Annotated in this window: 60 protein-coding genes and 1 tRNA gene (2 of these 61 only partly in view); 27 read left to right on the forward strand and 34 right to left on the reverse strand. The window is 60.8% G+C overall.

From position 1 onward, the window contains the following. Positions 1–475 carry the 5' portion of an AAA family ATPase gene (locus BM234_RS03495; protein WP_092060641.1) on the reverse strand. Its footprint begins 365 nt before the window's first position, so only the first 475 of its 840 coding nucleotides appear in the window; the start codon lies at positions 473–475; the stop codon falls past the left edge of the window. Between the two features lie 186 nt (positions 476–661). Here BM234_RS03495 and dksA point away from each other — a divergent pair, with 186 nt between their 5' ends. Further along, a complete protein-coding gene (gene dksA, locus BM234_RS03500; protein ID WP_092061345.1) occupies positions 662–1,084 on the forward strand; it encodes an RNA polymerase-binding protein DksA in 423 nt (140 codons plus the stop codon). 66 nt (positions 1,085–1,150) lie between these two features. Continuing rightward, on the forward strand, positions 1,151–2,311 hold the full coding sequence (locus tag BM234_RS03505; protein ID WP_092060643.1) for an FAD-dependent monooxygenase: 1,161 nt from the start codon (positions 1,151–1,153) through the stop codon (positions 2,309–2,311). Here the strand turns inward: BM234_RS03505 and BM234_RS03510 are convergent. Further along, a complete protein-coding gene (locus tag BM234_RS03510) occupies positions 2,308–3,150 on the reverse strand; it encodes a hypothetical protein (RefSeq protein WP_092060645.1) in 843 nt (280 codons plus the stop codon). The genes BM234_RS03505 and BM234_RS03510 overlap by 4 nt on opposite strands. After that, the gene (xth, locus tag BM234_RS03515; protein WP_092060647.1) at positions 3,147–3,929 is read right to left on the reverse strand and encodes an exodeoxyribonuclease III; all 783 of its coding nucleotides are present in this window, start codon (positions 3,927–3,929) and stop codon (positions 3,147–3,149) included. Before xth ends, BM234_RS03510 begins: the two co-directional genes overlap by 4 nt. A gap of 290 nt (positions 3,930–4,219) precedes the next feature. Here xth and BM234_RS03520 point away from each other — a divergent pair, with 290 nt between their 5' ends. From BM234_RS03520 to BM234_RS03530, 3 genes are all read left to right on the forward strand, one after another. Continuing rightward, the gene (locus BM234_RS03520) at positions 4,220–4,771 is read left to right on the forward strand and encodes a DUF6749 family protein (RefSeq protein WP_092060649.1); all 552 of its coding nucleotides are present in this window, start codon (positions 4,220–4,222) and stop codon (positions 4,769–4,771) included. Positions 4,772–4,834: 63 nt separating this feature from the next. After that, positions 4,835–5,899 (forward strand): DUF6902 family protein, encoded by a 1,065-nt coding sequence (locus tag BM234_RS03525; protein ID WP_092060651.1) that lies wholly within the window; start codon positions 4,835–4,837, stop codon positions 5,897–5,899. A gap of 11 nt (positions 5,900–5,910) precedes the next feature. After that, positions 5,911–6,957: a DMT family transporter gene (locus tag BM234_RS03530; RefSeq protein ID WP_245752465.1), complete on the forward strand. Its 1,047-nt coding sequence runs from the start codon at positions 5,911–5,913 to the stop codon at positions 6,955–6,957. Here BM234_RS03530 and BM234_RS03535 read toward each other — a convergent pair. Continuing rightward, the gene (locus BM234_RS03535) at positions 6,869–7,192 is read right to left on the reverse strand and encodes a HesB/IscA family protein (protein ID WP_092061347.1); all 324 of its coding nucleotides are present in this window, start codon (positions 7,190–7,192) and stop codon (positions 6,869–6,871) included. The genes BM234_RS03530 and BM234_RS03535 overlap by 89 nt on opposite strands. 77 nt (positions 7,193–7,269) lie before the next feature. On the opposite strand from BM234_RS03535, the gene BM234_RS03540 reads away from it, so the two are divergent. From BM234_RS03540 to scpB, 6 genes are all read left to right on the forward strand, one after another. Continuing rightward, positions 7,270–8,436 (forward strand): deoxyguanosinetriphosphate triphosphohydrolase, encoded by a 1,167-nt coding sequence (locus BM234_RS03540; RefSeq protein ID WP_092060655.1) that lies wholly within the window; start codon positions 7,270–7,272, stop codon positions 8,434–8,436. Between the two features lie 63 nt (positions 8,437–8,499). Further along, positions 8,500–10,245, forward strand: coding sequence for an arginine--tRNA ligase (argS, locus tag BM234_RS03545; protein ID WP_092060657.1), 1,746 nt, complete (start codon positions 8,500–8,502; stop codon positions 10,243–10,245). A 76-nt stretch (positions 10,246–10,321) separates the two neighbouring features. After that, a complete protein-coding gene (locus tag BM234_RS03550; RefSeq protein WP_092060659.1) occupies positions 10,322–11,221 on the forward strand; it encodes an SPOR domain-containing protein in 900 nt (299 codons plus the stop codon). After that, on the forward strand, positions 11,218–12,210 hold the full coding sequence (gene nagZ / locus BM234_RS03555; RefSeq protein WP_092060661.1) for a beta-N-acetylhexosaminidase: 993 nt from the start codon (positions 11,218–11,220) through the stop codon (positions 12,208–12,210). The genes BM234_RS03550 and nagZ overlap by 4 nt, the downstream gene beginning before the upstream one ends. 7 nt (positions 12,211–12,217) lie before the next feature. Next, the gene (locus tag BM234_RS03560) at positions 12,218–13,015 is read left to right on the forward strand and encodes a segregation and condensation protein A (protein WP_092060663.1); all 798 of its coding nucleotides are present in this window, start codon (positions 12,218–12,220) and stop codon (positions 13,013–13,015) included. Then, positions 13,008–13,670, forward strand: a complete 663-nt coding sequence (scpB, locus tag BM234_RS03565) for an SMC-Scp complex subunit ScpB (protein ID WP_092060665.1) — start codon at positions 13,008–13,010, stop codon at positions 13,668–13,670. The genes BM234_RS03560 and scpB overlap by 8 nt, the downstream gene beginning before the upstream one ends. Here the strand turns inward: scpB and BM234_RS03570 are convergent, their stop codons facing one another. From BM234_RS03570 to BM234_RS03605, 8 genes are all read right to left on the reverse strand, one after another. Continuing rightward, positions 13,671–14,747 carry a 2'-deoxycytidine 5'-triphosphate deaminase gene (locus tag BM234_RS03570; protein ID WP_092060666.1) on the reverse strand — a complete coding sequence of 359 codons (1,077 nt, stop codon included), beginning with the start codon at positions 14,745–14,747 and terminating at the stop codon, positions 13,671–13,673. It lies immediately after the preceding gene. A 31-nt stretch (positions 14,748–14,778) separates the two neighbouring features. Further along, a tRNA-Pro gene (locus BM234_RS03575) sits at positions 14,779–14,855 on the reverse strand. A gap of 60 nt (positions 14,856–14,915) precedes the next feature. Then, entirely contained in the window at positions 14,916–15,830 is a 915-nt protein-coding gene (locus tag BM234_RS03580) for a MerR family transcriptional regulator (RefSeq protein WP_092060668.1), read from the reverse strand. A gap of 11 nt (positions 15,831–15,841) precedes the next feature. Then, positions 15,842–16,144 (reverse strand): integration host factor subunit alpha, encoded by a 303-nt coding sequence (gene ihfA / locus BM234_RS03585; protein WP_092060670.1) that lies wholly within the window; start codon positions 16,142–16,144, stop codon positions 15,842–15,844. Between the two features lie 92 nt (positions 16,145–16,236). Next, positions 16,237–17,208 (reverse strand): beta-ketoacyl-ACP synthase III, encoded by a 972-nt coding sequence (locus BM234_RS03590; RefSeq protein ID WP_092060672.1) that lies wholly within the window; start codon positions 17,206–17,208, stop codon positions 16,237–16,239. Continuing rightward, a complete protein-coding gene (plsX, locus tag BM234_RS03595; protein ID WP_092060674.1) occupies positions 17,205–18,311 on the reverse strand; it encodes a phosphate acyltransferase PlsX in 1,107 nt (368 codons plus the stop codon). The genes BM234_RS03590 and plsX overlap by 4 nt, the downstream gene beginning before the upstream one ends. A gap of 23 nt (positions 18,312–18,334) precedes the next feature. Further along, positions 18,335–18,541, reverse strand: a complete 207-nt coding sequence (rpmF, locus tag BM234_RS03600) for a 50S ribosomal protein L32 (RefSeq protein WP_092060676.1) — start codon at positions 18,539–18,541, stop codon at positions 18,335–18,337. Between the two features lie 164 nt (positions 18,542–18,705). Further along, the gene (locus tag BM234_RS03605) at positions 18,706–19,260 is read right to left on the reverse strand and encodes a YceD family protein (protein WP_245752467.1); all 555 of its coding nucleotides are present in this window, start codon (positions 19,258–19,260) and stop codon (positions 18,706–18,708) included. 84 nt (positions 19,261–19,344) lie between these two features. On the opposite strand from BM234_RS03605, the gene BM234_RS03610 reads away from it, so the two are divergent. From BM234_RS03610 to BM234_RS03620, 3 genes are all read left to right on the forward strand, one after another. Then, complete coding sequence (locus tag BM234_RS03610) at positions 19,345–19,803, forward strand: outer membrane protein assembly factor BamE (protein WP_092060680.1); 459 nt, start codon at positions 19,345–19,347, stop codon at positions 19,801–19,803. A gap of 102 nt (positions 19,804–19,905) precedes the next feature. Further along, a complete protein-coding gene (locus BM234_RS03615; protein WP_092060682.1) occupies positions 19,906–20,643 on the forward strand; it encodes a GNAT family N-acetyltransferase in 738 nt (245 codons plus the stop codon). Positions 20,644–20,684: 41 nt separating this feature from the next. After that, positions 20,685–22,508 (forward strand): ABC-F family ATP-binding cassette domain-containing protein, encoded by a 1,824-nt coding sequence (locus BM234_RS03620; RefSeq protein WP_092060684.1) that lies wholly within the window; start codon positions 20,685–20,687, stop codon positions 22,506–22,508. On the opposite strand, the gene BM234_RS03625 is transcribed toward BM234_RS03620, so the two are convergent. Next, positions 22,505–23,719, reverse strand: a complete 1,215-nt coding sequence (locus tag BM234_RS03625; RefSeq protein ID WP_245752469.1) for a multidrug effflux MFS transporter — start codon at positions 23,717–23,719, stop codon at positions 22,505–22,507. The two genes, BM234_RS03620 and BM234_RS03625, sit on opposite strands and share 4 nt — an antisense overlap. A 102-nt stretch (positions 23,720–23,821) precedes the next feature. Next, positions 23,822–24,469, reverse strand: a complete 648-nt coding sequence (locus tag BM234_RS03630) for a DsbA family oxidoreductase (RefSeq protein ID WP_092060687.1) — start codon at positions 24,467–24,469, stop codon at positions 23,822–23,824. Between the two features lie 112 nt (positions 24,470–24,581). On the opposite strand from BM234_RS03630, the gene BM234_RS03635 reads away from it, so the two are divergent. Beyond that, the gene (locus BM234_RS03635; RefSeq protein WP_092060689.1) at positions 24,582–25,205 is read left to right on the forward strand and encodes a helix-turn-helix domain-containing protein; all 624 of its coding nucleotides are present in this window, start codon (positions 24,582–24,584) and stop codon (positions 25,203–25,205) included. A 303-nt stretch (positions 25,206–25,508) separates the two neighbouring features. Here the strand turns inward: BM234_RS03635 and BM234_RS03640 are convergent, their stop codons facing one another. Together BM234_RS03640 and BM234_RS03645 are read right to left on the reverse strand one after the other, a co-directional pair. Next, positions 25,509–25,622 (reverse strand): entericidin EcnA/B family protein, encoded by a 114-nt coding sequence (locus tag BM234_RS03640; RefSeq protein WP_092060691.1) that lies wholly within the window; start codon positions 25,620–25,622, stop codon positions 25,509–25,511. A 4-nt stretch (positions 25,623–25,626) separates the two neighbouring features. Next, on the reverse strand, positions 25,627–27,339 hold the full coding sequence (locus BM234_RS03645) for an extracellular solute-binding protein (RefSeq protein ID WP_245752471.1): 1,713 nt from the start codon (positions 27,337–27,339) through the stop codon (positions 25,627–25,629). Positions 27,340–27,709: 370 nt separating this feature from the next. Between BM234_RS03645 and BM234_RS03650 the strand changes: the two genes are divergently transcribed. Both BM234_RS03650 and BM234_RS03655 read left to right on the forward strand, forming a co-directional pair. Then, positions 27,710–28,483, forward strand: a complete 774-nt coding sequence (locus tag BM234_RS03650) for a 3-hydroxybutyrate dehydrogenase (RefSeq protein ID WP_092060695.1) — start codon at positions 27,710–27,712, stop codon at positions 28,481–28,483. 10 nt (positions 28,484–28,493) lie between these two features. Continuing rightward, positions 28,494–29,525 carry a patatin-like phospholipase family protein gene (locus BM234_RS03655; protein ID WP_092060697.1) on the forward strand — a complete coding sequence of 344 codons (1,032 nt, stop codon included), beginning with the start codon at positions 28,494–28,496 and terminating at the stop codon, positions 29,523–29,525. A gap of 3 nt (positions 29,526–29,528) precedes the next feature. On the opposite strand, the gene BM234_RS03660 is transcribed toward BM234_RS03655, so the two are convergent. The 4 genes from BM234_RS03660 to BM234_RS03675 form a co-directional block, all read right to left on the reverse strand. Further along, complete coding sequence (locus BM234_RS03660; RefSeq protein ID WP_092060699.1) at positions 29,529–30,248, reverse strand: DUF502 domain-containing protein; 720 nt, start codon at positions 30,246–30,248, stop codon at positions 29,529–29,531. 74 nt (positions 30,249–30,322) lie between these two features. Beyond that, positions 30,323–31,246 carry a pseudouridine-5'-phosphate glycosidase gene (locus BM234_RS03665; protein WP_092060701.1) on the reverse strand — a complete coding sequence of 308 codons (924 nt, stop codon included), beginning with the start codon at positions 31,244–31,246 and terminating at the stop codon, positions 30,323–30,325. Then, positions 31,243–32,136 (reverse strand): PfkB family carbohydrate kinase, encoded by an 894-nt coding sequence (locus BM234_RS03670; RefSeq protein ID WP_092060703.1) that lies wholly within the window; start codon positions 32,134–32,136, stop codon positions 31,243–31,245. Before BM234_RS03670 ends, BM234_RS03665 begins: the two co-directional genes overlap by 4 nt. A 39-nt stretch (positions 32,137–32,175) precedes the next feature. Further along, positions 32,176–32,967: a DUF4198 domain-containing protein gene (locus BM234_RS03675; protein ID WP_092060705.1), complete on the reverse strand. Its 792-nt coding sequence runs from the start codon at positions 32,965–32,967 to the stop codon at positions 32,176–32,178. Here BM234_RS03675 and BM234_RS03680 point away from each other — a divergent pair. Continuing rightward, entirely contained in the window at positions 32,951–34,093 is a 1,143-nt protein-coding gene (locus BM234_RS03680; protein WP_092060707.1) for a HupE/UreJ family protein, read from the forward strand. The two genes, BM234_RS03675 and BM234_RS03680, sit on opposite strands and share 17 nt — an antisense overlap. 55 nt (positions 34,094–34,148) lie before the next feature. On the opposite strand, the gene BM234_RS03685 is transcribed toward BM234_RS03680, so the two are convergent. The 10 genes from BM234_RS03685 to BM234_RS03730 form a co-directional block, all read right to left on the reverse strand. Then, positions 34,149–35,309, reverse strand: a complete 1,161-nt coding sequence (locus BM234_RS03685; RefSeq protein WP_092060709.1) for an OmpP1/FadL family transporter — start codon at positions 35,307–35,309, stop codon at positions 34,149–34,151. Between the two features lie 100 nt (positions 35,310–35,409). Continuing rightward, positions 35,410–36,297: a DMT family transporter gene (locus tag BM234_RS03690; protein WP_092060710.1), complete on the reverse strand. Its 888-nt coding sequence runs from the start codon at positions 36,295–36,297 to the stop codon at positions 35,410–35,412. 54 nt (positions 36,298–36,351) lie between these two features. Continuing rightward, the gene (locus BM234_RS03695; protein WP_092060712.1) at positions 36,352–37,653 is read right to left on the reverse strand and encodes a branched-chain amino acid ABC transporter permease; all 1,302 of its coding nucleotides are present in this window, start codon (positions 37,651–37,653) and stop codon (positions 36,352–36,354) included. Continuing rightward, positions 37,650–38,660: a branched-chain amino acid ABC transporter permease gene (locus BM234_RS03700; RefSeq protein ID WP_092060713.1), complete on the reverse strand. Its 1,011-nt coding sequence runs from the start codon at positions 38,658–38,660 to the stop codon at positions 37,650–37,652. Before BM234_RS03700 ends, BM234_RS03695 begins: the two co-directional genes overlap by 4 nt. Further along, positions 38,661–39,014, reverse strand: coding sequence for a hypothetical protein (locus BM234_RS03705; RefSeq protein ID WP_092060715.1), 354 nt, complete (start codon positions 39,012–39,014; stop codon positions 38,661–38,663). Position 39,015: 1 nt separating this feature from the next. Beyond that, the gene (locus BM234_RS03710) at positions 39,016–39,840 is read right to left on the reverse strand and encodes an ABC transporter ATP-binding protein (RefSeq protein ID WP_092060717.1); all 825 of its coding nucleotides are present in this window, start codon (positions 39,838–39,840) and stop codon (positions 39,016–39,018) included. A 94-nt stretch (positions 39,841–39,934) separates the two neighbouring features. Beyond that, a complete protein-coding gene (locus tag BM234_RS03715) occupies positions 39,935–40,186 on the reverse strand; it encodes a hypothetical protein (protein ID WP_092060719.1) in 252 nt (83 codons plus the stop codon). Continuing rightward, on the reverse strand, positions 40,183–40,962 hold the full coding sequence (locus BM234_RS03720; protein WP_092060721.1) for an ABC transporter ATP-binding protein: 780 nt from the start codon (positions 40,960–40,962) through the stop codon (positions 40,183–40,185). Before BM234_RS03720 ends, BM234_RS03715 begins: the two co-directional genes overlap by 4 nt. A gap of 104 nt (positions 40,963–41,066) precedes the next feature. Then, positions 41,067–42,263: an ABC transporter substrate-binding protein gene (locus BM234_RS03725; protein WP_092060723.1), complete on the reverse strand. Its 1,197-nt coding sequence runs from the start codon at positions 42,261–42,263 to the stop codon at positions 41,067–41,069. A 115-nt stretch (positions 42,264–42,378) separates the two neighbouring features. Continuing rightward, positions 42,379–43,389 carry a GlxA family transcriptional regulator gene (locus BM234_RS03730; protein WP_092061349.1) on the reverse strand — a complete coding sequence of 337 codons (1,011 nt, stop codon included), beginning with the start codon at positions 43,387–43,389 and terminating at the stop codon, positions 42,379–42,381. Between the two features lie 168 nt (positions 43,390–43,557). On the opposite strand from BM234_RS03730, the gene BM234_RS03735 reads away from it, so the two are divergent. Continuing rightward, positions 43,558–44,925, forward strand: a complete 1,368-nt coding sequence (locus BM234_RS03735) for a class II 3-deoxy-7-phosphoheptulonate synthase (RefSeq protein ID WP_092060725.1) — start codon at positions 43,558–43,560, stop codon at positions 44,923–44,925. Positions 44,926–45,026: 101 nt separating this feature from the next. Here the strand turns inward: BM234_RS03735 and BM234_RS03740 are convergent, their stop codons facing one another. After that, positions 45,027–45,782, reverse strand: coding sequence for a PAS domain-containing protein (locus BM234_RS03740; RefSeq protein ID WP_245752473.1), 756 nt, complete (start codon positions 45,780–45,782; stop codon positions 45,027–45,029). 247 nt (positions 45,783–46,029) lie between these two features. Between BM234_RS03740 and BM234_RS03745 the strand changes: the two genes are divergently transcribed. Genes BM234_RS03745 through BM234_RS03760 form a run of 4 tightly spaced genes read left to right on the forward strand, consistent with a single transcriptional unit; the run spans position 46,030 to position 49,244 of the window. Beyond that, a complete protein-coding gene (locus BM234_RS03745; protein WP_245752475.1) occupies positions 46,030–46,908 on the forward strand; it encodes a YicC/YloC family endoribonuclease in 879 nt (292 codons plus the stop codon). 3 nt (positions 46,909–46,911) lie between these two features. Then, the gene (gmk, locus tag BM234_RS03750; RefSeq protein ID WP_425439216.1) at positions 46,912–47,550 is read left to right on the forward strand and encodes a guanylate kinase; all 639 of its coding nucleotides are present in this window, start codon (positions 46,912–46,914) and stop codon (positions 47,548–47,550) included. Then, a complete protein-coding gene (locus tag BM234_RS03755) occupies positions 47,547–48,065 on the forward strand; it encodes a gamma carbonic anhydrase family protein (protein WP_092060731.1) in 519 nt (172 codons plus the stop codon). The genes gmk and BM234_RS03755 overlap by 4 nt, the downstream gene beginning before the upstream one ends. Before the next feature lie 3 nt (positions 48,066–48,068). Next, a complete protein-coding gene (locus BM234_RS03760) occupies positions 48,069–49,244 on the forward strand; it encodes a trans-sulfuration enzyme family protein (RefSeq protein WP_092060733.1) in 1,176 nt (391 codons plus the stop codon). Here the strand turns inward: BM234_RS03760 and BM234_RS03765 are convergent. Further along, positions 49,241–49,621: a hypothetical protein gene (locus tag BM234_RS03765; protein WP_175501188.1), complete on the reverse strand. Its 381-nt coding sequence runs from the start codon at positions 49,619–49,621 to the stop codon at positions 49,241–49,243. The genes BM234_RS03760 and BM234_RS03765 overlap by 4 nt on opposite strands. 188 nt (positions 49,622–49,809) lie before the next feature. On the opposite strand from BM234_RS03765, the gene BM234_RS03770 reads away from it, so the two are divergent. The 3 genes from BM234_RS03770 (at position 49,810) to BM234_RS03780 (ending at position 52,284) form a co-directional block, all read left to right on the forward strand. After that, positions 49,810–50,844: a sensor histidine kinase gene (locus BM234_RS03770; RefSeq protein ID WP_092060737.1), complete on the forward strand. Its 1,035-nt coding sequence runs from the start codon at positions 49,810–49,812 to the stop codon at positions 50,842–50,844. A gap of 244 nt (positions 50,845–51,088) precedes the next feature. Beyond that, positions 51,089–51,532 (forward strand): type II 3-dehydroquinate dehydratase, encoded by a 444-nt coding sequence (gene aroQ / locus BM234_RS03775; RefSeq protein ID WP_092060739.1) that lies wholly within the window; start codon positions 51,089–51,091, stop codon positions 51,530–51,532. Then, complete coding sequence (locus BM234_RS03780) at positions 51,529–52,284, forward strand: LuxR family transcriptional regulator (protein WP_092060741.1); 756 nt, start codon at positions 51,529–51,531, stop codon at positions 52,282–52,284. Before aroQ ends, BM234_RS03780 begins: the two co-directional genes overlap by 4 nt. Before the next feature lie 317 nt (positions 52,285–52,601). Here the strand turns inward: BM234_RS03780 and BM234_RS03785 are convergent, their stop codons facing one another. Continuing rightward, positions 52,602–53,711 (reverse strand): DUF6456 domain-containing protein, encoded by a 1,110-nt coding sequence (locus tag BM234_RS03785; RefSeq protein ID WP_092061354.1) that lies wholly within the window; start codon positions 53,709–53,711, stop codon positions 52,602–52,604. 231 nt (positions 53,712–53,942) lie between these two features. On the opposite strand from BM234_RS03785, the gene BM234_RS03790 reads away from it, so the two are divergent. Beyond that, on the forward strand, positions 53,943–54,242 hold the full coding sequence (locus tag BM234_RS03790; protein ID WP_245752477.1) for a DUF6477 family protein: 300 nt from the start codon (positions 53,943–53,945) through the stop codon (positions 54,240–54,242). A gap of 6 nt (positions 54,243–54,248) precedes the next feature. On the opposite strand, the gene BM234_RS03795 is transcribed toward BM234_RS03790, so the two are convergent. After that, on the reverse strand, positions 54,249–54,885 hold the end of the coding sequence (locus tag BM234_RS03795; RefSeq protein ID WP_092060743.1) for a trimethylamine methyltransferase family protein. 902 nt of this gene lie beyond the right edge of the window; the window shows 637 of its 1,539 coding nt (coding positions 903–1,539); the start codon falls outside the window, past its right edge; the stop codon is at positions 54,249–54,251.

Consider the following 54,885-nt stretch of genomic DNA (forward strand, 5'->3'; position numbering starts at 1 on the left):
TCGATGTGATGATGACAATGGGCCGTTGCACGGCGCGGACCGTCTCCCCCGTCTCGTAGACGTGGAATTCCATCCGATCGAGTTCCTGTAGCAGATCGTTGGGAAACTCTATGTCGGCCTTGTCGATCTCATCGATCAAAAGCACGGTGCGCTCCGCCGAGGCGAACGCCTCCCACAGCTTGCCGCGGCGGATGTAGTTGGAAATGTCACTGACCCGGGCATCGCCCAGTTGGCTGTCGCGCAGGCGACTTACGGCATCGTATTCATAGAGCCCCTGCTGCGCCCGCGTGGTCGATTTCACATTCCACTCAATCATCCGCAGCCCGAGGCTCTGCGCAACCTGCCGTGCCAGCTCCGTTTTGCCGGTGCCGGGCTCTCCCTTGACCAGAAGCGGGCGCTCAAGCGTTACGGATGCGTTTACCGCAACCGTGAGATCATCCGTCGCGACATAAGATTCGGTGCCTTCGAACCGCATTTGGTGCCGTGCTCCTCTGGATTGAACGAAAGCTTTTGTAACACAGGAAAAATTGCCGACAACCACAGAGGGATTGGGTAGTGACAAGCGCCCCGTTCGTGGGGTAAATGCTCGCCCATAAGGAGGGACCTGATGTCTGAAAAGTTTGCCCTATCGCAAGACTCGGGCCCAGGTAAGGGAACAGCCATGAAAGCAGAGGTTTTCCTGCCGGAAGATTATATTCCAGCAGAGGACGAGCCGTTCATGAACGAACGGCAAGTCGAATATTTCCGGCGGAAGTTGCAAACATGGAAGGCAGAGCTCGTTGCGGGAAGCCGCGAGACGATCGAAGCCCTGCAGGACGGCACCCGTTCGATCCCAGATGTAGCCGATCGCGCCAGCGAAGAGACCGACCGCGCTCTTGAATTGCGCACGCGGGATCGTCAGCGCAAGCTCGTGGCCAAGATCGATGCCGCATTGCGGCGGATCGACGAGGGTGAGTACGGCTACTGTGAGGTGACCGGTGAGCCGATCAGCCTCAAGCGGCTTGATGCCCGCCCGATCGCGACCATGAGCCTTGAGGCGCAAGAGCGCCACGAGCGTCGCGAAAAGGTACATCGGGACGACTGAACCCTTTCCGGGTAGGACCAAGGCGCCGGGGCACTGCCCCGGCGTTTTCCGTTTGAGGGAGTTGAGATGAGCTTGATCGGGCAGCAGATTACTGTCGTCGGCGCGGGAATCGGCGGTTTGGCCGCGGCGCGTGCATTGGCCCTTCGCGGTGCGTCCGTTACCGTGCTGGAACAGGCCCCAGAGATCCGCGAGGTCGGCGCGGGCCTTCAAATCAGCCCAAACGGCGCACGGGTTCTTTTTGCCCTCGGCCTCGGCGATGCACTGACCGCGGCGGCGATTCGCGCGGAGGCTGTATCCTTGCGGGACTACCGCGAGGGACGAGAAGTCCTGCGGCTGGATCTGGGCCGTTTGCCAGCCCCGATGCGGTACCTGTTTCTTCATCGCGCCGATCTCATCTCCGTGCTTGAGGCAGGGGTTCGCGAGTTGGGTGTGCGGATCGAAACAGGCCGCCGGGTGATACGCAGCGACAGTGAAGGACTTCACTTCGAAACAGGAGAGGTGCACCGCGCGGCGGTGATCGTTGCCGCCGATGGTGTCCACTCCAAATTACGGGAAACTGTGCTTGGCCCATCCAGCCCGAGCTTCACGGGCCAGGTGGCATGGCGCGCCATTGTCCCCAATCGCTGGAATGTCCCGCCGATCGCCCGGGTCCACATGGGGCCGGGGCAGCACGTGGTGTCCTATCCGCTCGGCAATCGGGATGCGCTCAATATCGTCGCAGTTCAGGAAAGATCCGAATGGGCCGCCGAAGGTTGGGACCACGCCGATGATCCGGAAAACCTCCGCCGTGCCTTTGCTACGTTCGGGGGGGAGATGGCTGAAATCCTCGGTTCGGTAGAGGATACGCGGCTTTGGGGGCTGTTTCGGCATCGGGTCGCGCCCCGGTGGCACGATGGGCGAATCGTCTTGCTGGGCGACGCCGCCCACCCGACGCTGCCCTTCCTTGCCCAGGGGGCAAACCTCGCGATAGAAGACGCTTGGGTGCTGGCCGCGTCATTGGCCGCAAGCGATACACCCGCCGCCGGGTTTGCAATCTATGAGCATCGCCGCAAACAGCGTGCGCATCGCGTTATCAAGGCCGCCTCATCCAACGCGTGGAAATATCATCTGCGTTTTCCGCCTCTGCGGTTCGCGGCCCATACTGGCCTTCGCATTGCGGGCCGTCTTGCGCCGGACAGGATGATCCATCAGTTCGATTGGCTCTATGCCCATGATGTCACGCGCTAGAGGTTAAACGTCTTTTGTATCTCGGCCAATTTGGCCGGGTCGGTGATCTCATTGCGATCCACGACGTTGATCTTGTTCTGCATCTTGCCACGCCGCTCAAACATGTTCTGGCCGTGGTCGATCATATAGCAAGCCGCCCGAAATGGGATTGCCTGCAGGATGCGGCCATAAAACCCGCAGACCGCTATTACCGTCGAGTGAGACGTCAGGGGTTTGAGAAGCGCGGCGTGGCGCTTGTTGCGGCGAAAATCGACGTAGACCGCGCTTGAAGTGCCGCAGTGGATGTAAAAATTATCCATCTTGCCGATCCGGCCGGAACTGACCTGAACACAATAGCCTTGCTCCACGAAATACCCGTGGCCGTTGTTGTCGCGCAGGATATACGCCACCGTCTCAGGGTGCAGCAGGTCGTCGGCATCGTGCTGCACATAGTAGCCATCGCCAGATGTGGTTGCGGCGAAATGGTCGATCAACTGACGGCGCTTGTACCCCTTGTCATAAAAACGATCGGAGACGGTCGAGGTGATGAAGGTGATCCGCTCATCTTGGGGAATGCCCTCGGGTCGGTCCTGTCCGCAGATCACGGCTCGCCACCGACCATCGGTTTGCGCCTGAATGGCGTGGAGGGTCTGGGTCAGGTTGGCTTCGACACGGTCCCAATCAGGGGCCCGGCGGCGCGATACGAGTGGTATTGCAAAGAGCACTTCAGGCGCGGGCGACGGTGTTGCCGGAGGATTGAACGCAGCCCACGCCTTCCCCTTTATCCGCTTCAGGTTCATCGAGACCCGTTTGCGGGTATCCTTCACGCGGCGTTTCAGCGGCCTTTGTGTCTTGGTCATGCCGCCAACTCTACCCAGACCGGGACGTGATCCGAGGGTTTTTCCCCGCCGCGTACTTCGCGTTCGATCTCACAATCAACAAGAAGGTCGGCGCAGGACGGCGAGAGCAGGAAGTGATCGATGCGGATGCCGTCGTCGCGATTCCACGCGCCGGCCTGATAATCCCAGAATGAGTAATGGCCCGCCCCCTGAACACGGGCGCGGAAGGCTTCGGTAAGCCCGAGATTGAGCAGCCGGCGAAACGCGGCGCGGGATTCGGGCCGGAACAGCGCATCCTCACGCCATGCCTCGGGGCGTTTGGCGTCTTCTGCCTGGGGGATGATGTTATAGTCGCCGGCCATCAGGAAGGGCATTTCCGTCTCCAAAAGTGCCTCGGCACGTGCCTTCAACCGCTCCATCCACGCCAGCTTGTAGTCGTACTTCGGTCCCGGCGCGGGATTGCCATTTGGAAGGTACAGGCCGCACACCCGAACGGCCTCAGTATCGCCCACGACAGTTGCCTCGATATAGCGCGCCTGTTCGTCAGTATCATCGCCCGGCAGTCCGCGCGTCACATCTTCAAGGGGAAATTTCGACAGGATGGCGACCCCGTTGAAGCCCTTCTGTCCGTGGGTTTCGAGATTATAGCCGCGATCCTCAAAGATTTCGCGCGGCACGTTTTCATCGACCGATTTTATTTCCTGAAGAACCGCCACATCCGGCTGCGCAGCGTCGAGCCAGTCCGAAAGCGCCTGCACACGCGCTTTGATGCCGTTGATGTTGAACGTTGCGATCCGCATGGAGGCTCTCCTTTGGGCGCAGGTATCCCGCAGTGGGCGGCCAAGAGCAAGCATCAAGGCAAGGCAAAGTTACGGGGCGATTCGCACAAGATTGCCGTTGCGCGCATCCAAAACACCCGCTGTTGCAACCGAACGCCCCAAAATTTTTACCGCATATAATCAATATCTTGCCGCCAATTTCTCCCTCTGATTGCATTAACGATCAACCTTAACAAGAAATAATACTTGGCAGAACAACCTAGAGGTGTATTCAATTCAGGCATCGAATTTGCCATCTGGGAGCGCTGAAAATGACTGCATTGAAAAAGTTTGAGACCGCCCTTGCCGAGACCCTCGGCTTTGACATGGACATGGGCGATGCCACCGGAGCGTTCGTCTCCTGGTCCGGCCCGGAAGAGACCGCCGACACGATGCTGGGTGAGGCCGTCGAGGCTTGCGTAAGCTGGTCCGAGCCGCGGGCACGTGAAATCCACGCCGGTGACGAAACAGGGGCATTCGTCTCCTGGTCGGGTCCGACCGCCACCGAAGCCCATTCCGGCGATGCCACCGAAGCGTTTGTGTCCTGGTCCGGCCCTGAAGCGACACGCGCCGATGCAGGCGACGCAACCGGTGCCTTCGTGAGCTGGTCCGGCCCGACCGCCACCGAAGCCCACGCAGGCGACGCGACCGAAGCGTTCGTGTCCTGGTCCGGCCCCGAAACGGCTTCCGCAGCCGACGAAGGTGACGCGGCTGGTGCCTATGTATCCTGGTCCGGTCCCGAAGCTGGCACTCGCGCTGAAAGCGGCGACGTGACCGGCGCATGCGTGTCTTGGTCCGAGCCTCAGATCCGCGTGATCAAGTAAGCCGTCGGGGCATCATTTCAGGGAGGCGCGAGGCGCGTCTTCTACACATCAGGGAGAAGACCAGTGACCAACATTTTAGCCTTTCGCCCCCTGAAATCCCGCCCGGACCTTACGGAACGATGCGCGGCGCTGACCACGTGTTTCGCCGCGCACCGCCGCTCTGAGAGCGATGTCTTCTGGCTGAAGGAAAACGCCGAACTTCTCAATATCATGGAGAGCGGGGGGCTTCGTCCCGGTACGGTTGCGCTTGCGCCGCTTGGCCATCTCTATGAGACGATCCTCGAACGTATCGCTTTCTTTCCACAGTACTATCGGTTCTTTCTCTCCATCTGCCTCGATCTCGAAGACCTCGGGATGACGGGGGAAGCCGGTCTGCGCATGTCCGAATGGATCGCTGCGCAAGGACTGCCCGAAGGGGAATTGTCAGATCTCCAGCGGCTTGAGGCACAACGTTTGCTGGCCCGCCGCGGAGTCGATGCGATGCCGCACGATCCGGGGTTGGCGGACCGTGTACGCCGCTTCATTCGTCGGCCGCACTTCTTCGCCGTGCCAAACAAGAAGGCGGCGTATGAGTTGACGCACGCAGTCTTCTACCTCTCGGAATACGGGCGCCGCGATCCGCTTATCGATGCGGAAACCGCGCAGAGCCTTCATTTCGCGGGTATCCTCGCCTTGCTGGATCAGAACGTCGATCTGCTGGCTGAAATTTGTATCGCGATGCGGTTCGCCGCGCTGGATGTGCCGGATTACTGGGAATCCTGGATCGCCCGTAGCGTGCAAAGCTATGAGCTGCGTACCGGCCCCGAGGCCACCGTCAATGATGACTACCACAGCTATTTCATGGTCAACTGGCTTCAGGCCGTGCGGGGCGCAGGCGCTTTTGATGGTGACTATTCCCCTGATCGCATGAGCTTTTTCCGGATGCCTACGGAGGGATCCGCCTTGAGGGGCCTGTCTCGATCTCTTCTGTCGTTCGATGGCGTGCGCCGTGGCGACTGGAAGTCAATGCAAGCAGAGGTAGAAAAAAACCTTGAAATCTCTGCTCTGAACGTCCTCAATGCGACCGAGGAGTCGACGCCGTTCTTCGATGCATTCTTTGAATGTTTCGCGCGCACTGCGTCCGTGTGAGAGATGACAACTTGACCAGAACTGCTTCATCCACGGCGCTTCTTGGCGCCGGCCTTGTCGGATTGTACACGATTGTCATGTCCGCGGCGGATGGGGTGACAAAGTTCTTTTCCGGCGCCTTCGCTGCGCCGCAACTCTTCTTCTTCTCCGGTCTGTTCGTCTCGGCCCTTTGCCTTCTCTCTTCAAGGTTGAACCGCGATGGAAGCCAGCGCCTCGTGACCTCGCACCCATGGGCGATGGCGGCGCGGTCGGCGTTGACCGTGGTTGCCGCCGTCTGCTTTTACTACGCCTTCAAGACCCTCGCCATGGCGGAGGTCTTTATCTTTATCGGCATGATGCCGATCCTTGCCGGGTTGCTGGCCCGACCGATCTTGCGCGAACGAGTCGGAAGTCGCGGTTGGATGGCGCTTGGGGCAGGGGCCTTGGGGATCATCTGTCTTTTCCCCGACGGCCTTGCCGGAATGCAAGTCGGCCATATTCTCGCGTTGATGGCCTGCTTGAGCGGAACGGTCTCGATGATCCTCGCTCGTTATATCGGACAGCAGGAATCGCGCCCGCTTTCGCTGGTCTTCTATCCCAACCTCGCCCTGTGCCTAAGCAGCGGCGCGGTTCTGCCGTTCGTCTATCTGCCGATGGGGATGGTCGATCTGGGCTGGGCCGCTGTCTACGCGGTTCTGCTGTTCGCGGGGCGGTATATGGTCGTCCACGCGCTCAAACTCATGTCAGCGCATGCCGTCATGGCGCTCGTGAACATGCAGTTCGTCTGGATGGTGCTGATTGGCGCTTGGGTCTTTGGCGAGTTGCCGGGCGCAAACATCTATCTCGGCGCGGCTATCGTGATCGCCTCTGGCCTCTTGCTCATCGTGGATCAGGCGCGGCGCGGACAGGCGCCGGTGCCTGCGCGCCGTTACGCACCCGCTGTCGCGCGGTTCGGCCCCCAACCCAGAGGCGCGGGCGCGGCGCGGGCGATCAGATCGAAAAGCTCGTCCCACACCCGCAAGAACTCGTGGCATTGGGATTATCGATCACAAATCGTGCGCCAATCAATTCTTCGCTGAAGTCGATTACCGCGTTGGCAAGGAAGGGCAGGGAGACCTGATCCACCACCACGCGTTCGCCGGCGCGTTCCAGGACGAGGTCGTCCTGCGCCGGGGCATCGAGTTTGATCTCATACTGAAACCCTGAACAACCGCCGCCTTCGACAGCAACGCGCAGCGCTTGGCCCTGTGCATTTGCTCCGATCTCGGCAAGGCGTTCAAAGGCACGGTCGGTAACTTTCGGCGGCAGGTTCATCGCGGGCCCCATGGGTTTCTAATCTGGTCTCCTTACCATATACGAACCCCGACCGAGACCGACAAGGACCAGCTCCCATGCGCGCGGCATATGCAACCGATCCAAGCCTTTCCCGCGGGCGACTTTTCGCAGAAGAGGAAAGCGCCTTTCGCTCCTGTTTCCAACGCGACCGCGACCGGATCATCCACGCCTCCGCCTTTCGCAGGCTCAAGCACAAGACGCAGGTTTTCGTTGAGCATGAGGGCGATTATTTTCGCACCCGCCTGACCCATTCCATCGAGGTCGCACAAGTGGCGCGGACAATTGCGGGAACGCTCGGCCTCAACGTGGAACTCACCGAGGCTGTGGCGCTGGCCCACGATCTTGGCCATCCGCCCTTCGGTCATACCGGCGAGGATGCCCTCAGTGATCTGATGGCCCCCTACGGCGGCTTTGACCACAACGCCCAAGCGCTTCGGATCGTGACGTCGTTAGAGCGCCATTATGCGGAGTGGGACGGGCTGAACCTTACGTGGGAAACGCTCGAAGGGATCGCCAAACACAATGGGCCCGTCACCGGTGCGTTGCCCTATGCGCTGGCCGAATACAACGATCGCCATGACCTTGAGCTTCACACCTATGCCGGGCCGGAGGCACAGGTTGCCGCGCTGGCCGATGACGTTGCCTATAACAACCACGACCTGCACGATGGCTTGCGCGCGGAGTTGTTTTCCACCGACGAGTTGGCCGAACTGCCCATTCTGGATCGCTGCTTCGCCGAAGTGGATGGCAAGTATCCCGGCCTGAACTACTACCGCCGCCGCCACGAAGCACTGCGACGGTTCTTTGGCGTGCTCGTCGAGGATGTGATCGCCGTATCCCGCGCCAATATAGAGGTGCTTGGCCCGACATCGGTCGAGGATATCCGCGCCGCGGATCGTGCGATGGTGCAATTCTCCGACAGCATCTTTACGGAACTCAAGGTCATCCGCGAATTTCTGTTCCATCGGATGTACCGGGCACCCGAAGTGGTGGAGATGCGCAAACAGGTCACGCGGGTGGTGCGTGAGCTATTCCCGCTCTTCATGGCGCAGCCTGACCTCCTCCCGAAGCAGTGGCGCAAGGATGTCTCCGATGCGGAGGATGAGATTACGCTCGCCCGGATCGTTGCTGACTATATCGCCGGGATGACGGATCGCTTCGCGCTGCAAACCCATGAGAAATTCATCGGCGGCATCGAAACCACGGTGCAACTTCCACGCTGACCCCGGATTGACGACGCCTGCGCCCGTGGGTAACCCAACCGGCAAGGATACAAGGATAGAGACATGAACCTCTTCACCGACATGCGCGCGCTGGTCATCGACTGCATCGACGTTCTGGCCGCCCGCGGAGATTTGCCAGAGGGGCTCAACCACGGCAATGTCGCCGTGGAACCGCCACGGGATGCCGCCCACGGGGACATGGCCACCAACGCGGCCATGGTGTTGGCCAAGCCTGCGGGACTGAAGCCGCGCGAAATCGCGGAGAAGCTCTCCGCGCTCATCGCGGCAGACGATCGCGTGATCGAAGCCAGCGTGGCGGGACCGGGGTTCATCAACCTGCGCCTCGCGCCGTCGGTCTGGCAGAATGTGGTCGGCCAAGTTCTGAGCGATGGAGAGGCCTTTGGCCGTCTGACCATCGGGCAGGGGGAGCGGGTGAACGTGGAATACGTCTCCGCCAATCCCACCGGGCCTCTGCATGTCGGACATACGCGCGGCGCGGTATTCGGTGATGCACTGGCCAGCCTACTTGCCTATGCCGGGTATGACGTTACGCGCGAATACTACATCAACGACGGCGGCGCGCAGGTCGATGTGCTCGCCCGCTCCGTATACCTGCGGTATCTTGAGGCGCACGGTCAGGACGTCGCCTTTGAGGATGGCACTTATCCCGGTGAATACCTGATCGAGGTGGGAGAGGCGCTTCGCGATGTCCATGGCGATGCTTTCGTGGGGCAACCCGAAGCGGTCTGGCTTGATGAGGTGCGCACCTTTGCAACTGAACGGATGATGGATCTGATCCGCGCTGATCTTGCCGCGCTTGGCGTCAAGATGGATGTCTTCTATTCCGAAAAATCGCTTTACGGCACGGGGCGGATCGAAGCGGCCCTCTCCGCATTGGAGGGTATGGGCCTGATCTATGAGGGCGTTCTAGAGCCGCCAAAAGGCAAGAAACCCGAAGATTGGGAACCCCGTGAACAGACCTTGTTCCGCTCCACCGAACATGGCGACGATGTGGACCGGCCGGTAAAGAAATCCGACGGGGCATGGACCTATTTCGCCCCCGACATCGCCTATCACTATGACAAGCTGCAACGCGGTTTCGATCAACTCATCGACGTTTTCGGCGCGGATCACGGTGGTTACGTCAAGCGGATGAAGGCGGCGGTGTCGGCGCTCGGGAATCGCAAGGTGCCGCTCGATATCAAGCTGACCCAGCTTGTGAAGCTCTACAAGAACGGCGAGCCGTTCAAGATGTCCAAACGGGCGGGCACCTTCGTCACCCTGCGCGATGTGGTCGAACAGGTCGGCCCGGACGTGACACGTTTTGTGATGCTCACCCGCAAGAATGATGCCCCGCTCGATTTCGATTTCGACAAGGTGCTGGAGCAATCCAAGGATAACCCGGTTTTCTACGTCCAATATGCGCATGCCCGGGTGTGTTCCGTTCTGCGCAAGGCGACCGAGGCGGGCATCGCGGTGGATGATGAGGCGCTCAAGTCCGCCGATCTTGGGATGCTCACGGATGTCTCTGAACTTGGGCTTGCCAAGCGGCTCTCTGAATGGCCCCGTGTGGTCGAAATTGCAGCGCGGCTTCATGAGCCGCATCGGGTCGCATTCTATCTCTATGACCTTGCCGGGGATCTGCATGGGCTGTGGAACAAGGGCAACGACAAGCCCGAGTTGCGCTTCATTCAGGAGGGCGACGTCGCCACGTCTCAGGCCAAAATTGCCCTCGCGCGGGCTACGGCCATTGTGATTTCGGCCGGTCTTGGTATCCTTGGGGTCACTCCGGTCGAAGAGATGCGCTGATCAAGGCGCGCTGCGCATCGGGGGAGGCAGACGCAAGACCAAGGCCCGGCCCGGGCCCCGAAGCAGTGAGGCTGGAATGGCAGAATTCTCCCCGTCGCAGGACGGTTTAGAACGATCGGGCGGACTTCCGCGCGTCAATCTGGTAAACCTTGCCGGGGCTGCGATCTCGCTGGCGCTTGTCGTGGGGATCGGGGTCTGGGGCTATCGCATCGTGATGCGGGACGTGAGCGGCATACCCGTCGTGCGCGCGCTTGAGGGGCCGATGCGGGTTCAGCCGGAAAATCCCGGCGGCATCGCTGCGGAAAATCAGGGCTTTGCCGTCAACACCGTTGCCGCCTCAGGTATTGCCGAGGCGCCGGCGGATCGTCTCGTCCTCGCGCCCATGCCCGAGGAGATCGACGCCGAAGAAGCTGCTGCGTTGCGCCCGGTTGTCCCCCTGCCTGAGGGGGAGGATACGCGCGATATCGCCGCTGCAGCGGAGGGTCCGTTCGATGCGGTGGCCGAAGAAGATCTGAGCGAAGAAGAAGCCATTCTTGCCCTTGCCGATCAGATCGCCGCGCAAGTCGCCGGAGGTGTCGCAGAGGTCAACCGGGAAACAGCAGAACGTGCGCGGCCCGAAGTCTTTTCCATCAGGCCGCTGGTTCGACCCGAGCGGGTGACCCTTGCACGGTCAGCCCCTGCCAAAATCACGGCCCCCAAGGAAATTGACCCTGCCACTCTCGCCAAGGGCACGGCATTGGTGCAACTCGGGGCCTATCCTTCGGGGGAGATCGCCCGCGCCGAATGGGTGCGCATCGCAGGTCGCTTTGGTGAACTCTTGGGCCCTCGTCCGCGCGTGATCCAGCGGGTCGAGACTGGGGGGCGTATCTTCTATCGCCTTCGTGCGTCGGGCTTCGACGACATCAATGACGCACGGCGTTTCTGTGCCGCGCTCAACGCGGAAAGTGCCGATTGCATCCCGGTGAGCGTCAAGTGAGCCGACCAACAGCGGCAATCCTTGATGCCGACGGTTTGAGGCTGAGCGAAGCCGAGCGCGCTTTCTTTCGCGAAGCCGATCCTTGGGGCTTCATCCTATTTGCGCGAAACATCGACACCCTGGATCAGGTTCGTGCTCTGACGGGTGAAATGCGCGACGCCGTGGGCCGTAACGCCCCTGTTCTCATCGATCAGGAAGGCGGGCGGGTTCAGCGTATGGGGCCGCCGCATTGGCGCAAATGGCCCGCGCCGCTGGATCACGTCAAAGCCGTCGGGGAGGCGGCCGAACGTGCCATATGGCTTCGGTATAGAGTGATCGCGGCCGAACTGCACGCGGTTGGGATTGACGTGAATTGTGCGCCGACCCTCGATTGTGCACAGGCGGAAACTCATCCTTTTCTGCGTAATCGGTGCTTTGGCTCCGATCCGGACCGGGTTGCGGCTCTGGGCCGTGCCGCTGCAGAGGGGCTGTTGGCGGGGGGAATCCTGCCAGTCATCAAACACATGCCGGGACATGGTCGCGCGACCCAAGACAGCCACGCGGAATTGCCTACCATTCACGCGCCGGTGAAAGATCTGCGCGCGCTCGACTTCCGGCCCTTTTACGCACTTCGGGACATGCCGCTCGGCATGACTGCGCATATCGTCCTGCCCGAACTCGGCCCGGAGCCAGCGACAGGGTCGCCTGCCGTTATCCGGCTGATCCGCGAGGAGCTTGGCTTCAACGGGTTGCTCATGTCGGACGATCTCGCGATGGGGGCCATGCCGGGCACTCCCGCGGAACGGGCGCGCGCGACGATGGCCGCAGGGTGCGATGTGGCGCTGTTTTGCAATGCGCCACTGGCCGATCGCGCAGCGGTCGCGGAGGCAGCCGGGCCGATGAATGATGCCGCATGCCGCCGGGCCGACGCCGCGCTTCAACAGCGGTGCGCGCCCGGATACGTTGACATCGCCGCGTTGGAGGCGGAACTTGTGGCTCTGACAGGATAGCAGGTCGATGACCGAGGAGCTTTTCGATCCGAACGCGCCGAGCGACAGCACGGTTGCCGCCCGGCTGGCCGCCGAGGCGCTGATCATCGACGTGGACGGGTTCGAAGGCCCGCTGGATATGCTCCTGACTCTGAGCCGAACGCAAAAGGTCGACCTGCGCAAGATCTCCATCCTGCAACTGGCCGAACAATATCTGCTGTTCGTGGAGCGTGCCAAGGAGCTTCGCCTCGAACTTGCGGCGGACTATCTGGTCATGGCTGCCTGGCTGGCCTTTCTCAAATCGCGCCTGCTTCTGCCCCCGGACCCGGAAGAAGACGGCCCGTCCGGGGAAGAGCTTGCCGCGCACCTCGCCTTCCAACTGGAACGGCTGCAAGCGATGCGCGACGCGGCAGCACAACTGCTGGCCCGCGATCAGATGGGGCGCGATTTTTTCGTGCGCGGCATCCCTGAACAGGTCGAGCGTGTGCGGCGCGTGCGCTATACCGCCACGCTTCTCGACCTCATGCAAGGGTACGCGCGGCTTCGGACGAAGGATGAGTTTCGCCCCTTCGTTCTTGATCGCGAGGCGGTCTTTACCATGGAACAGGCGCTGGAACGGATGCGCGGGCTGATCGGATTTGCCGGGACGTGGACCGATATTTCCAGCTATCTGCCCGACGATTTCCGAACCGACGCAAAGCGCCGCCGCTCCGCCACCGCCGCGACCTTCGCCGCGTCGTTGGAACTGGCGAAGGAGGGCAAGGTGGAAATTCGTCAGAGCGAAACCTTCGCGCCCATCGAACTGCGCAGGAAACGGCATGACTGATCACGACGACGAACAGGGGCAGAGCCTTTTTGCGGCCCCGCCCATGGGGGAGCAGGAGCGGATGGTCGAGGCGATCCTGTTCGCCACGCCCGCGCCGGTTACCGTGTCGGAGCTGACGGGCCGTATGCCCCATGGCAGCGATCCCGCAACCGCGCTCGCCCACTTGCGCAAACGCTATGAGGGGCGGGGTGTGCGGCTCGTTCGGGTCGGCGAGGCGTGGGCAATGCGCACCGCGCCGGACCTTGGCTATCTCATGCAAAAGGAGACGGTCGAGACACGCAAACTGTCGCGCGCCGCCGTCGAGACACTCGCCATCATTGCCTATCACCAACCTGTCACACGGGCGGAGATAGAGGAGATCCGCGGTGTTTCCGTCAGCCGGGGAACGGTCGATCAATTGCTGGAAATGGGCTGGATTCGGTTCGGTCGTCGCAAGATGACACCGGGCCGACCCGCCACATTCGTTGTGACGCAAGAGTTTCTCGACCATTTTGGCTTGGAAAGCGCAAGGGATCTGCCTGGGCTCAAGGAATTGCGCGCGGCGGGTCTGCTGGACAATCGCCCCCCACCGGGATCGGTGCCGGGACCGGGGGAGACGTCGGACGACGACCTGCTAGCCGCAGACGACGAGCAGAGCGAGCTTTTCGAAGAGTGATCAGCCGGCCCGGAAGTGCTTTGAAAGTTTGAGGCCTTGCCCCTGATAGTTTGAGGCGATGCCGCTGCCGTAAAGCTGATCTGGGCGCTCCGACATCCGCTCATAGATCAGGCGGCCAACAATCTGGCCATGTTCCAGCGCGAAAGGCGCTTCGTGGCATCTGACTTCGAGCACACCGCGTGAGCCTTCGCCTCCAGCTTCATGACTGCCGAAGCCGGGATCGAAAAACCCAGCGTAATGCACTCGGAATTCCCCCACCATCGCAAGGTAGGGGGCCATCTCTGCGGCGTGATCTGCGGGGATATGCACGGCCTCGCGGCTGACCAAAATATAGAAGGCGCCGGGATCGAGGATGATCCGACCTTCTGTCGTGCGGATCTCTTCCCAGTAGTCGCCGGGGGCATAACCGCCGATCCGGTCCAGATCGATGACGCCGGTATGAGGCTTTGCGCGATACCCGACGAGATCACCCTCCGCTGGACGCAGATCAACGGAGAAACCAAGCCCGTCCGCGATCACCGGCGTTCCTGATACCAGACCGCGCGCATCGTGCAGGCTGTGCAATGCGGCATCGTCCAAGGTTGCCTGACCCATGCGAAAGCGGATCTGGTTAAGACGCATGCCGGGCCGAACCAGAACGGAGAAGGAGCGCGGACAGATTTCAGCGTAGAGCGGACCGTCATAGCCCGGAGCGACACGATCAAATTCCGTGCCCCCGTCGGTGATCGTTCGGGTCAGCAAATCGAGCCGGCCTGTGGAGCTTTTTGCGTTGGCCACAGCCTGAACCCCATCCGGCAGGCGCAACCGCTCCATCAGAGGCACGACATAAACGCACCCTTTTTCCAGCACGGCGCCATCCGTCAGATCGATCCGGTGCATTTCAAACGCGGCAAGCTTGTCGGTCACGGGGATGTCCTCGCCCGCGAGGAAGGATGCCCGCACGCGATACGCCACAGTGCCAAGGCGGAGATCAAGGCTGGCAGGTTGAATCTGTTCGGGCAATATCGGGACCTCTGCGGAGAGGGCACCCGAGGCGATCATTGACCGAATTTGCTGGGAGGCGAGGACGCCAGTCATCGAAGGACTGGCGGCGTGGGGGAGGAAATACTGGTCGGGCTAGCAGGACTCGAACCTGCGACCTTCCGTCCCCCAGACGGACGCGCTACCAGGCTGCGCCATAGCCCGACTGTGCGTGCTTCATACCGGTTTTGACCGTGGGAGCAAGGGGTCGAATGCATCTTTTTGTTATCCCTGCGCGGCGCTTGTCAGCCGCTCTCTCAGGGCGCGCAGACGTGCCGCAACCGGGGCAACTTCAGCCGTGGAAGCGCCTAGCACCGCAACCTGTTCAAGGGTCAGGGACGACAGCGTTCCGGCCGGGGCCATGATCTCATCAGCATGCGGGACTTCGGGAATTTCGGCGATCCGATCACCGATCTGCTCCGCGAGAGACGGCGGTTCGGGAACCTCGATCTCTTCCGGATCCGGGTCAGGCAGCGGCTCTTCAAGCTCTGGGAGCGCGGCTATTTCCTCTGCGATCTCGGCGGGTTGATCGCCGATCTCCTCCGCCACCCTGGGCGCGGGTTCTGACGCATCTTCCCGAGGCGCACGTTTGAAAAACGGCAGGTCGGATTGCGGCGACGGCTCGGGGTCCTCTACGACCGGGGCCAATTCTTGATCTTGGGCGGTGTCTTCCTCAACCTGCTCTGGCAGAACAGGGTCGGCGACCTCTTCCACAACGGGTTCCGTCAGGACGGGCTCGGCGATGTCTTCCTCAATCGGTCCCGGCAGAACGGGTTCGGGTAGTTCCGCAACGATCGGCGCGGGGGATGGGGCAGGGGCTGCGTTTTCCTCCGCCGGATCGTCAACGTAATCGGAAAGGTCGTCTTCGAGCGGGATCGACATCTGCGCCACGTGGCGCACGCCCTCCTCGCGGAGAATACGCTGCGCGCCCTTGATGGTCATGCCATCTTCGTGGAGAAGTTTCTTGATGCCGCCAAGCAGCCGCATGTCCGCGGGGCGATAATAACGCCGACCACCCGCGCGCTTGACGGGTTTCACCTGACTGAACTTACTCTCCCAGAACCGCAGCACATGGGCAGGCGTCTCAAGCCATTCGGCGACTTCGCTGATCGTGCGAAAGGCGTCGGGGGATTTGGCCATGCCAGCCGGGCCTATCGCTTGTTGCCGTCGGCGACGCGGTCCTTCATGAGATGCGACGGCCGAAAGGTCAGCACGCGGCGCGGGGAAATGGGAACCTCTTCGCCGGTTTTCGGATTGCGGCCCACACGCGCGGTTTTTTCCCGCACGCTGAACGTTCCGAAGGAAGAAATCTTGACCTGTTCGCCAGCGACGAGCGCGTCGGACATGTGGCCGAGAATGCTCTCGACGAGCTGGGCGGATTCATTACGAGAAAGTCCGACCTCTCGAAAGACCGCTTCACTAAGATCCATTCGCGTCAACGTTCTGTTCGACATACCCAAACTCCCCTGCGTGCCGGCGACTTTAAGGGCTTTCGAAAAGCCAAGTCAATATCAATGGCTTGGCCCGAGGCCGTTCATGTACCGCTTTACCAACGCAAAACGACCGATCCCCATGCCAGACCGCCGCCAATCGCTTCGGTGACAACAAGATCGCCTGATTTGATCTGCCCGTTCGCCCGCCCGATCGACAGTGCGAGGGGAATCGATGCCGCCGACGTATTGCCGTGATCTTGCACTGTCACAACGACGCGGTCCATCGGGACGCCCATACGCTTGGCGGTTGCTTGTATGATGCGGATATTCGCTTGATGCGGAACGATCCAGTCCACGTCCTCGCCCGTCATGCCAATCTTGGCGAGGGCGGTTTCAGCAGTTTCCGCAAGCTTTTCGACCGCGTGACGGAAGACTTCCTTGCCCTGCATACGCAGATGACCGGTGTTTTGGGTGCTGATGCCGCCATCGACATAAAGGATGTCGCGATACCGACCGTCGGAATTCAGGTCCGTGGCGAGTATTCCGCGATCATCGGTTCCACCCTCGCCCTCCGCAGCAGCGAGAACCACCGCGCCAGCGCCATCACCGAAAAGAACGCATGTGCTGCGGTCGGTCCAGTCCATGATGCGGCTGAAGGTCTCGGCACCGATGACGAGCACGCGCTCGGCCTGACCTGAAACGATGAGAGCATTGGCGTTGGAGAGCGCGTAGACAAATCCTGCGCAAACGGCCTGCACATCAAAGGCAAAGCCCTTTTCCATGCCGAGCGCGGCCTGAACCATCGTCGCGGCGGAAGGGAAGGTAAGATCGGCAGTGGAGGTGGCGAGGATGATCGCGTCGATCTGGGACGCGTCGATCCCGGCGTCCGCCAAGGCGGCTTGCGCGGCCTTGGTCGCGAGGTCGGAAGTCATTTCCCCTTCGGCAGCGAAATGGCGGCGCTCTATCCCCGAACGGGAGCGGATCCAGTCGTCGGTCGTGTCGAGTGTGCTCTCGAACTCGCTATTGGGAACCACCCGTTCGGGCAAATAATGCCCGACGCCGCAGATCACTGCCCGTTTCATCATTCACTGCTACCGCCGTTGCCCCCAGTCGTAGCAGTCTGAGGAAGGTTTGGTGCAGATGCAACCCGAGCCGCAAGTTTTTCCGAGAAGCGTTGCTGAGTCAGAAGGTAGGCCAGCTTGATCGCGGCCGAGACCCCGGTAGAATCGGCGGAGCCATGCGATTTCACGACCGTACCGTTCAGGCCCAGGAACACACCGCCATTGACCCGGCGCGGGTCGATCCGCTTTTTCAGACGGCGAAGCGAAGTCAGCGCAAGGAGCGAGGCGAGGCGCGACAGGATCGAGTAGCGGAAGGCTTCGCGCAACTGATCAGCGATCAGGTTTGCGGTGCCTTCGCCCGTCTTGAGCGCGACGTTGCCGGTAAAGCCGTCGGTCACCACAACGTCACAGCGATCAGAGGGCAGGTCGCCACCTTCGACAAAACCGACATAATCGAAATCCGAGTCCACCGATGCAGCCTGCAAATGCTCATGTGCAAGCTTGAGCTCGGCGCGGCCCTTGTGTTCTTCGGTCCCGACATTGAGCAGGCCAACGCGCGGCCGCTCGATACCAAGGCCACTGCGGGCATAGGCGACACCCATGGCCGAATAGGTCGCAAGATCACGCTCATCGGCGCGAATATCCGCACCTGCATCCAGCATGACATTGAAACCCTGAGGATTACGCGAGGGCCAGAGCACGGCAATCGCAGGCCGGTCAACGCCGGGCAATTTGCGCAAGCGCACAACCGACAGCATCATGAGCGCACCGGTATTCCCGCAGGACACGCAAACCTCTGCCTCGCCCTGTTTCACGGAATCGAGGGCCGACCACATCGACGTGTTCTTGCCGTTGCGGATCACCTGCGCGGGTTTTTCGGTCATGGTCACGATGTCCGGAACATCCCGGATCTCGCACACATCACCAAGCCCGCGCTTGCGCGCAATCAGGGGTTCAAGCTCGTCGCGGCGCCCGTGAACGATAAATCCGATATCCGGGTTCTTGCGCTGTGAACGCGCCATACCCGAAACGACCGCGGATGGACCACGGTCGCCTCCCATCGCATCGATGGAGATGATGATACGCTCACCGACCTCGTTCCCGGCACTCTGCCTCGTGGAATTCATGGCGTCGTCCGGTCCGGTGTGTCTCAGGCGGCGTCTTCGTCGAGATCGATCTCGTCAGCCTGCGCGATGACTTCACGGTCATCATAGTGACCGCAAGCGGCACACACGTGGTGCGGGCGCTTGAGTTCACCGCAGTTTGCGCACTCGTTGGGGTTTGCCCCTTCGAGCGAGTCGTGAGCGCGGCGCTTGTTGCGGCGCGATTTGGAAACTTTGTTCTGCTGGACGGCCATGTCTCAACCTCATCTTTTCGGGGGCACATCCCCCGTATATCTACGTCTCGGCGGCCTCATATGCGGATGAGGGCCGACTGTCCATGCCTTACAGGATGAGCGCGCGAAAATACTCGTCCTGAGGCGCGGTGCAAGTCTTTATTTCCTGTGGGTCAGCGGGCCGCTCAATCGGAGGTATCTTTGCCTGCGAGCTTGTCGCGCATCGCAGCAAGCCCGGCAAAGGGTTTGGTATCCTCATCCCGAAGCGGCTCGATGCCGGGCGGCGCATAGGCTGCCTCACCGAGGCTGGCGTCGTCTGCGCGTGGATAAGCGGGCAGGGCAAGCGCCAGCGCCTCCGTCATCACCTCGCCGAGATCCACGACCGATGGCAGCGGCTCAACGGTTTCATCTTCGGGCATTTCGATCTCGGCGGCCTTCGGCTCTATCGCGTCGGGCGTATAGCGGCGCAATATCCGCTCCTCGATCCGGGTGGTCACCGGTTTGAGGGTCACGACACAAGGTTGCACGACCGTCGCCCCCAAGGTTCCGCGCAGGACCCAGTCCCGGGCCCCCTGCGGCGCAATCTCGCCAGCGAAACAGAGTTTTCGCAGATCTGACAGCTTCAGCGTATCGCTCAGGGCCGCAAGCGCATCACGCCCGGGCCGGATCTCGAAGGCGGTCGGATGGGATCTTGCAAGACCATCAATCCGGTGCGGGTGCGAGACAGCTGGCGTTGACAAGGGCGTACCTCCGGTTTCTCTTTCTTGAACAGGCGTCATTCCTCCGATATGCGAGGAGCGACCACGGGATACAAGAGGGCAGACATGGCAGGCAGAACACGCGGGCTTCGCATTGCCCTTGGATTTGGTGCTGCACTCATGCTCTCGGCTTGTGTGGCTCAATATCGCAATCACGGCTATGTTCCTGCGGACGAAGCGCTTGCCGCCGTCAACCTCGGACAGAGCCGCGCCAGCGTCATCGCGACGCTGGGATCGCCCACCGCAGCCGCCCCGCAGGACGAGGACGGCATTTTCTATGCCTCCTCTCGTGTGCGGCACTTCGGGTTTCTCGCACCGGAAATCATCGACCGGCAGGTTGTCGTGATCTCCTTTGGGTCCAGCGGCGGGGTCAGCAATGTGGAGCGGTTCACCCTCGAGGATGGCCGTATCGTACCGCTGACCCGGCGCGTCACCGACAACACTGTGCGCAACACCACATTCCTGCGTCAGTTGCTCGGCAACCTTGGCCGCTTCGACGCGGGCACTATCCTTGGTGAAGAATAGGCGCAGGATCGCCGCAGAGGCCTAGCCACTACAAAGCTGTCACGCAGGCGTCACGTTGATCCGGCAGAGGGGCCTTGACCAGGGCCAGAGCGGGAGGCGGCAATGCGCACAGCACGGTATGTGGCACGTTTCGGAGAATCCTCCGCGGATATCCACGTGGCGCAGCGCCTGCGTTGGCGCGCCTTTCTTGCACAAGATGCGACAAGCCCCGAGGGGCGCGATGCCGATCCCTTCGACGCTCTGTGCCGCCACGTACTGATCGAAGAGGCCACGACCGGCAAGCTGGTCTGTTGCTATCGAATTCTGCCCCTTGGCCCCGGTGAGATCGACCAAAGCTATGCCGCCCAGTATTATGAGCTGTCTGCCCTCAAGGGGTTTGCGGGCCGTATGGTCGAAATGGGCCGATTCTGCATCGATCCCGACCACGGCCGCGATCCGGACATCCTGCGCGTGGCATGGGGGGCGATGACCCGATACGTGGATGAGGAAGGGGTCGACATGCTGTTCGGCTGTTCTTCCTTCAAGGGGACGGACGCACAGCACTATCTCGATGCCTTCACTGTGTTGCGAGCCCGCCACCTCGCGCCCACCCGGTGGTTGCCGAAGGTCAAGGCGCCGAAGGTTTTTCGTTTTGCACAGCTTTTGCGGCGCAAGCCCGATGCCAAACTCGCCATGTTGCGGATGCCGCCGTTGTTGCGGACCTACCTCGCCATGGGTGGCTGGGTCAGCGACCATGCGGTGGTTGATGACAAGATGAATACGCTGCACGTCTTTACCGGGCTGGAGATCGGAGCGATCCCCGCCGCACGAAAACGACTTCTTCGCGCTGTTGCGGGCTGAAGGCGATTGACCATTCCGGCGGGCGCGATTAGCTCCCGCCCATGGCACGCGCACCCCTACTCCAGCTTAGCAACATTTCCCTCACCTTCGGAGGTGATCCCGTTTTCGACGGGCTCGACCTCGTGGTTCATTCTGGCGACCGGGTCGCCCTTGTGGGGCGCAATGGCTCCGGCAAGTCGACGCTTCTGAAAGTCATGGCCGGATTGGTGGAACCCGATGCCGGCACGCGGGTCGTGCCGCCGGGCATCAGCGTCGGCTACATGGAGCAGGAACCGACCATGGAAGGCTATGCCACGCTCGGCGACTACGCCGCCAGTGGTCTGGAGCCGGGGGAAGAATACCGAGTTGAGACCGTTGCCGAGGGTCTCAAGTTCGATCCCACACGGGCCGTTGAGGCGGCAAGCGGTGGAGAGCGCCGCCGCGCCGCGCTGGCCAAGCTCATGGCCGAAGCGCCCGAACTCATGCTGCTTGACGAGCCGACCAACCATCTCGACATCGAAGCTATCGCGTGGCTTGAGAATGAACTCAAATCCACTCGGACGGCCTATATCCTCATCAGTCACGACCGCGCCTTTCTGCGCAACCTGACCCGTGCGACCCTCTGGATCGACCGGGGCCAGGTGCGCCGCAACGAAGAAGGCTTCGAGCGGTTCGAGGAATGGCGCGACAAGCTCTGGAATGAAGAGGACAGCGCCCGGCACAAGCTCGACCGTAAGATCAAGGCAGAGGCCCGCTGGGCCGTTGAGGGGATCAGCGCCCGGCGCAAGCGCAACCAGGGCCGTGTCCGCGCGCTTCAGGATCTCCGGTCGGAGCGGTCGAGCATGATCCGGCGTCAGGGGACGGCGGCCATGGCGTTCGATAGCGGGCCAAAAAGCGGCAAGAAGGTCATTGAGGCCGAAGGACTTACCAAGAGCTACGGCGACAAGGTTATCCTGCACGCGTTCGACCTGTCCGTGCAGCGCGGAGAACGTATCGCCTTCGTTGGCCCCAACGGCGTCGGCAAGACCACTCTGCTGAAAATCCTGCTGGGCGAGGTCGAGCCGGATTCAGGCCGCGTCAAGCTCGGCACCAATCTCGAACTCGCAGTGTTCGATCAATCGCGTGCGCAACTTGACCCCGAGATGACCCTCTGGGAAAGCCTGACGGGAGATAAGGAGATGCGCGTATCGGGGCAGGCGGATCAGGTGCTGGTTCGCGGCACGCCAAAACACGTGGTCGGCTATCTCAAGGAATTTCTCTTTGACGAGGCACAGGCCCGCGCGCCCGTGCGTTCCCTCTCCGGGGGTGAAAAGGCGCGACTGCTGCTGGCCAAGTTGATGGCCAAGGAAAGCAATCTTCTGGTGCTGGACGAGCCGACCAACGATCTTGATGTGGAAACGCTCGATCTTTTGCAGGAACTGCTCGACGACTATGACGGGACCGTCCTTCTGGTGAGCCACGACCGCGATTTTCTGGATCGCGTGGCAACAACCACGATCGCGATGGAGGGCGAAGGCCGCGCTACCGTCTATGCAGGTGGGTGGTCCGATTATCGCGCGCAGCGCGCGGAAACGGCCGCCGCAGAATCTCAGACTCAATCGAAACCTGACGGCAAGGCCGGAAAAACCGATAAGGGTGCCAAGAAGTCAGGCCAGAAATCCGGGCTTAGCTTCACGGAAAAGCACCGGTTGGAGGCATTGCCGGCGGAGATCGAACGTTTGGAAGCAGAGATTGCAAAGCTTGAAGAGCTGCTCGCCGATGCGGAGTTGTTCACCCGTGAGCCGGTCAAATTCAAGAAGGCAACCGAGGCCCTCGCTCAGCGGCAGGAGAAGCTCGCTGCTGCTGAAGAGGAATGGCTCGGTCTGGAAGAGAAGGCGGAAGCTTAGGCTTCCGCATCCTCGGATTGATCGCGGCGGATAAAGCCGCTCACTAGACGGGCGAGCGCCGCGCAAAGAAAGATCCCGAAAGCAATGGGTACGATCGTTCCGTTATAGGAGAGCCCGATCGGGATCGCGATGATCGCCGCCGCAATGGTTGAAATGGCGGCAATGATCGAGGCCGCGATTCCGGCGATATGGCCCATCGGCTCCATCGCCAAGGCATTGAGGTTCCCCACGCACATGCCGGTCTGAAAGAAGACCGACGTTACCCAGATCACATAGGCAGGGAACAGAACCTCCTGCGGGACACCCGACATCGCGATCAGCAACATCGCCGCCGAGATCATCATTTCGATCCCGAACATCACCTTGATGATCTTGCGCATGCCGAGCTTGACCACGAGTTGGCTGTTGATGAAACCCGCAGACCCGGCACAGAGCGCGATCCCGCCGAACCAGAAGTGGAATGTCGTGCCCCGTCCGAACACCTCGTCAAAGATCTGCTGCGTCGAAGAAATCATGGTGAAGAGCATGGCGAAGGCCAGCGATTGCACGACGATGGACAGCCGCACGGTGGGGTGCGTCAGGACCTCCTTGGTGGCGGCCCAGATCACGGGCGCGCGCACCGGGCGACGGTTTTCCTTCGGCAAGGTTTCAGGCAGGCGGAACATGAGCCAACCGGTCGTGACCACAGAGAAAACAGTGAAAGCCAGAAAGATGCCGCGCCAGCCGGTGAGGGCCATGATCCCCGCGCCCAATGACGGGGCAAAGGCGGGGATGAGCGTGAAGACGATCATCACAAAACTGACGATCCGCGCCATGATACGGCCCGAATAGAGATCGCGGACTACGGCCAGAGCCACGACACGCGGCCCCGCTGCGCCCAATCCCATCAAGACCCGCGCGGCCAGCATGGTTTCAAGGGACGGGGCGGCCCAAGCGAGAAGCGCCCCGACGATATAGAGCGCGGCCCCGCCTACGATCGTCGCCTTGCGACCATAGCAATCCGAAAGCGGACCGGTGAAAAACGTGCCGATACCCATGCCCAGCACAAAAGAGGTTATGATGAGCTGCGCCTCATTGGGCATCTCGGGCACAAGCTCGGCGGCGATCTGGGGCAGAGCGGGAAGCATGGCATCGACGGAAAACGCGACGGATGCGGTCAGCATCGCGATGAGAACGACGAACTCGTTCTGGGAAATGGTTCGGGAAGGCACTGGAAATCTCCTATTAGACCCGGCCCGTACCATGCAGATCAAAAACGGGCCACTGCAAAGCGGCTCGTTTTCTGTGCGTGAGCGAACATGCGTTTGTGCAGTTCAGCCCTCTTGTTCGGAGAGTTGGGCAGAGACCTCGTCGATGACTTTTTCCCAAAGCGCGGTTTCCTGTGCCCCCGGCATCGCGTGCTTGCCAGCAACGATGAAGGTCGGAACAGAGTCGATGCCGATCTCCCGCGCTTGTGTATCGCGGGCCATGGTCTCTTCGCGGTCCGCCTCCGAACCCAAGAGTCGAAGGATGACCGACGCGTCGAGACCAATACCATCCGCGATATCGGCAAGAACTTCGTGCTCGCCAATGTCACGGCCTTCAAGGAAATATGCCTTGAAGAGGCGGGATACAGCAGCGGTCTGACGCCCCTCTATCCCGGCCCAATGGATCAGACGATGGGCATCCAGTGTGTTTGGCGTGCGGGAAATGGCGCTCCAGTCAATTTCGAGCCCGGTATCTCGGGCATGCTGGTCGATTTGGGCATAGACCTTTGCTGCCGCTTCCTTGCCGCCAAATTTGCGTTCCAGATACTCGGCCCGGACCATCCCGCCTGCGGGCATGTCGGGGTTGAGCTGAAAGGGATGCCATTCGACCGTGAAAGGATGATTTGGCCGCGCTTCGAGGGCGCGATCCAGGCGCAGCTTGCCGATGTAGCACCAAGGGCAGATCGGATCGGAGAATATGTCGAGCTTAACCATGGGGCGCTCCCGGCTGTGACGCGTAAAGGCGGGTTCTAGCGCGCCTCGCCGCAGAGGGCAAACCCACCGTTGGAGTTGCGCGAACCAAGCAAGCGCCGTAAGGACCTCCGCCATGGATAGTCGTGACCCCCGCACTCTCATCACACTTGCCCGCCAGTCGGGCGAAACGGACCGGCCTGAACCTCTGGATCTTGGCGCGCGGGTGCGCGATCTGCGCAAGGGGCTGGGCTGGACGCTGGAGCAAGCCGCGAAAGAGGCGGGTCTGGCGCGCTCGACCCTCTCGAAGATCGAAAACGGGCTGATGTCGCCCACCTATGACGCGCTCAAGAAACTTGCGGTAGGACTTGATATCTCGGTCCCGCAACTCTTCACCCCGCCGGAGCAGGATCAGGTTACCGGCCGCATGACCGTGACACGGGTGGATGAGGGGGCCGCGCATCCGACGGCCACCTATGAGCATGAGATGCTCGCCTCGCAACTGACTAACAAGAAGATGCTTCCCTATCGCGCCCGCGTCCGCGCCCGACAAATGGAGGAATTCGACGGCTGGGTCCGGCACGATGGAGAAGAGTTTCTGTATGTGCTGACGGGAGTGATCAGGCTCTACACCGAGTTTTACGAACCGGTGGAGATGCGCCGAGGCGACAGCGCCTATTACGATGCCTCAATGGGCCACAACGTCGTTTCGGTGAGTGCCGACGACGCCACGATCCTTTGGGTTACTTCGTTGGTCTGATCGCGGAACGCGCGTTACGGGGCCGAGGCGCCATGGCGACCACAGGGATCAGTTGGTTCAGATCCTCGCGCAGTTGCCGTTCCGTGAGTGGAGCAAAGGCATCGCTAGGCGCAGAGAACGAACCCGTGAGTGTGTAGACAAGCCGTGAAATACAATCTGTGATAGTACGTAGAGTGGCGGCGGGCCAAGACAAGCTACTCAAGACGGATCTCCCTGAACGCGTCGATTCCTTAACGACTTGGTTACCTTGGCACCATCGCCGTAAACAAAAGGTTAAGCAACCTGTGGTGGATCGGAGCAGGGTCAGAACATCCGCTGAACCTGACGGGCGCCGCTGGAAATGTCCTGCCCCACGCCATCAACGGTCGCGCAGGCAGCAAGCAGGAGAAGGGCCGCGAGGGGCAGAAGTGTCTTCATCGTTCTAGTCCTCATACCACCACACGTCCGGCTGCCATCCGATCCAATCGCCGTAAATCGGCAATGCATCGGGGAACTTGAGCTCCTTGGCGTGGGCTACACGGCTGATGTTGAACTGATAAATCGGGATGACATAGCGCCCCGCAGTCAGGATTCGGTCAAGCGCACGGGTGGCGGCGACGAAGCCATCGTTGCTCTCGGAAGTCAGAATTTCGCGGATCATGGCATCGACAGCGGGTGAGGCCACGCCCATCAGGTTGCTCGATCCGGTCGATGTGGCGCTATCCTGCCCCCAGTAGAGGAAAAGCTCATTGCCAGGGCTGAGCGAGACGCCGCGGCGATAATAGGTCATATCGAAGTCGAAATCCTGAAGCCTGGATTCGAACTGTGCCGAATCCACCGAGGTAACCGACGCTGAAATCCCGAGCCGTTCCAGTGCCTTGAGATAGATATCTATGATTGACTGGCTCTCTGTATCCGCGCTTTGCAGCAGGATATCGAAGGTGAAGGGGGTGCCCGTCGCATCGGCGAGGCGTCCGTTCTGAACGGTCCAGCCAGCCTGTTCCATGAGGTCGAGCGCTTTGGCGATGTTTGAACGATTGCGGGCCGAGCCGTCGGAAACGGGTAGGGCGTAACCGTCTATTGCGCCGGGGGGCAACTCTTCGGCGAACGGCTCCAACAGCGCACGGACCTCATCCGTGGCAGGGCCGTCTTTCATCCCGAGGACAGAGTTGGAAAAGTAAGAGGCAATGCGCGGTTGCCGTCCGCCGGTAAGAGCTTGGTTGATGAATTCAAAGTTGAAGGCATGGATCATCGCACTGCGCACGCGCCAATCTTCGAACTGCGGGCGGCGGGTGTTCATCACAAAGCCGGTCATGCCTGTGGGACGTTCGTGAGGGATCACCGATTTGACAACATCACCACGCTCTACCGCCGGAAAGTTGTACTGAGTCTCCCACTTTTCGGCGTTGAATTCCCGGAAGGTGGAGACTTCACCCGCTTTGAAGGCCTCAAAGGCGACCGCCCCGTCACCGTAGAACTCCATGCGAATTTCGTCGAAATTGTTGGTGCCACGACGAAAGGGCAGATCATTGCCCCAATAATCCGGATTGCGCTTCAGGCTCACATAACGACCGGCCTCATAGGCGTCGATCACATATGGCGCGGTCGAAATCGGGATCACGTCGAGGCCGGAGTCGGCGAAATCCAGCCCCTCCCACTGTGCCTTCTTCAGGATCGGTCGCATGCCGATAATCAGCGCAAGCTCTCGGTTCGCTTCGTTGAAGGTGAAGCGGATGCCGCGCGGGCCAGTCTTCTCCATCGCCGCGATCTTGTCCCAGGTGCCGCGATAGCGGGGGTGACCCACCGTTCCCAGCGTCTCATAGGACCACATGACATCCTCGACGGTGACGGGCGTGCCGTCCGAGAATCGCGCGCCTTCCCGCAGGGTGAATTCGGCCCACTCCCGGTCCGGTCCGACCTCTATCGATTCGGCCAAAAGTCCGTAGAGGGTAAACGGTTCGTCCCAGGACCGGCCCATGAGGCTCTCATAGGCCAGAAATCGGAGAGCCCATGGGACGTTGCCCTTGAGGATATGAGGGTTAAGGCTGTCGAAGCTGCCGGACTCTCCGGTAACGATTCGTCCACCCTTGGGCGCGTCAGGGTTTGCATAGGGAAGAGACACAAAATCCGGTGGCAGCGCAGGGGTTCCGTACATAGCTATGCCGTGAGTCGGCTCGGCCTGTGCAAAAGGCGCCGTGCAGAGACCCGCGAGGATCAAGGTTAACGGGCGCAAGAAAAATAAAGGCTTTGTTAACATTCAGGGGTACGACGCTGCTCTCAAGGGTATTGTTTCATGAACCGTATCCCCGGTTTCGAGCCTTTTCAAACTTTTAGGTTGGAACGATGCGGTAGTTTGCTTATAAGGAAGTCACTGCTCGATAGGTTTCTTGCCTGTATGAAACCTGCCTCAATAACTCAACGCCGGCTTCGTGCCGGCGTTTTTTTTGGTCCATACTCCCCACCGCGCTTTGATCTTCGCAGATGCAGCATTACGCTGCTCCCAAAGACGTCACGGAGGAGCAGACATGACACTCAAAGGCAAAACAGCGGTCGTCACGGGATCTAATTCCGGAATCGGCTTAGGGGTCGCCCGGTCACTGGCAGAGGCGGGAGCCTCCGTCGTGCTCAACTCCTTCACTGACAATGCGGAGGATCACGACCTCGCGCGCGAAATGGCCAAGGAGTTCGGCACCGAGGTGCGGTACATCAAGGCCGACATGTCCAAGGCGGACGAATGCCGCGCCTTGATCGAACAGGCCGGGGCCTGCGACATCCTCGTGAACAACGCAGGTATTCAACACGTCGCGCCGATCGATGAATTCCCGACCGAAAAATGGGACGCGATTATCGCGATCAACCTCAACTCAGCCTTTCACACCACCGCTGCGGCATTGCCCCTGATGCGCAAGGCGGGATGGGGCCGGGTGGTCAATATCGCTTCGGCGCATGGCCTTACCGCATCGCCCTACAAATCGGCCTATGTCGCGGCCAAACACGGGATCGTCGGCTTCACCAAGGTCACGGCGCTGGAAACGGCGCAGGAGCCGATCACCGCGAATGCCATCTGTCCGGGCTATGTTCTGACCCCGCTCGTGGAGGCACAGATCCCGGACACGATGGAGAAATACGACATGGGGCGCGAAGAGGTGATCAAGACCATCATGCTGGAGCGCCAGCCCTCCAAGGAATTCGCCACCGTCGAGCAACTCGGCGGCACGGCAGTTTTCCTTTGCTCCGATTCAGCGGCCCAGATCACCGGAACGACGATAAGCGTCGACGGTGGCTGGACCGCGCTTTAGGGGCGGGGGGATGGTCCGGATCAACATCGGTTTGCAAGGCGGCGGGGCGCACGGGGCCTTTACCTGGGGCGTGCTCGACCGTCTCTTGCGAGAGGATGATATCGAGATTGCCGCGATCACCGGCACATCCGCAGGGGCTCTCAATGCCGCCGCGCTCAAGTCGGGTATGGCGACCGGAGGCGCCGAGGGCGCTCGTGACGCGCTGGATTGGCTCTGGGACCAGATCGGCCGGCTGGAACAACTGGAATTGCCGGGCTGGATGCAACCCTTCATGCCGTCGCTCCCGGTGGTGTCCAAGTACATCGAATATTCTCCGGCCTTCGCGATGGCCGACGCGTCGACCCGCATGCTGTCGCCCTATGTTTGGGGGCCGCTTTATACCAATCCTTTGGCGCAGATCGTCGAACAGCTTGATTTCGGTGAGGTCTGCGGTGCGAAAGGACCTGCGCTGTATCTTTCCGCCACCAATGTCCGGACGGGCAAGATCAAGGTCTTCAAGGGCGATGAGATCGGGCCTGACGCGCTTCTTGCCTCGGCCTGCCTGCCGACCATGTTTCAGGCGGTAGAGGTCAAGGATCCAAAGACGGGGATCGTCGAATCCTATTGGGATGGCGGGTATGTCGGGAATCCGGCGCTCTTCCCGCTCTATGACCGCGAATTGCCCGATGATGTGGTCATCATCAACATCAACCCACTGGTGCGCGACTCACTGCCGGTCTCCCCGCAGGAAATACAGAACCGTATCAACGAAATTAGCTTCAATTCTGCGCTGTTACAGGATCTGCGCGCCGTCCGCTTCGTTCAGAGGCTTCTGGCCAACGATGCCGTGCCGGACGGGACGATGAAGAATGTCCGGGTGCACATGATTGCCGACGACCAGTTGATGAACCGGCTCTCGGTGGCGACAAAGCTGGTGCCCAACCCCATCATCATCAACGAGTTGAAAGAGGCAGGGCAACGCGCAGCGGATCGTTTCCTGCGCGCTCATAAGGACGATCTCGGCCACCGGCAGACCGTTGATCTCGAAGAGATGTTCGGCTGAGGGCTACTCTGCGGCGCGGATCAACGGTTCTCGTGCGGGTTCTTTTGCGTTGGGATAAACAAGGCCCGCTGAAATCACGAGCTTCGCCGCGTCTTCGATCGACATATCAAGCTCGATCACGTCCTCACGCGGGAAGAACAGCAAAAAGCCAGAGGTCGGGTTTGGCGTCGTCGGAACGAAGATCGACATAAGCTCACCGCCGGTCTCTGCCCGGTTCGCCACTTCGCCCTTGGCGGTTGTGGAAATGAACCCGATGGCCCAGACCCCCTTGCGCGGATACTGTACCAAACAGGCCTTCTCAAAGGAGCGGTCCGATTGGGCAAAGACGGTTTCGGCAATTTGCTTCACGCCGGTATAAATCGACCGAACGATCGGCATCCGATCCACGAGGCTTTCTGCAAAGCGGATGAACCCGCGCCCGATAAACCCCTTGGCAAGCCAACCGACGAGAATGGTGAAGAACAGGAATACCACAACACCGAGGCCGCGAATGTTCACCTGCACTTCGGGACCGAACACGTCGCGAATGATGGTTTCGGGGTGATAGGCGCGCGGCACGAAGGGCAGGACCACCCCATCGATCCAGCCAACGACCGACCAGATCAGCCAGATCGTGAAAGCTACCGGAGCAATGACAACGAGACCGGTCAGGAACGACGCGCGCAGCCGGCCAAGAAACCCCGCCCGGCGGTGCTTGGTCTCGTCGGTGAAGGGCTCGCTCATGTCAGGTTCCGGATTTGGTTTCACACCTAAATCTAAGTGTTCCACTCAGAGACAACAAGTTGCGCCGCGCGCGCTCAGGTCTTTTCCACGGGCAAAGCGCATAATTCGCATGCGATCAGGGCAGCAAGCCGCGCGTTGTTGCGCACCAGCGCGATATTCGCCTCCAGTGAACGGCCTTCGGTCAACTCAAAGATACGTTGCAACAAGTATGGCGTGAGCGCCTTGCCAGATATCCGATGACGTTCGGCATCGCCGATGGCCCGTGTGATGATCGGGGTAATCTCAGCGGAGGGGATCTCATCAGCGGCTGGAATCGGGTTCGCGATAAGCTGCCCGCCCGGAACGCCGAGCGCGCCGCGCATCCGGTGTGAACGCGCCATTTGCGCCGGCTCGTCAAGGCGAAGAGGCGCCTCGTATTCGGATCGCGACGACCAGAATGCCGGCAGTTGATCCTGTCCGCGAACAATCACCGGAACGCCAAGAGTTTCAAGCACTTCCCATGTTTTTGGAAGGTCAAGGATCGCCTTCGCCCCGGCACAGACAACCGTCACGGGCGTTTGCGCCAATTCCTGAAGGTCGGCAGAGATGTCAAAGCTGTCTTCCGCACCGCGATGAACCCCGCCGATGCCGCCGGTGGCGAACACCTCAATACCGGCGGCATGTGCGCCGATCATCGTGGCGGCCACCGTCGTGGACCCCGTGCCGCCGGAGGCGAGGCAAACAGGCATGTCCGCACGGGAAAGCTTGGCCACGCCCTTGGCTTGCGCCAGCGCGTCCAGTTCCGCAGGTTCCAGTCCGACATGAAGCCGCCCTTCAATGACCGCGATGGTCGCGGGCACGGCCCCTTCGGCACGGATGTCATCTTCGACCATGCGGGCCGTTTCGAGGTTGCGTGGATAAGGCATGCCATGGGTAATGATAGTCGATTCGAGTGCGACCACGGGGCGCCCTGCACTCAGGGCCTCGGCAACCTCTGTGGAATGGCGGATATCTATCATGCGGAAATGTCTCCTGAAACATAAGCGGCTGCGGCGGCCAAGGCGCGGTCGAGGGCGGCATCCGGTGCCGCGCCTTCGGCCTCTGCCACGATATGGGCCGCCATAAAGGTGTCGCCCGCGCCCGTCACACGGGTGACGAGTACTTCGGGCGGGGTTTTGTCGATGACTGCGCCCGGAATTCCCATCGCGGCGCTGCGGCCGCCATCGGTCACCAAGGCCCGAGCGGCCCCGCGCGCAAGCAGGCCTTCGGCAGCCGCCCCAGCGCTCGGGAACTGCGTATGGCAGAGCAATCCGGCTTCTTCGAGATTGACATAGAGCGTTGCCCGGCCGTGATCCAGAAACGGCGTCAAACGTTCGGCTTTGCCCGGAGAGGCCGGGGCCACGCGGAGATCGGCTTCGGCGAAAAGGTCGGACCCTGCGATCTCTTCGAGCAGCGCTTCGGTAAGATTGCCGTCCAATGCGACGATCCCGCCAAAGGGCCGCCCCGGACCGCCGAGCGTGCCGCCCTTGAGGGGGCGCAGGATCTTGTCACCCGCCGCCTCAAGCGAATGGGCGTCGGCAATCGCGGCGATCAGACCGTTCGCGCCCTCAACGGCCATATACCGGTCGGTCGGAAGGTCGTCGGAGCGATAGATATGGGACGTGATCATGCCCATCCGCGCGCAGGTGGCGATCAGTTCATCCCCCTCCGCGTCGCGTCCCACAGCGGACAACAGCGCTGGCCGCATACCAAAACGCCGAAGGGTCATGGCGATGTTCATGGCAACGCCGCCGGGAAGCCGCGTAATCCGGCCCGGCACGTCTGATCCCAAGCGCATTGGGTTTGGCGCGCGGCCAATCACGTCCCACAGGACGGAACCGATGCAAAGGATGTCAGGGCTGGTCGTCATTCGACCCTTCTGGACCGGGCGCGTGACGGGCACAAGCCCTTAGGGGACCGCGAAGGTAAGCGTCGCCCAGAGCGTCTCCCACGCGGCATCGGTTGGCCCATCTGGCACCCGCAAGACCACCGCATCGAGCATATAGCTGTGCCCCGCCTCAACAGGGATCTGCGCGCGGCCGTCGGCATCCGTGGTCTGGGTCGTTATCGTCACGGCGCCGTCCGGCGCCTTGTCGAAAACCTCCACCTGGGCCTGCGCGCGTGGCGCATCTTGATAGAGCAGAAGAACGGGCAGGGGAGAGGTGAACCCCGGCACATAAGGGTTTGCTTCCGCGATGAATTCCGTCTCCAGCCCCGTGGCACGATCAGTGCCACGGCCATGCCCAACGGCAACCAGAGCCTTCGGGTAGCGCCGATAGCTTTCGACGAACCCGTCGCGAGGTAGGTCACGGTCATCGTGCCACGTTTCGACATCAGCAAAGCCCTTGTGGGCTGCGAAGGCGGCGAATTTCTCCCAAGCCTTGTAGGTGATCTGCCGCTCGGTTGACCCATAGGCCAACACGGCCAGCCCCTCTGGCGCGCCCTCGATACGCACGGCAGGAAGATCGCCAGCGCGGCCTTCGACCTCGGCGATCCCCGCGGCGGAAATCCAGTCGAAACGTTCGAACCTGCGGGGTAGATATGGCAGGCGGGATCCATTGAAATGCTCGCCATTGCGCAGGTCTGCGGTGATGGTGCCCCCGGCGGGGACTTGATACTGCTCTGGCGCGATCCAGAATTCATGGGCAGAGACCGGCCCCGCGAGCGCGAAGAGGAGACTGTAGATGAGGCGACTGACCATGGGGCGACTCCTGTTTATCCGAGAGGTGACCCTGCTCGCCGTAGTGTCAAGCCTGCTGTGGGCCGGAGCGGTACGAGCCCACGAGGTCATGCCCACGATTGCGGGCCTCACGATGGAGGGAGACGCCGTGACACTGGATATGCGCGCGACGCTGGAGGCCTTCGTCGCCGGTGTCGATCTCGACGGTCTGGAGGATACGGATGCATCCGACCGCGCGGAGCGATACGATGCACTGCGCGCGCTGCCGCCCGAAGCATTCGCCGAAGAGGTCCGCGCCTTTTGGCCCTCGATGGAACTCCGGTTGATGGCGGACGGGGAGCCTGTTGCCCTGAGACTTGCCGAGGTGCGGGTAGAGCCTGCGCCTGATCTGGAACTCTCCCGCGCTTCCCATGCCGTGCTGGCCGGCGCGCTGCCCGCAGGCACGCAATCTATCTCACTATACTGGCCCACAGGCTTTGGCGCGCTCATCCTGCGCCAACAGGGGGCGGAGGATCCGTTTACCGGCTATCTGAATGGCGGCGAGACCTCGCCGCCCATTTCCGTTTCAGGCGGCGATGCGGCGAGTATCGGGGCGACATTCCTGAGCTACATTCCCGTGGGGTTTGACCATATTCTCCCCAAGGGCCTCGACCATATCCTCTTTGTGCTCGGCCTCTTTTTCCTGTCGCCCAGGCTGCGCCCGCTGCTGTGGCAGGTGTCGGCCTTCACGCTTGCACATACGGTGACCCTTGCCCTCGGCGCGCTGGACATCGTCCGGGTGCCCGGAGCGATCGTCGAGCCGCTCATCGCGGCATCTATCGCCTATGTCGCGGTCGAGAACATCCTGTCCCGCGGGCTGACACCATGGCGGCCGGTGGTCGTCTTTCTCTTCGGCTTGCTGCATGGCCTCGGGTTTGCGTCGGTTCTAGGGGAATTTGGCCTGCCGCCCGGAGGGTTCGTCGCCGCATTGATCGGGTTCAACGTCGGAGTGGAACTGGGGCAACTCACCGTGATCGCCGCGGCCTTCCTCGCGGTCGGCTACTGGTTCGGCGACAAGCCGTGGTACCGCGGCGCCATCGCGATCCCGGCTTCGGTGATCATCGGCGTGATCGGTGCCTATTGGGTGGTGGAACGCACGCTGCTCTGAAACGAAAAACGGCGGGTCAATGACCCGCCGTTCCCTGTCCGGTCCGAAATGGTGATCAGAACGTGTAGCCGATACGCAGCCCGTAACCGACTGCGTGGTTGTCCTCGAACTCTGTACCGGGTTGATTGCCCGGTGAGTTCGTCTCTGTGTCGCCGATCCAGGCATAGGTTACGCCACCGGTGATCTTCACGTTGTCCATCGTGTATGTCGCGGCAAGGCCGACCGAGCTGCGACCATCGGTCGGGCCGAGGTTCGAAGAGGTTCCGCCATGCGCAGGCTCATGCGCAACCGTAACCGCGCCAGCCCAGTTTTCGGAAAACTTGCGACCGAGGCCGAGGCTATAGGTGATCGTGTCATCCTCGTAGGAGACCAGAGAGTAGTCATCGGCTCCGGTCAAAAGATCCAGCAGACCGTCGTAATCCTCCGGCGCGATCTCGAATTCGGACCAGTCGACCCAGCGGATGGAGCCAAAGACAAGCGTATCGGCCGCAATGCCCGACTGGAATTCAAGATTGATCGACTGCGGAGTGGTAACGTCGGTGGTGCTGGTACGTCCAAGGCCGAGAGAAGAGTTTTCTGTGGTTTCCAGTTCGTGGTCAATCGCAGAGTTGTACGTCAACGCGACGCGCAGCGCGATATCGGGGCGCTCATAGGCGACGCCTACGAGATAACCAACGCCCTCGTCCTCGCCTCCGTCCGCTTGGTATTCCTGCCCGGCGAGCAGACCGAAGGGGGCGGTAATGAAGGGAATGGCTGCCTCTGCCGAGAAGCGCTGGTAGCGCAAGCCACCGAAAACGCTGACATTATTGGGTGCTGTATATTTGACGATCCCCGTCACCGCGCTGCTGGTCAGCTCCGCAGTGGAATCCGAGGCGAAATATTCACCGCTCGGGTATTCCACGTCGGCCCCGAATGGCTGATCGAAGATGACGGCCGCTTCGAAGCCATTGCCATAGCTTTGCTTCACGCCGAGCGAGAACTGCGTGTAGTCGTTCGTCATATTGCCCGATTTTGCGCCTTCGGGTGCAGTGGGAAAGACAGTTGCGGCAGTCTGGACCCCGGAAACGTCCGGGGATACCGAGCCAAAGGATAGTTGCGCGTAGTTTCCCTCCTCGAAAATCAACGCAACACTCTGCCCCGAACGATCTACTCCCCCAGCGAGCGCGCTTCCAGCCGATGCAACTATGGCTATTCCTGAAACCACCAGTTTCTTCACGATGTCTCCTCCTGTCACGTGAGTGAAAGTCACGCTAGCGAGAGCACCGTTCAACCGTCAATCTTTGACCCAGCGTCACGTTGAGAATTCCGCCGTAGCGTCACTTTTCCGATACTGTGCGGGGGGTTGCTGGATTTTTACTCTCGGCGAGGATGTTAACGTAGTTTCCGACAAAGATGATCGCCGCCCCGATAAAAACAAACGGGTCGAGGATCTCTCCATAGACCAGCGCGCCGATGATCGCGACGACGGGAAGTCGCGCAAAATCAATCGGCATGACAACCGTAGCGGGTGCGATCCGCAGCGCCGTAGTCAGGCAGAAATGCGCGATCAGTCCCGCGCAGCCGATCACGCCGAGCAGGGGAACCGAGCTGCGCGCAGGCAGCGCGATGTCGCCGTCGTAGCCGGCGCAGACAAGTCCGAAGACCGCCTGAAGCGTCGTGAGCCAAAACAGGATGCAGGTGATCGTCTCTGTCCGGGTCAGGCGGCGGGTGAACACCGCGGATCCGGCGAATCCGATGGCGGCGAGGGCGGCGGCGATCACGCCCGGAGAAATCTCGCTCGTGCCCGGCCGGGTGACGATGAGGATGCCGATGAACCCGAGCAGCGCCGCGAATACGCGGGAGCGGGTCAACGCTTCCCCAAGGATGAGGGGCGAGAGCACGACCACCCAGAGCGGGGAGGTGAATTCCAGCGAAAAAACCTGCGCGAGCGGGATGGTTGCCACCGCAAAGAACCAGAGGTTTTGCCCGGTGAAATGGCTGATGTTGCGCACCAGATGCAGGCCCATGTTCCGCGTGGTGATCTGGCGCCGCGTGCCGACAATGGAAGAAACGGTGAGCACGATGACAATACCCAGCAGGCTGCGATAGAGCATGATCTCGAACGTATCGAGATCAAGGCTGATGGCGCGCCCGGCCACTGCCATGGACGTAAAAGAGACTATCGCGCCGGACATCCAAAGCGCGGCGACCAGAGCTGGATTCATGATGGCTCCTCCTGATTGCCCGCTTAGCGGGCGACCGTGGCGCCGTCAAACCACTCAGCGCTCGGGAAGCAGGCCGCGCGGTGAGAACCTCAGAACGAGCAAGAGCACGAGCCCCATGGTGAAGAGCCGCATATGCGCCACGCTGTCGAGCAGGTGTGCCTTCAGCGGCCCGTCAGACATGCCGGAGGTGATGCCCGACATGAGCAATTGGCCCATCGGTTCTACCTGCACCCACAGGAACCAGATGAGAAAGCCACCAAGCACAGCGCCGTAGTTGTTGCCCGACCCCCCGACGATCACCATGACCCACACAAGGAATGTGAACCGCAGCGGTTGATAGGTGCCGGGGGTAAGCTGCCCGTCCAGCGTGGTCATCATGGCCCCAGCGATTCCGCAAATGGCCGAGCCCAGCACAAAGACCTGGAGGTGTCGCGCGGTGACGTTCTTGCCCATGGCACGGGCGGCGGTCTCATTGTCGCGGATCGCGCGCATCATGCGGCCCCAGGGGGAGTTCAGCGCCTTTTGCGAGAGGATAAGGATCACCACCAGAACGACCGCGAATAGCGCGCCATAGATCAGCTTCACATACAGCGTTGAGGCCGTCACCGGATCGAAACCAAAGCTCGCTGCACGCTCCACGAAGCTGGTGCTTGCCTGCAGGTCCACTTCATAGGGAACGGGGCGCGGCAGGCCGTTGACGTTCTTCACGCCCCGCGCCAGCCAATCCTCGTTTTTCATGACGGCGATGACGATCTCTGCAATTCCCAGCGTCGCGATCGCGAGGTAGTCAGAGCGCAGGCCAAGTGCCGTCTTGCCGATCAGCCAAGCCGCCCCCGCCGCGATCAGCCCGCCCACGGGCCATGCCAGCAGGACCGGAAGCCCGAGGCCGCCGAGATAACCGGTGGAAGCCGGATCAATGGCCTCCACTGCTTGTACGCCGCCGTCGAACACGTTGCGATAGAGGATGAAACCCGCAACCAGAATGGCGAGCAGCACGACCATCCGCAGCCGTCCCGCGGCCATCCGCCGAAAAATCACCGCCGCCAGCGCGATTGTCGCCGCCCCGAGGCCAAGACCCATGAGCACGCGCGGTCCGCCCGCCTGCCACGCCTCGGGAACGGGGGGCATGGAGACGAGTACCGTAGCGAGACCGCCAAGCGCGACAAACCCCATGATCCCCACGTTGAACAGCCCCGCGAACCCCCACTGGAGATTGACCCCAAGCGACATCACCGCAGAAATCAGCCCCATGTTGAGAATGATCAACGCGGCGTTCCAGCTTTGGAACACGCCGGTCAGAATGATCAGCAAAGCAACACCGGCGAAAAGCGCGATGGTCCGGGCCGTATCCGTCATACCGATTTCCCCGCGAAAAGACCTGTTGGGCGGAACAACAGCACCACCACCAGAATGACGAAGCTGACCGCGAATTTATAATCCGTGCCAAGCAGTTGCACGAGGCCCGAAGGCTCCAACGTTTCCGGCATGGCGTAGACCAGCACCTTCTTCCACGCATAGGTGATGGTCACCTCGGAGAAGGCGATCACGAAGCCGCCTGCAATGGCCCCGAGAGGGGAGCCAAGCCCCCCCACGATGGCCGAGGCAAAGACCGGCAGAAGAAGCTGGAAATATGTGAAGGGTTTGAAGGACTTGTCGAGGCCGTACAGCACCCCGGCAATCGTCGCGAGCGCAGCAACGATGAGCCAGGTGACCATCACGACGCGCTCCGGGTTGATCCCTGACAAAAGCGCGAGATCCTCATTGTCGGAATAGGCGCGCATGGATTTTCCCGTCCTCGTCCGGTTCAGGAACCAAAAGAGCAGGATCACGACAATCACGGCGGTCAGAATGGTGATCCCTTGTGTCGTCTTGAAGGCAAGACCTTCATCAAGACCGGTCATCTCCTTGAAATCGCGCGCGGAAATGATGAACCTTTCACCGTCGGCAAAACGCTGATCGTCCGGGCCGATGACGATCCGCACCAAACCGTTCATGATGAACATTACCCCCATGGAGACGATCACCAGCACCACGGGTTTCGCCTTTTGCACGCGGTAGAAGCGATAGACCACCCGGTCGGTCACAAGCACAAACGCCGCGCAGATCAGGATACCGAAGGGCAGGGCGAGCAGGGCCGTGGGCAGGGGGCCGAAGCTGATCCCGACGGCTTGCATCGCCCATGTGAGCAGGATGGTGACCATCGCACCAAAGGCCATTGTGTCCCCGTGAGCGAAGTTCGAAAAGCGCAGGATGCCATAGATGAGCGTTACCCCAAGCGCGCCAAGCGCAAGTTGGGATCCATAGGTCATGGCCGGGATCAGGACGAAATTGGCGAGTGCCGCCAATGCGTTGAGCAGGTCCATTTATCCTGTCTCCGTGCAGGTGCCATAGAGGGTCGAGGCGTAGGGTTCACCCGCGTCCTGACCATGGGTCGTATAGATCGCCGAGCCGTTGCTGAAGCGGGTCAGATTCTTGACCATTCCGTAGTAGGGCGCGGTGATGAAGGTACGGTCGCCGGTTTCGGGATCGGTGATGTAGGCCGCATCGTTGCGTTCCACTTCATCGATCAGGCTCGCCCCGCGGTCCGAAATGCTGACATCAAGGTAGCTCGATACGTCGCTGCATCTCGCCACGAAACATTCGGTATGGAATTCGCACACCAGCGATTCCGCGGCGACCGGCGCGGCCAAAAGACAGAAGATGACGGCTCTGATCATGTCAGCCCCCCAAAAAGGATTTGCGCACTTCGGGATCCGCCAAAAGCTCTTTGCCTGTCCCGCTAAATGCGTTTCGGCCCTGAACGAGGACATATCCCTTGTCTGCGATTTCAAGTGCTTGGCGAGCGTTTTGCTCCACCATGAGGATCGGAATTCCGGTGCGGGACACTTCGATGATCCGGTCGAACAGCTCGTCCATGACAATCGGGCTGACCCCTGCGGTCGGCTCGTCGAGCATCAGGACCTTGGGTTTGGTCATCAGCGCGCGGCCCACGGCGACCTGCTGGCGTTGACCTCCCGAAAGCTCTCCGGCGGGCTGGCGCCGTTTGTCGCGCAGTATGGGGAACAGATCGTACACCTGCGCCATGGTCTCCCGGAAATCATCGCGCCGGATGAAGGCCCCCATCTCGAGGTTTTCCTCGACGGTCATCGAGGTGAAAATGTTGTGCGTCTGGGGCACAAAGCCCATCCCCTTGATTACACGGTCCTGCGGCGACAGCGCGGTGATATCCTCACCGTCAAGCCGTACAGAACCGCGCCGAACATCAAGCATGCCGAACAAAGCCTTCATTCCAGTGGATTTTCCCGCACCGTTCGGCCCGACGATGACAGCGATTTCGCCGCGTTCCACCGCGATGGTGCAGTCGTGAAGGATATCAGGCCCCTTGCCGTAGCCGCCGGTCATGGCCTCCCCGATGAGGAAGGGCCCGCCGATCGCGGTATGCGCATTGCCGGAGGTGGGATAGGGCGCTTCGCCCGCGCCGTCGGGATTGCCGATCGAGCGGTCGCGATTGCCGCGATCATCGGTCCATGCGCTGTCGCTCATCCGCGCGCTCCTTTTGTGAGAGGATTTGCCATACGCCTTTCGCAGCTGATGGGCTGAACGAACGTGGATCGGGCATTTCTGTTCTGGGGGATGCTCATGCGCCGCTTCGCAACCATTTCAGCGCCCCCTCGGTCATGCCCTTGAATTTGGGCTGATCGTCGAGCGGCGCGACCATCAATGCGGTATCTTCCGGGAGTTGGTGCTTGATCGCGTGGTAGAGCTTGGACAGTGTCCGCTCGGATCGCACCATGAAAAGCTCGTCCCGAAGCGGGTGGCTGTCCTCGCCGAGCGTGATCTGCGCGCCCTGAGCCCCGTGCCAAACAACGAAAAGGCGCGGCTCGCTCATCCGAGCGCCTCCTTGTTCTTGAGCCCGGTGCCCAGATAGGCCTCGATCACCTGCTCATTGGCCTTGATTTCGTCCAGCGTGCCTTCGGCCAGCACCTTGCCTTCGGCCATGCAAATGACCGGATCGCAAAGGCGGCCGATGAAATCCATATCGTGTTCGATGACGACGAACGTGTACCCGCGCTCCTTGTTGAGCCGGATGATCGCATCGCCGATGGTGTTGAGCAGGGTGCGGTTCACGCCCGCGCCAACCTCGTCGAGAAACACGATGCGCGCGTCGACCATCATGGTGCGGCCAAGCTCCAGCAATTTTTTCTGACCGCCGGAAATCTGGCCTGCTCTGTGATCGGCCAAATGTGCGATCGTCAGGAACTCAAGGACTTCGTCGGCCTTGGCTCGCAATGCGCGCTCTTCATCTGCGATACGCTTGCGTCCGAACCACGTATTCCAAAGCGTCTCTCCGGTCTGACCGCCGGGGACCATCATCAGGTTCTCTCGGCAGGACATGGAGGAAAACTCATGCGCGATCTGAAAGGTGCGCAGCAGCCCCTTGTGAAACAACTCATGTGGGGGAAGGCCGGTGATATCCTCTCCGCCCATGGTCACACGGCCCGAAGTCGGAGGAAGAACGCCAGCTATCACGTTGAAAAGCGTCGTTTTTCCCGCGCCATTCGGCCCGATAAGCCCGGTGATGGAACCCTCGGCAATCTCAAGGCTCGCGCCGTCGACCGCATGGAATCCACCAAAATGCTTGTGAAGGTTCTCGACCTTGATCACGTATCCATCCCCGCCGGGCCAGTGCCCGATATCGTCCGGTGTATCGCCCGTTTTGAAAACGGCGCGGGAAAGATCCCGCGCCGCCTGTTACGCCGAAAGCGCGTTTAGCGGTAGCCGACCACGGTCAGCGCGCCACCATCCACGAGGAATTCGGAATAGCTGCCGGCCGCTTCGCCGGGCTCGACCAGTTCGACCGCAGAAGCGCCGACATAGTCCACTTCGCCGCCATCGGCGATGATCTGCAGCGCCTTGGCAAGCTCACCGGGCATGATCGGCTCACCCGGAGCGTTGGCGATCCCCATGATCTCACCTTTGTAGTCAGCCGCGTCAGAAGACCCGGATGCCGCCATCGCCAGAAGGATCAGCGCCGCCGCGTCATAGCTTTCACCTGCGTAGACAGAGGTGCCGTCGATGCCCGCCGCGCTGGCGAGTTCGCCGAAGACCGCACCGCCATCGCTGTCGGAGCCGGGCGCCGTGCCGATGGTGCCGTCAATGTCGGAGCCGAAGCGGTCGGTCAGCGAATCGCCAATCATGCCATCGCCAAGCGCGAAGGTGTCAAAGGCGCCGGTGTCGAGCGCGCCCTGAATGACGCCAGCACCGCCCTGGTCCACGTAACCAAGCACGACGAGCGCATCGCCGCCAGCAGAGGCCAGTGCGCCAACTTCGGCGGAGTAGTCGGCCTTGCCGTCTTCATGTGCGGTGGAGAGAGTCACCGTGCCGCCCGCAGCTTCGTAAGCTGCCTGAAAGGCATCGGCGAAACCCTTGCCATAGTCGTTGTTGGTATAGGTAACGGCCGCTTCTTCGATCCCTTTTTCGATCATGATCTCAGCCAGAACTTCACCCTGACGTGCATCCGACGGCGCGGTGCGGAAGAAGAGCCCGGCATCATCAACGGTGGTAAGCGCAGGGGAGGTCGCTGAGGGTGAAATCATCACGATGCCGTTCGGCACAGCCACGTTGGACAGCGCGGCGGTCGTCACGCCAGAGCAGTCGGCACCCATGATACCCTTGACGCCATCGCCGGTGATCAGACGCTCCGCCGCCGCGGTTGCAGCAGAGGCATCGACGCAGGTCGCATCGGCGCGAACCGGAACGGCCGTGCTGCCACCAAGGAAATTCTCGTTCCCGCTGACTTCGGCGATTGCCATTTCCGCGCCCGCAGCCATCGCGGGGGTCAGGCTTTCGATCGGGCCGGTGAAGCTGAGCAATACGCCGATCTTGACTTCCTCGGCATGTCCTGCGGCCATCGCGCCGCTGGCCATGAGGGCGGTCGAAGCCGTAGCGAGCAGTAGGTTTTTCATTGTTATCGTCTCCCTGTTGGATCGTTTGGTCCGGCGCCGAGATTAGGGTGGCGCGTGATGAATGAAAAGCGCGGATGCACCTGTGCCGGTCGTGCCGGTGCGTCAGGCAACGCGCTCAGTTCGGAGGCGCGCCGCCATGACTTCCACGCTCCCTGTAGGGGGTGGTGTCATAATGAGCGCGGTAGCATTTGGAAAAATGGCTGGGCGAGGTGAAGCCGCAGGCAAGGGCGACATTGATCACGCTCATATCCGTTTGCATCAAGAGGTTACGAGCTTTCTGCAGCCTTAATTCCATGTAGTACCGCTTTGGGCTGCGGTTGAGATAGCGACGAAACAGACGCTCCAGTTGCCGGGTGGACATCTCTGCGTCGCGGGCCAGTTGGGCCGGGCTGATCGGCTCTTCTATGTTGGCCTCCATCTTCTGGATGACCTGCGCCAGCTTGGTGTGGCGCACGCCGATACGAGTCGGGGTCGAAAGCCGCTGCGTATCCTGATCGGTCCGGATCGCGGTATAGACGAGTTGATCTGCCACGGCATTCGCAAGCGCCGTGCCGTGATCATCCGCAATGAGCTTGAGCATCAGATCGATGGCCGCCGTCCCCCCCGCAGCGGTGAAGCGCGGCCCGTCGATCGTGAACACGGCCTTGGTCAGGTCGACCGCGTCGAATTCCTCCATAAAACTGTCGTGGTTCTCCCAGTGGATCGTGGCGCGCCGCCCGTCGAGCAGCCCCGCGCGGGCCAACGCGAAGCCCGCGGTACACAAGGCACCCGTCCGCAATCCCCGCCGCGCCTCGCGTCGTAGCCAGTTGAGAAGGGGCCTCGTGGTTGCGGCCTGAATTTCCAACCCACCGCACAGGACGATCGTATCGCTGCGGCGACATTCCGACAGATCCCCGCTTGGCACGAACTCGGTTCCCGCAGAACATTGCACGGGCCGCCCCCCTTCGGAAAGCAGGACCCAGTCGTAAAAGGGTTTTCCCGCCATATGGTTGGCAAGCCGCAGGCATTCGAGCGCAGCGGAGAAGGGGAACAGGGTGAATTCCGGGAGCAGGACGAAAACGAACCGCTGAGCACGAACCTCGGCGCCCGTCGACGACTTTAACTGACCTGTTTCCAAGAGCGACATTCCCCGTTTGCCGGGCAGCTTGCGCGCGACGAAAGGCGAGGTCAATCCGCTGGTTGCCAGCAGCGGCTCAAAGACCTCTTGCGCGCAACAATACAATTCGTTGTGGCCATGCCGGTTGCGATTCAGTAAAGAGGCCCGCACAAAACCGCTTTTTACCGGAGTAAGACGATGAGCGAATGGCAGAAAACCAATTGGCGCAACAAGCCGCGGGTTCAGATGCCTGATTATACGGATGAGGCCGCGCTGCATGCCGTTGAGGCACAGCTCGCCAAGTATCCGCCGCTCGTCTTTGCGGGCGAAGCGCGCAGGCTGCGGTCCGAACTTGCGGCCGCCGGGCGCGGTGAGGCATTCTTGTTGCAGGGCGGCGATTGCGCCGAAAGCTTCGAACAATTCAGCGCCGATGGCATCCGTGACACCTTCAAGGTCATGCTTCAGATGGCGATGGTCCTGACCTATGGCGCCAAGGTACCGGTGGTGAAGGTGGGCCGGATGGCCGGTCAATTTGCCAAGCCGCGCTCCGCGCCGACCGAAACCATCGATGGCGTCGAACTGCCGTCGTACCGCGGTGACATCATCAATGAGCTGGCCTTCACGCCCGAGGCGCGCATTCCAGATCCCAAGAAGATGCTACAGGCTTATACGCAAGCTGCCGCGACCCTGAATTTGCTGCGTGCGTTTTCAACGGGCGGCTATGCGGATGTTCATCAGGTTCACCAATGGACGCTTGGCTTCACCGACCGCGAAGAGTCTGAGAAGTACCGTGAGATGGCCAACCGTATTTCCGACGCACTCGATTTCATGACCGCAGCCGGTGTCGATAGCGACCGGGCGCATACGCTTCAGACCGTGGATTTCTACACGTCGCATGAATCGCTGCTGCTGGAGTACGAAGAGGCGCTTTGCCGTATGGATTCGACTTCCGGCAAATGGCTCGCGGGCTCTGGGCACATGATCTGGATCGGGGATCGCACCCGCCAGCCGGACGGCGCGCACGTGGAGTTTGCAAGTGGCGTCCAAAACCCCATCGGCCTCAAGTGCGGGCCGACGACCACGGCGGACGATCTCAAGGTCCTGATGAAAAAGCTCAACCCCGAAAACCAGATGGGCCGGTTGACGCTCATCGCGCGGTTCGGTGCGGGCAAAGTGTCCGAGCATCTGCCGCGGCTCATCAAGGCCGTCCGCGAAGAGGGGGCGAATGTCGTCTGGTCCTGTGATCCGATGCACGGCAATACCGTCAAGGCGGCGTCGGGCTACAAGACACGGCCCTTCGACAGCGTGCTGCGCGAAGTACAGGAATTCTTTGCGGTTCACCGCGCGGAGGGCACGATCCCCGGCGGCGTGCATTTTGAGATGACCGGTCAGGACGTGACCGAGTGCACCGGCGGCGTCCGTGCAGTGACCGATGAGGATCTTTCGGATCGCTATCACACTGCTTGCGATCCGCGTCTGAATGCTTCCCAAGCGCTGGAACTCGCCTTTCTGGTCGCCGAAGAGCTTTCGAGTCTCCATCAGGAGCGCAAAGCCGCCACGGCCTGAGGGCCGGCGGTCGGTCGTGACGCCTGAGGTGCTTGCTAAAAAGAAAGGGCCCCACCGTTCTGGTTGGGGCCCTTTCTGGCTGAAGTCTCAGGAAAAACTGGTCAGTCGTCCGTGTTCACGAGCCGCAGGAACGGAACCTTGGTATTCGTGAAGCGCTCATCCCGCGCGGCGGGGGCTTTCTCGGGCTCGGCCGCTTTTTCGGTGCGGCGATTGACACGGTCGAAGAAGGTGCCTTCAAACCGCGAACGCTTTTCGCCGAGGGGTTCGGCCGCTGGAATGGCGCGGGGCTTGGCCGGGGCTTTGTCGAGCGCGGGACCGTCACAGATCTCCAGCGTCTCACCCAGCATGTCGAGGCGGCGGGGCGTACGGCCGATCTCACCTTCGGTCACAAGACAACCCAAGGCACGGGACACATCGCCGAGGTCACTCTTGAGCGGAAGCAGCAACATCCGACCCTCAAGAGGCGGTTTGCCCAGGCTTTTCTCACCGCTGACGGCGCAGGAGAAGATACCAGGGGACTGGAACATCTCCTCGATCCGAAGCGCGACATCCTTGCGGGTTTCGGGAGAGAAGAAGGCCGTGATCGGCATGCCCCGGACTTCCATCCCCATCAGCGCGTTGAGATGGCGGCCAGCAAGGCGAATACGTGCCACGCCCGGTGCGATCCGTTCCACGATGAAGGAATACTCCAGCGAGCCTTCGATACCCCGCGGGTCAAGGTCCGCCCGGCGCGGAATATCACGTCCATTGCGGAGCGCCTGCCAGTAGGCTTCCACTTCCACCAACGCGGGAAACCGCGCTTTGCTGACGAAATTCTGCATCGAAACGATGTTCTCTTTGCTCGTGTCCGACTTCATTGATCCTGCACCCGGTTATCTTACCCCAACATCACCGCAGGTGAAGATAACCGACTCCGGTTAACTCTATCTCCACAATGATTACCCAATTCTTAATATGCCAGCAGTTGTCGAAAATTGCTTCTATTTTATTTCCGAAGGGTTAACGGCGGGCATTCGGCGGGGGGCTTGCCCTCCGCATGTGCATTCCGCTACCTGCGGGGCAGGACGGAAACATGGCAGGGAGAGGGCAACATTGGTTCATTCCATGACCGGGTTCGCAGCACGCACCGGATCTGGCGCGGGATTCTCCTGGAGTTGGGAGATCCGCACCGTCAATGCCCGGGGCCTCGATTTGCGGCTGCGCGTACCCGACTGGATCCCCGCGCTGGAGCCGAAACTGCGTGAGGCCATCTCCGCGCGACTGACCCGTGGCAACGTTTCACTTGCCTTGCGTGTCATGCGAACCGACGCGGGTACGCGGCGGCTCAGCCCGGCGGGCCTGGAGGCGGCACTCGATGCGTTGCAGGAAATCTCCACCGTCGCCGCAGAGCGGGGTCTGTCACTGGCCGATCCTCGTGCTGCGGAAATCCTTCAGATGCGCGGCGTGGTCGACGACTCTGGCGCGGCGGAGGGTGACCTTGATGCGCTGCGCACCGCCCTTCTCGACGAAGTGACCCCCTTGCTCGATGCGCTGGAAGAGATGCGCCAGATCGAGGGCGCCTCGCTCGCGCCGGTCCTCAAGGCTCGTGTGACACAGATCGCCGCGCTCACCGACAGCGCGCGCGCCTTGCTGCCGGAACGCACCCGCCACATGGAAGCCAATCTTCGCGGCGCGCTTGATCGTATTCGCCCCGGCCTTGGTGATGTGGCGGAGGACCGTGTCGCACAGGAGCTTGCGATGATGTCGGTCAAAGCGGACGTCGCCGAAGAGCTGGACCGGCTCGATGCCCATGTCGATGCGGCGCAGACGCTTCTGGCGTCCGGTGCGCCCGTGGGCCGCAAGCTTGATTTCCTGACGCAGGAATTCAACCGCGAAGCCAATACCCTCTGCTCCAAGGCTCAATTCGCGCCTCTGACGACCCTTGGGCTCGAACTGAAAACAGTGATCGACCAGCTGCGTGAGCAGGTCCAGAACGTGGAGTAGATCATGGCGCGTCGCGGACTTCTCATCATCCTGTCGTCCCCCTCGGGGGCGGGCAAATCGACACTGGCCGGACGGCTCCGGGCTTGGGATCCAGACATTCGCTTTTCCGTTTCGGCAACCACCCGTGCCCCGCGTCCCGGAGAGGTCGACGGGCAACATTACCATTTCACCGATGAAGCCAACTTCAAGCATATGGTGGCTGAGCAGCAGATGCTTGAACATGCTCATGTCTTTGGCAACTTCTATGGCTCCCCCCAAGGCCCGGTGCAGGCGGCGATTGATGCGGGCCGCGATGTGCTGTTTGATATCGATTGGCAGGGGGCACAGCAGGTGCGGAACTCGGCGCTCGGGGCGCATACCCTGTCGATCTTTCTGCTGCCCCCTTCGATCCGCGAATTGCACCGCCGCCTTGTTGAGCGCGCGCAGGACGACGACGAGACAATCCAGCGCCGCATGCAAAAAAGCTGGGACGAGATCAGCCACTGGGACGGTTATGACTTCGTGCTCGTGAACGACGATCTGGACGAGACGGAGGCGCGGCTGAAATCCATCGTGACGGCCGCACGCCTGCGGCGAAGCCAGCAGCCATGGTTGACCGATCATGTGCGCAAACTGCAATCAGAATTCGAGGAGGTGTCATGATCTACGCGCTGGACGATTTCATGCCGGAACTGGGCGAGGACACATGGGTCGCACCCGACGCGAACGTGATCGGACAGGTGCGGCTTTTGGCGCGCGCATCGGTCTGGTTCGGATCCACGCTGCGGGGTGACAATGAGCCGATCATTGTGGGTGAGGGAAGCAACGTTCAGGAGGACTGTGTCTTTCACGTTGACCCCGGCTTTCCGCTGACGCTTGGCCGCAACTGCACGATCGGCCACAAGGCCATGCTGCATGGCTGTACGGTCAAGGACGGGGCGCTGATCGGCATGGGCGCGACGGTACTCAACGGCGCGGTGATCGGGGAGAATTGCCTCATTGGTGCGGGTGCACTGATCACCGAAGGCAAGGAAATTCCGCCCGGGAGCCTTGTCATGGGGGCACCCGGCCGCGTCATCCGACAGCTCGACGATGCCGCGATTGCCCGGCAACTCGCGACCGCAGAACACTACCAGAGAAACGCCCGACGCTATGCTGCGGGCCTGAAGGCACTGTAACACATGAAGAAAACGATCATGCGGCCCGCGCCGCTTACCGGCTCGGCAAGCTGGCCCGTTGTGACGCCGATTTCCCCCTCGGTCGTTTATGCAAGCGAGACCCCGGACGCGCTTGATGCGCAATACGAGGGCAGGGTGAATGGCTATACCTATGCCCGCGAAGGGCATCCGAACGCGGATGTTCTTGCCGCTCGGATCGATGCCATGGAAGGCGCCGAGGGCGGCCTCATCACAGGATCCGGCATGGCGGCGCTATCGGCGGTGATGATCGGCAAGTTGTGCGCCGGTGATCACGTCCTTGGCGGTAACCAGCTTTATGGGCGTTCCTTACGCATGATGAAGGACGACCTGCCGCGCATGGGGATCGAGACATCGCTGGCCGATCCCACGGATGTCGAGGCGATGCGCGCGGCGATACGCCCTGAGACGAAAATGATCCTCGTCGAGGTCGTCTCAAACCCGACGCTGCGAGTGGCGGACATGGCTGGGATCGCCGCGCTGGCGCGGGACGCCGGTGCTTTGCTTGTCGTCGACAATACCTTCACCACGCCCCGCGCTTATCGCCCATTCGAGCATGGGGCGGATATCGTGATCCATTCGGTCACCAAGCTTCTTGCGGGGCATTCGGACGTGACGCTGGGCTATGTGGCGGCAAAGGATCCGGCGGTTCGCAGCGCCATTTATGTCGCAGCGGTGACATGGGGCCTGACCCCGAGCCCATTCGATTGCTGGCTTGCAGAGCGTGGCCTGCTCTCCTTCGACATGCGCTTTGAGCGGACCCAGCAAAACGCCCGCGACTTGGCCGATCACATCGCAGGGCTCGAAGGTGTCTCGCGTGTGCTGTATCCCACGCGGCCCGATCACCCCGATCACAATCGCGCGGTGGCGCTGCTCGGCGGGCAGGGCTGCAATATGGTCAGCTTCGAGCTGGCCGGGGGCAGGGCGGCCGCCAATGCCTTCACGCAGGCGGCAACTGGCCTCGCCTTTGCACCGACCTTGGGCGACATCGGTACGACCGTGTCACATCCTGCCTCATCGTCGCACAGGGCGCTGACCCCCGAAGGCCGCGCGGCTCTCGGGATCAGCGAAGGGTTCTTTCGGCTCTCGGTGGGCGCCGAGCCAATCGACGCCCTCAAAGAGGAGTTGTCACGCGGGATCGAGGCCGCGCGTCGCGCCTAGACCGCGACGAGACGCACCGGGATCTCGGGCTTGACCTCCCACAGCCGCACCTCCGTCGCGGGACAGGTGCGGCGGATCTCGTCGGCAACCATCTTCGGGTTGGGAAGGCTTGGACAGACGGGACGATAAAGACCCGTATAGCCAAGGTCATGCAGCTTCATGCCAATGTCGATGGCATCGAACTCCGCGCAGAAGAGCGGAGAGTAGATAACCCCCGGCACATTGAGGCTGACGCGATCCGGACCAAGGTCGCGATATTCCAATCTATACAGTGGAATCCGTAGGTTACGTTCCAATCCTGAGTCAGAAAGCGCGTCCTGAGATCCGATGAAAACGGCAGTTTCGACGCAAGTGAAGTGGGTGAAGTGTGTCGTCATAATGGCCCCCTATTGCCCATCAAAGTCAAATCCTAACCCTTTGACAGGGGAACGGATCAACCAGATAAGGGCAAAGGGTCAGATGCCCCGGAAAGCGCCAAGGTCTAGGAAACAAACCGTCAAGTTGGTTGTATTCGAGCCTGATTTGCGGCAGCACTCACTGGCCCGGTTAGTGAACGGAAAGTCCTATGGATGACGATCTTTCGTCTTTTCTCCGAGCAATTCCCCTGCCGTCAGTCATGGTGTCAAGCAATGAACGAATCGTTAACGTAAACGAGCCGGCCAAGGCGGTATTTGGTGAGAAGTTCCTGCATCACCACTATATTACAGTGTTTCGTCAGCCCGGCATTCTGGATGCTATTGAGACCTGTCTGCGCGATCACACGCCGCAGCAGGCGCAATTTCTGCTGCAGGAAGCGGGCCGGGACGTAACTCTGGAGGCGCATATCGGCTCGGTCGAATTCGGGACGTTCTCCGGTGCCGTCATCACATTTCAGGACGTGTCGGAGAGACAGGAAGCCGGCCAGATGCGCCGCGATTTCGTGGCGAATGTGAGCCACGAATTACGCACACCGCTCACCGCTTTGCTTGGCTTTATCGAAACGCTCCGCGGGCCAGCGCGTAAAGATGAGGCAGCACGCGACAGGTTCCTCGGGATCATGCAGGACGAAGCCGCGCGAATGAACCGGCTGGTGCAGGATCTGTTGTCACTCAGCCGGGTGGAGTCCGAAGAACGGATGAGACCATCCGAACCGCTCGAATTGGTTGGACAGATGAAATCAGTGGCGCGGCTATTGCAGCCGATGGCGGAAAAAGCCGGCGTGGCGATCGAACTCGATCTGCCGGGGCATGACGTGCAGATTGTGGGCGACGGAGATCAGATTGCACAGGTGCTCACCAATCTTATCGAGAACGCGATCAAATATGGAAGTTCCGGGAAACGCGTTTTGATAGGTCTGAGCCTCGCGACGTTCGATTCCGATCTGCGTGGGCCTGCGGCGCGGATCAAGGTGCAGGATTTTGGCCCGGGAATCGATCCTTTGCACTTGCCACGGCTGACGGAGCGATTTTACCGCGTCGATACTCATAGGTCGCGCAACCTCGGCGGAACAGGGCTCGGGCTTGCGATCGTCAAGCACATCATCAATCGGCACCGGGGGCGAATGAGAGTGGAGAGTGAGCTTGGCAAGGGCACCATGTTTACCGTCAAACTGCCCATGTGAGTGGCTAGCGGGGCAAACCTTCCGCATATGTTTAATTCGTATAATCAGTATTATGTAATTACTGGGTGCGTATTGGCAACGGTTTGACACCATCCGTTTCCTCCCATGATTGCAATCTGCCGATCCTTTGGGTACTCATTTGACCAAGGGACAGTTTTCCGATGCGTCTCGCGCCGACTTACTCACTCGTCGCAACATTGGGGTCTGGACCACATTCGGAAACAGGTGGGATCACCGAAACAACATGACGTCGATCCTGATCCTAAACGGACCGAACCTGAACCTTCTTGGCACGCGTCAGCCGGAAGTTTATGGCCATGTGACCCTCACCGATATCGCTGAAATGTGCCGTGCCCATGCAGCCGCGCATGATCTTGAGATACTGTTCGAACAGAGCAATCACGAAGGCCAGTTGATCGACCACATACATGCCGCGCGTGGTCGCGACCTCGGAATCGTACTCAATGCGGGCGCCTATACGCACACCTCTGTTGCTCTGCGTGATGCCATTTCGTCCGTCGAGCTTCCCGTCGTGGAGGTGCATCTCTCAAACATCCACGCCCGGGAGCCCTTTCGCCATCTGTCGCATATTGCCCCAGTCGCGCTTGGACAGATTGCCGGATTCGGCGCCAAGGGGTACCTTCTGGCGATTGATGCCCTGCTCGATCACACAAGGGGTGCGGAATGACTATCAATGAGTATCTCGAAGCGGTGACCGATGCGCCAACGATCGAAGATCTCTGGTCCATGCACCTTGAGAAGATGTCCGAATATGGGTTTGATCGGCTGATCTACGCCTTCACCCGATATCGCACTGGTACATCTCTCGGCGATCCCTGCGATTTCATTGTCCTGACCAACTATCCGCAGGACTGGGTTCAGGAATACATTCATGAGGGCATGTATTTCCACGCTCCAATGATCCGCTGGGCGCTCGACAACGAAGGCGCCTGTAGCTGGAGCGTTATGGCCGATATGGTCTCCTCGGGCACCATGACTCCGCAGGAAAACCGGGTTCTTGAATTCAATCGCAAGTTGGGTTTGACGGCCGGGTATACGGTCAGTTTCAAATCCGTCTCTCAACGGTCCAAGGGTGCCATCGGCCTCGCTCTGCCTGCGGGCGCAGCCCAGGAAGAAGCTGATGCGATCTGGAAAGAGCATGGCGCGGACCTCATGGTCATGAACAACGTCGCGCATCTCAAGATCATGACCCTGCCCTACACACCCTCCGAACGCAGCCTGACGAAGCGCCAGCGCGAGGTCCTTGAATGGGTCGGCGATGGCAAGACCATGCAGGATATCGCGATGCTCATGGGCCTGACGTCTGCTACAATCGAGAAACATCTGCGATTGGCGAGAGAGGCGTTGAACGTCGAAACCACCGCCCAAGCCGTTCTCAAAGCGTCATTTCAGAACCAGATGTTCGTCGTCGAGCAATAGGGAGTTGCGCGCCCTGCCCGCCTTTCTTTCCACTTGTTCTGGAGAGTAGGGATTTCCTGACTTCCTTTACCAAGGGTTAAGAGGCATCTTGAGGTTGTTCCGTGAGTGGTGGCTTAGCCAGGGAACAGCGGTTGGAACCCACGTGATTTCGTGGCCCTTCCCTCCGATGGTCTTCGGACTTGCCGGCTCGGGGTGTATTGGTCCGCCTCGGGTCGGCGCAGCAGGCTCTTCTTCATCCCCAATGAATGGGTCTTGCGATTTGCGGCGTCACCCTGAGGTCAGGGTGACGCCCTTTCGCTGTTTCCAGTTCAAAGTTGTCAGCCGATCATCGGACCAAACTTGCCGTGGGCTTCTTCGTAGTGTCGCTTTAGGCGCTGAAGGGCGATGCGCAGGACGATCTTACCCGACCGGGCAGACCAACCCATGTGCTTTTCAGTGGCTTCCATGCCTTCAAGATAACAACAGCAGCGCAGCACGACATCGCCAAGACCCGGCCCAAGATCGGCAAGCGCAGCGGCGACACGTTCACGTGCACGAGCCGAGCTGTCCCCGCCCCCGCTGTCGAAACCAAAGCTACCGCGATCACCGACCGTCAGGAACCGATCCCAGTTCTGCGCGACACGCGGACCCATCTGCGACAATTCAAAATCTTCGCGGAGTTGCTCACCTGCGGCCACGAGATCATCGCTCAGGAACGGCTGTCCGTCACGGTCCCGTCGCCGTGCAAGTCCGGTCAGAGGGCTTTCAGCGGCATTGTAACGTACGCGGCGCGGCTTCGTTTCGCCGTCTTCGTGCACCGACTTCTGATCCCAGTCACGGTGCTGACCGGCAAACAGGGATTGAGCATCGTTGAACCCATTTCCCTGATCAGGTTGCAGACGCTTCAATGCCGCGCGCCCCGCTGACGTGAGTTTATAGCGCATGATGCGACCCGGTTTGTCGCAATGGATCCAATCCTTCAATGCGATGGCATGGGCGATATCACGGGAAATTACGGCGGTGCGCAGGCTGCGGCCATCAGGAAGATCGCGCACCACGACAGCATTCTCCATATCGGCAGCGACAGCGAGGATGGCGTCGGGCTCATCAAGGCGTCGAAGTACTTGGCGAGCCTCCTTGAAGAGGGACGCATCGGTTGTCTCGTTTGATGCGATGGAGGTTTCGGCGTTCATTGGGCGATCCTTCGAATGCGTGGACTGGGAACCGGTACTCATTTGCTGGCCAAGCTGGCGCAGCGCTTCGTCTACGAGCGGATCATCGCGGCGTGTCTCCAGACGACGGATTTGGCGCATAACGGTGGAGGCATGACATCCGTCGATCCGAGCAAGTTCGCGGATCGAACACCCTGTTTCTGTATGAAACAGGTAGTTGCGGGCCGCGTCCGGCAGCCAGCCTGGCAATGAGGGACGCGAGTCGTGCTCCAATATTCCGTTCACCGTTAGTCCGTCCTTCAGGATCGGGGGGTAGTTATCCCCAGAAACATACACAACGTAAAATTGTATATGTTGCGCTTTGGTTAAGATCTACTGCACCGTGAAGCATTGTTTCTAATGGATAAACTTTCCTTTCACTACCGCGCGGAGAGTCCCCCATCGACGCAACACCCGCTTCGATTGTGCAATCAAGCTCCCCATATTGCCAATTGAAGGAGAGCCACCGTGCAAGACATCCAGACCCGCATCGCACAACTTCGCCGGCCCAAGCTTCTCATCGAAGCGGCCCGTGCAGGCGCCGGGAAATACCGCCGCGAACATCACTTCCTGCGGCTTGTGAAAGCTACCCTGCCCGCCCGGCACGGAGCGGCGATCATGAAAATTCTTGAAGAAGAGGCACGGCTCGACAGTCTACGGCGGGAAGCCGATGCAAGCTATAGCGTGCAACGCCACGTGGGCGTGCTGATCGCCCTCATGGGGGAATTCCGGCTCTTCAAGGAAAACGTGGTTCAGCCGGTCGGCTGAACCCGTTCAGAAGAAGGTATCAGGCAATTCTTCTTTGCGGCGAACCACATAGGCCTCTAGCGCGTCAACTGTTGCGGGGTCCATCGGGGGCTGCTGGTATGTCGCCAGCAGCGTTTCCACTCGCCGCGTTGCCAAGCTGACCGTATCGCGCGCACCCTCTTCATGCCACGTCTCGAATGGCTTGTAGTCAAGCAGATCCGTGCGCCAAAAGGCGTTTTTGAAATTGGCTTGAGTATGGGCGCAGCCCAAGAAATGGCCGCCCGGCCCGACCTCTCGTATGGCATCCATCGCCTGGTCATCTTCCCCCAAAGCAATCCCTGAAGCCATACGGTGCAGCACGCCCAGCTGATCTGCATCTATGACAAACTTCTCAAAGCTGGCGACCAATCCGCCTTCCAGCCATCCGCAGGCATGCAACATGAAGTTGACGCCCCCCAACAGGGCTGCGTTCAAAGTATTTGCGGATTCGATTCCGGCTTGAGCATCGGGCAACTTCGACCCGCAAAGCGCGCCGCCTGACCGAAATGGGAGTCCGAGCCTCCGGGCCAGTTGTCCCGCACCATAGAGAATCTGGCTCGCTTCCGGGGTTCCGAAGGTCGGAGCGCCGGAATTCATATCGATGGAAGTCACAAAGGCGCCGAAA

Source organism: Poseidonocella pacifica (assembly GCF_900111875.1).
GTDB classification, from domain to species: domain Bacteria; phylum Pseudomonadota; class Alphaproteobacteria; order Rhodobacterales; family Rhodobacteraceae; genus Poseidonocella; species Poseidonocella pacifica.

Excerpts from the sequence above, each read along its gene's own strand:
- BM234_RS03665 (WP_092060701.1), bottom strand. The coding sequence starts at position 31,246 with ATGATAGATATCCGCCATTCCACAGAGGTTGCCGAGGCCCTGAGTGCA.
- xth (WP_092060647.1), bottom strand. The coding sequence starts at position 3,929 with ATGCGGATCGCAACGTTCAACATCAACGGCATCAAAGCGCGTGTGCAG.
- BM234_RS03740 (WP_245752473.1), bottom strand. The coding sequence starts at position 45,782 with ATGAAGTCGGACACGAGCAAAGAGAACATCGTTTCGATGCAGAATTTC.
- BM234_RS03550 (WP_092060659.1), top strand. The coding sequence starts at position 10,322 with ATGGCAGAATTCTCCCCGTCGCAGGACGGTTTAGAACGATCGGGCGGA.
- BM234_RS03540 (WP_092060655.1), top strand. The coding sequence starts at position 7,270 with ATGCGCGCGGCATATGCAACCGATCCAAGCCTTTCCCGCGGGCGACTT.
- BM234_RS03660 (WP_092060699.1), bottom strand. The coding sequence starts at position 30,248 with ATGAGCGAGCCCTTCACCGACGAGACCAAGCACCGCCGGGCGGGGTTT.
- scpB (WP_092060665.1), top strand. The coding sequence starts at position 13,008 with ATGACTGATCACGACGACGAACAGGGGCAGAGCCTTTTTGCGGCCCCG.
- ihfA (WP_092060670.1), bottom strand. The coding sequence starts at position 16,144 with ATGTCGAACAGAACGTTGACGCGAATGGATCTTAGTGAAGCGGTCTTT.
- BM234_RS03780 (WP_092060741.1), top strand. The coding sequence starts at position 51,529 with ATGACTATCAATGAGTATCTCGAAGCGGTGACCGATGCGCCAACGATC.
- BM234_RS03620 (WP_092060684.1), top strand. The coding sequence starts at position 20,685 with ATGGCACGCGCACCCCTACTCCAGCTTAGCAACATTTCCCTCACCTTC.
- BM234_RS03765 (WP_175501188.1), bottom strand. The coding sequence starts at position 49,621 with ATGACGACACACTTCACCCACTTCACTTGCGTCGAAACTGCCGTTTTC.
- aroQ (WP_092060739.1), top strand. The coding sequence starts at position 51,089 with ATGACGTCGATCCTGATCCTAAACGGACCGAACCTGAACCTTCTTGGC.
- BM234_RS03570 (WP_092060666.1), bottom strand. The coding sequence starts at position 14,747 with ATGACTGGCGTCCTCGCCTCCCAGCAAATTCGGTCAATGATCGCCTCG.
- BM234_RS03655 (WP_092060697.1), top strand. The coding sequence starts at position 28,494 with ATGGTCCGGATCAACATCGGTTTGCAAGGCGGCGGGGCGCACGGGGCC.
- BM234_RS03535 (WP_092061347.1), bottom strand. The coding sequence starts at position 7,192 with ATGAACCTGCCGCCGAAAGTTACCGACCGTGCCTTTGAACGCCTTGCC.
- argS (WP_092060657.1), top strand. The coding sequence starts at position 8,500 with ATGAACCTCTTCACCGACATGCGCGCGCTGGTCATCGACTGCATCGAC.
- gmk (WP_425439216.1), top strand. The coding sequence starts at position 46,912 with ATGGCGCGTCGCGGACTTCTCATCATCCTGTCGTCCCCCTCGGGGGCG.
- plsX (WP_092060674.1), bottom strand. The coding sequence starts at position 18,311 with ATGAATTCCACGAGGCAGAGTGCCGGGAACGAGGTCGGTGAGCGTATC.
- BM234_RS03700 (WP_092060713.1), bottom strand. The coding sequence starts at position 38,660 with ATGGACCTGCTCAACGCATTGGCGGCACTCGCCAATTTCGTCCTGATC.
- BM234_RS03610 (WP_092060680.1), top strand. The coding sequence starts at position 19,345 with ATGGCAGGCAGAACACGCGGGCTTCGCATTGCCCTTGGATTTGGTGCT.
- BM234_RS03520 (WP_092060649.1), top strand. The coding sequence starts at position 4,220 with ATGACTGCATTGAAAAAGTTTGAGACCGCCCTTGCCGAGACCCTCGGC.
- BM234_RS03635 (WP_092060689.1), top strand. The coding sequence starts at position 24,582 with ATGGATAGTCGTGACCCCCGCACTCTCATCACACTTGCCCGCCAGTCG.
- BM234_RS03710 (WP_092060717.1), bottom strand. The coding sequence starts at position 39,840 with ATGAGCGACAGCGCATGGACCGATGATCGCGGCAATCGCGACCGCTCG.
- BM234_RS03690 (WP_092060710.1), bottom strand. The coding sequence starts at position 36,297 with ATGAATCCAGCTCTGGTCGCCGCGCTTTGGATGTCCGGCGCGATAGTC.
- BM234_RS03645 (WP_245752471.1), bottom strand. The coding sequence starts at position 27,339 with ATGTACGGAACCCCTGCGCTGCCACCGGATTTTGTGTCTCTTCCCTAT.
- BM234_RS03705 (WP_092060715.1), bottom strand. The coding sequence starts at position 39,014 with ATGATCAGAGCCGTCATCTTCTGTCTTTTGGCCGCGCCGGTCGCCGCG.
- BM234_RS03675 (WP_092060705.1), bottom strand. The coding sequence starts at position 32,967 with ATGGTCAGTCGCCTCATCTACAGTCTCCTCTTCGCGCTCGCGGGGCCG.
- BM234_RS03590 (WP_092060672.1), bottom strand. The coding sequence starts at position 17,208 with ATGATGAAACGGGCAGTGATCTGCGGCGTCGGGCATTATTTGCCCGAA.
- BM234_RS03630 (WP_092060687.1), bottom strand. The coding sequence starts at position 24,469 with ATGGTTAAGCTCGACATATTCTCCGATCCGATCTGCCCTTGGTGCTAC.
- BM234_RS03745 (WP_245752475.1), top strand. The coding sequence starts at position 46,030 with ATGACCGGGTTCGCAGCACGCACCGGATCTGGCGCGGGATTCTCCTGG.
- BM234_RS03560 (WP_092060663.1), top strand. The coding sequence starts at position 12,218 with ATGACCGAGGAGCTTTTCGATCCGAACGCGCCGAGCGACAGCACGGTT.
- rpmF (WP_092060676.1), bottom strand. The coding sequence starts at position 18,541 with ATGGCCGTCCAGCAGAACAAAGTTTCCAAATCGCGCCGCAACAAGCGC.
- BM234_RS03735 (WP_092060725.1), top strand. The coding sequence starts at position 43,558 with ATGAGCGAATGGCAGAAAACCAATTGGCGCAACAAGCCGCGGGTTCAG.
- BM234_RS03760 (WP_092060733.1), top strand. The coding sequence starts at position 48,069 with ATGAAGAAAACGATCATGCGGCCCGCGCCGCTTACCGGCTCGGCAAGC.
- BM234_RS03695 (WP_092060712.1), bottom strand. The coding sequence starts at position 37,653 with ATGACGGATACGGCCCGGACCATCGCGCTTTTCGCCGGTGTTGCTTTG.
- BM234_RS03725 (WP_092060723.1), bottom strand. The coding sequence starts at position 42,263 with ATGAAAAACCTACTGCTCGCTACGGCTTCGACCGCCCTCATGGCCAGC.
- BM234_RS03505 (WP_092060643.1), top strand. The coding sequence starts at position 1,151 with ATGAGCTTGATCGGGCAGCAGATTACTGTCGTCGGCGCGGGAATCGGC.
- BM234_RS03615 (WP_092060682.1), top strand. The coding sequence starts at position 19,906 with ATGCGCACAGCACGGTATGTGGCACGTTTCGGAGAATCCTCCGCGGAT.
- BM234_RS03670 (WP_092060703.1), bottom strand. The coding sequence starts at position 32,136 with ATGACGACCAGCCCTGACATCCTTTGCATCGGTTCCGTCCTGTGGGAC.
- BM234_RS03715 (WP_092060719.1), bottom strand. The coding sequence starts at position 40,186 with ATGAGCGAGCCGCGCCTTTTCGTTGTTTGGCACGGGGCTCAGGGCGCG.
- BM234_RS03580 (WP_092060668.1), bottom strand. The coding sequence starts at position 15,830 with ATGGCCAAATCCCCCGACGCCTTTCGCACGATCAGCGAAGTCGCCGAA.
- BM234_RS03680 (WP_092060707.1), top strand. The coding sequence starts at position 32,951 with ATGAGGCGACTGACCATGGGGCGACTCCTGTTTATCCGAGAGGTGACC.
- BM234_RS03755 (WP_092060731.1), top strand. The coding sequence starts at position 47,547 with ATGATCTACGCGCTGGACGATTTCATGCCGGAACTGGGCGAGGACACA.
- dksA (WP_092061345.1), top strand. The coding sequence starts at position 662 with ATGAAAGCAGAGGTTTTCCTGCCGGAAGATTATATTCCAGCAGAGGAC.
- BM234_RS03770 (WP_092060737.1), top strand. The coding sequence starts at position 49,810 with ATGGATGACGATCTTTCGTCTTTTCTCCGAGCAATTCCCCTGCCGTCA.
- BM234_RS03510 (WP_092060645.1), bottom strand. The coding sequence starts at position 3,150 with ATGACCAAGACACAAAGGCCGCTGAAACGCCGCGTGAAGGATACCCGC.
- BM234_RS03650 (WP_092060695.1), top strand. The coding sequence starts at position 27,710 with ATGACACTCAAAGGCAAAACAGCGGTCGTCACGGGATCTAATTCCGGA.
- BM234_RS03640 (WP_092060691.1), bottom strand. The coding sequence starts at position 25,622 with ATGAAGACACTTCTGCCCCTCGCGGCCCTTCTCCTGCTTGCTGCCTGC.
- BM234_RS03730 (WP_092061349.1), bottom strand. The coding sequence starts at position 43,389 with ATGTCGCTCTTGGAAACAGGTCAGTTAAAGTCGTCGACGGGCGCCGAG.